This window comes from Bacillus sp. RO2 (assembly GCF_012911845.1).
In the GTDB taxonomy this organism is placed as follows: Bacteria; Bacillota; Bacilli; order Bacillales; family Bacillaceae_I; genus Sutcliffiella_A.
This window is the reverse complement of the sequence record NZ_JAAXCU010000020.1, coordinates 1-57,671: the sequence shown is the minus strand read 5'-3', so window position 1 is coordinate 57,671 and position 57,671 is coordinate 1. Positions and strand designations below refer to the sequence as shown.

Annotated in this window: 60 protein-coding genes and 1 pseudogene (1 of these 61 running past the window's edge); 47 read left to right on the top strand and 14 right to left on the bottom strand. The window is 41.6% G+C overall.

Annotated features, from left to right (window positions below; translation table 11 throughout):
• Nucleotides 1-1,586, top strand: partial view of an ABC transporter permease subunit gene (locus HF078_RS03440; protein WP_169289845.1) — the 3' portion only. Its footprint begins 55 nt before the window's first position; 1,586 of the gene's 1,641 nt are visible here — the last part of the coding sequence; the start codon falls outside the window, past its left edge; its stop codon occupies nucleotides 1,584-1,586.
• A complete protein-coding gene (locus HF078_RS03435) occupies nucleotides 1,586-2,263 on the top strand; it encodes an ABC transporter ATP-binding protein (RefSeq protein WP_169289844.1) in 678 nt (225 codons plus the stop codon). The genes HF078_RS03440 and HF078_RS03435 overlap by 1 nt, the downstream gene beginning before the upstream one ends.
• A 452-nt stretch (nucleotides 2,264-2,715) precedes the next feature.
• On the opposite strand, the gene HF078_RS03430 is transcribed toward HF078_RS03435, so the two are convergent.
• The 4 genes from HF078_RS03430 to HF078_RS03415 form a co-directional block, all read right to left on the bottom strand.
• Nucleotides 2,716-3,720 carry a FecCD family ABC transporter permease gene (locus tag HF078_RS03430; protein WP_169289843.1) on the bottom strand — a complete coding sequence of 335 codons (1,005 nt, stop codon included), beginning with the start codon at nucleotides 3,718-3,720 and terminating at the stop codon, nucleotides 2,716-2,718.
• Nucleotides 3,717-4,730: a FecCD family ABC transporter permease gene (locus HF078_RS03425; RefSeq protein ID WP_169289842.1), complete on the bottom strand. Its 1,014-nt coding sequence runs from the start codon at nucleotides 4,728-4,730 to the stop codon at nucleotides 3,717-3,719. Before HF078_RS03425 ends, HF078_RS03430 begins: the two co-directional genes overlap by 4 nt.
• Nucleotides 4,731-4,897: 167 nt before the next feature.
• Entirely contained in the window at nucleotides 4,898-5,842 is a 945-nt protein-coding gene (locus HF078_RS03420) for an iron-hydroxamate ABC transporter substrate-binding protein (protein WP_169289841.1), read from the bottom strand.
• Nucleotides 5,793-6,638, bottom strand: a complete 846-nt coding sequence (locus HF078_RS03415) for an ABC transporter ATP-binding protein (protein WP_169289840.1) — start codon at nucleotides 6,636-6,638, stop codon at nucleotides 5,793-5,795. Before HF078_RS03415 ends, HF078_RS03420 begins: the two co-directional genes overlap by 50 nt.
• Before the next feature lie 237 nt (nucleotides 6,639-6,875).
• Between HF078_RS03415 and HF078_RS03410 the strand changes: the two genes are divergently transcribed.
• Nucleotides 6,876-7,703, top strand: a complete 828-nt coding sequence (locus tag HF078_RS03410) for a glycosyltransferase family 2 protein (protein ID WP_240951663.1) — start codon at nucleotides 6,876-6,878, stop codon at nucleotides 7,701-7,703.
• Between the two features lie 34 nt (nucleotides 7,704-7,737).
• Here the strand turns inward: HF078_RS03410 and HF078_RS03405 are convergent, their stop codons facing one another.
• From HF078_RS03405 to rluF, 5 genes are all read right to left on the bottom strand, one after another.
• Nucleotides 7,738-8,811, bottom strand: a complete 1,074-nt coding sequence (locus HF078_RS03405; protein ID WP_169289838.1) for an ABC transporter substrate-binding protein — start codon at nucleotides 8,809-8,811, stop codon at nucleotides 7,738-7,740.
• Nucleotides 8,808-9,614 carry an ABC transporter permease gene (locus HF078_RS03400; RefSeq protein ID WP_169289837.1) on the bottom strand — a complete coding sequence of 269 codons (807 nt, stop codon included), beginning with the start codon at nucleotides 9,612-9,614 and terminating at the stop codon, nucleotides 8,808-8,810. Before HF078_RS03400 ends, HF078_RS03405 begins: the two co-directional genes overlap by 4 nt.
• 1 nt (nucleotide 9,615) lies before the next feature.
• A complete protein-coding gene (locus tag HF078_RS03395; protein ID WP_169289836.1) occupies nucleotides 9,616-10,419 on the bottom strand; it encodes an ABC transporter permease in 804 nt (267 codons plus the stop codon).
• Entirely contained in the window at nucleotides 10,409-11,521 is a 1,113-nt protein-coding gene (locus tag HF078_RS03390; protein WP_169289835.1) for an ABC transporter ATP-binding protein, read from the bottom strand. Before HF078_RS03390 ends, HF078_RS03395 begins: the two co-directional genes overlap by 11 nt.
• Nucleotides 11,522-11,847: 326 nt before the next feature.
• Nucleotides 11,848-12,555, bottom strand: a complete 708-nt coding sequence (gene rluF / locus HF078_RS03385; RefSeq protein WP_169289834.1) for a 23S rRNA pseudouridine(2604) synthase RluF — start codon at nucleotides 12,553-12,555, stop codon at nucleotides 11,848-11,850.
• 406 nt (nucleotides 12,556-12,961) lie between these two features.
• Here rluF and HF078_RS03380 point away from each other — a divergent pair, with 406 nt between their 5' ends.
• From HF078_RS03380 to HF078_RS03265, 24 genes and pseudogenes are all read left to right on the top strand, one after another.
• A complete protein-coding gene (locus tag HF078_RS03380; RefSeq protein ID WP_169289833.1) occupies nucleotides 12,962-14,068 on the top strand; it encodes a BMP family lipoprotein in 1,107 nt (368 codons plus the stop codon).
• Between the two features lie 570 nt (nucleotides 14,069-14,638).
• Nucleotides 14,639-16,162, top strand: coding sequence for an ABC transporter ATP-binding protein (locus HF078_RS03375; RefSeq protein ID WP_169289832.1), 1,524 nt, complete (start codon nucleotides 14,639-14,641; stop codon nucleotides 16,160-16,162).
• Nucleotides 16,159-17,244, top strand: coding sequence for an ABC transporter permease (locus tag HF078_RS03370; protein WP_169289831.1), 1,086 nt, complete (start codon nucleotides 16,159-16,161; stop codon nucleotides 17,242-17,244). The genes HF078_RS03375 and HF078_RS03370 overlap by 4 nt, the downstream gene beginning before the upstream one ends.
• Before the next feature lie 3 nt (nucleotides 17,245-17,247).
• Nucleotides 17,248-18,198, top strand: coding sequence for an ABC transporter permease (locus HF078_RS03365; protein WP_169289830.1), 951 nt, complete (start codon nucleotides 17,248-17,250; stop codon nucleotides 18,196-18,198).
• Nucleotides 18,199-18,481: 283 nt separating this feature from the next.
• On the top strand, nucleotides 18,482-19,429 hold the full coding sequence (locus HF078_RS03360) for a sugar-binding transcriptional regulator (RefSeq protein WP_169289829.1): 948 nt from the start codon (nucleotides 18,482-18,484) through the stop codon (nucleotides 19,427-19,429).
• 7 nt (nucleotides 19,430-19,436) lie between these two features.
• A complete protein-coding gene (locus HF078_RS03355; RefSeq protein WP_205831511.1) occupies nucleotides 19,437-20,126 on the top strand; it encodes a phosphate propanoyltransferase in 690 nt (229 codons plus the stop codon).
• A complete protein-coding gene (locus HF078_RS03350) occupies nucleotides 20,104-20,823 on the top strand; it encodes a hypothetical protein (RefSeq protein WP_169289828.1) in 720 nt (239 codons plus the stop codon). Before HF078_RS03355 ends, HF078_RS03350 begins: the two co-directional genes overlap by 23 nt.
• Nucleotides 20,824-21,062: 239 nt before the next feature.
• Entirely contained in the window at nucleotides 21,063-21,362 is a 300-nt protein-coding gene (locus tag HF078_RS03345; protein ID WP_169289827.1) for a EutN/CcmL family microcompartment protein, read from the top strand.
• A gap of 2 nt (nucleotides 21,363-21,364) precedes the next feature.
• On the top strand, nucleotides 21,365-22,798 hold the full coding sequence (locus HF078_RS03340) for an aldehyde dehydrogenase family protein (RefSeq protein ID WP_169289826.1): 1,434 nt from the start codon (nucleotides 21,365-21,367) through the stop codon (nucleotides 22,796-22,798).
• A 125-nt stretch (nucleotides 22,799-22,923) separates the two neighbouring features.
• The gene (locus HF078_RS03335) at nucleotides 22,924-23,202 is read left to right on the top strand and encodes a BMC domain-containing protein (RefSeq protein ID WP_064099827.1); all 279 of its coding nucleotides are present in this window, start codon (nucleotides 22,924-22,926) and stop codon (nucleotides 23,200-23,202) included.
• An 11-nt stretch (nucleotides 23,203-23,213) separates the two neighbouring features.
• Nucleotides 23,214-24,053, top strand: coding sequence for a triose-phosphate isomerase (gene tpiA / locus HF078_RS03330; protein WP_169289825.1), 840 nt, complete (start codon nucleotides 23,214-23,216; stop codon nucleotides 24,051-24,053).
• A 3-nt stretch (nucleotides 24,054-24,056) separates the two neighbouring features.
• Nucleotides 24,057-24,512, top strand: a complete 456-nt coding sequence (locus tag HF078_RS03325; RefSeq protein WP_010197694.1) for an RpiB/LacA/LacB family sugar-phosphate isomerase — start codon at nucleotides 24,057-24,059, stop codon at nucleotides 24,510-24,512.
• 15 nt (nucleotides 24,513-24,527) lie between these two features.
• Nucleotides 24,528-24,812 (top strand): EutN/CcmL family microcompartment protein, encoded by a 285-nt coding sequence (locus HF078_RS03320; protein ID WP_148987094.1) that lies wholly within the window; start codon nucleotides 24,528-24,530, stop codon nucleotides 24,810-24,812.
• Nucleotides 24,813-25,088, top strand: a complete 276-nt coding sequence (gene eutM, locus HF078_RS03315; protein ID WP_088019922.1) for an ethanolamine utilization microcompartment protein EutM — start codon at nucleotides 24,813-24,815, stop codon at nucleotides 25,086-25,088.
• Nucleotides 25,085-25,348 (top strand): EutN/CcmL family microcompartment protein, encoded by a 264-nt coding sequence (locus HF078_RS03310; RefSeq protein ID WP_169289824.1) that lies wholly within the window; start codon nucleotides 25,085-25,087, stop codon nucleotides 25,346-25,348. The genes eutM and HF078_RS03310 overlap by 4 nt, the downstream gene beginning before the upstream one ends.
• A gap of 129 nt (nucleotides 25,349-25,477) precedes the next feature.
• Nucleotides 25,478-26,182, top strand: coding sequence for a deoxyribose-phosphate aldolase (deoC, locus tag HF078_RS03305; RefSeq protein WP_169289864.1), 705 nt, complete (start codon nucleotides 25,478-25,480; stop codon nucleotides 26,180-26,182).
• A 304-nt stretch (nucleotides 26,183-26,486) separates the two neighbouring features.
• Nucleotides 26,487-26,687: a helix-turn-helix domain-containing protein gene (locus HF078_RS03300; protein ID WP_168863025.1), complete on the top strand. Its 201-nt coding sequence runs from the start codon at nucleotides 26,487-26,489 to the stop codon at nucleotides 26,685-26,687.
• 86 nt (nucleotides 26,688-26,773) lie between these two features.
• Nucleotides 26,774-27,709 carry an AraC family transcriptional regulator gene (locus tag HF078_RS03295; protein ID WP_169289823.1) on the top strand — a complete coding sequence of 312 codons (936 nt, stop codon included), beginning with the start codon at nucleotides 26,774-26,776 and terminating at the stop codon, nucleotides 27,707-27,709.
• A 31-nt stretch (nucleotides 27,710-27,740) separates the two neighbouring features.
• The gene (locus HF078_RS03290) at nucleotides 27,741-28,133 is read left to right on the top strand and encodes a DUF1761 family protein (RefSeq protein ID WP_169289822.1); all 393 of its coding nucleotides are present in this window, start codon (nucleotides 27,741-27,743) and stop codon (nucleotides 28,131-28,133) included.
• Between the two features lie 192 nt (nucleotides 28,134-28,325).
• The gene (locus HF078_RS03285; protein ID WP_169289821.1) at nucleotides 28,326-29,186 is read left to right on the top strand and encodes a MurR/RpiR family transcriptional regulator; all 861 of its coding nucleotides are present in this window, start codon (nucleotides 28,326-28,328) and stop codon (nucleotides 29,184-29,186) included.
• Nucleotides 29,179-30,204 carry a serine hydrolase domain-containing protein gene (locus tag HF078_RS03280; RefSeq protein ID WP_169289820.1) on the top strand — a complete coding sequence of 342 codons (1,026 nt, stop codon included), beginning with the start codon at nucleotides 29,179-29,181 and terminating at the stop codon, nucleotides 30,202-30,204. The genes HF078_RS03285 and HF078_RS03280 overlap by 8 nt, the downstream gene beginning before the upstream one ends.
• Nucleotides 30,205-30,234: 30 nt before the next feature.
• Complete coding sequence (locus HF078_RS03275) at nucleotides 30,235-30,648, top strand: ABC transporter substrate-binding protein (protein WP_346775307.1); 414 nt, start codon at nucleotides 30,235-30,237, stop codon at nucleotides 30,646-30,648.
• 52 nt (nucleotides 30,649-30,700) lie between these two features.
• Nucleotides 30,701-31,216, top strand: a pseudogene (locus HF078_RS03270) (carbohydrate ABC transporter permease); the annotation flags it as partial.
• Nucleotides 31,217-31,555: 339 nt separating this feature from the next.
• On the top strand, nucleotides 31,556-33,598 hold the full coding sequence (locus tag HF078_RS03265) for a catalase (RefSeq protein WP_169289819.1): 2,043 nt from the start codon (nucleotides 31,556-31,558) through the stop codon (nucleotides 33,596-33,598).
• Between the two features lie 52 nt (nucleotides 33,599-33,650).
• Here the strand turns inward: HF078_RS03265 and HF078_RS03260 are convergent, their stop codons facing one another.
• Nucleotides 33,651-33,965 (bottom strand): winged helix-turn-helix transcriptional regulator, encoded by a 315-nt coding sequence (locus HF078_RS03260; protein ID WP_169289818.1) that lies wholly within the window; start codon nucleotides 33,963-33,965, stop codon nucleotides 33,651-33,653.
• A 117-nt stretch (nucleotides 33,966-34,082) separates the two neighbouring features.
• Between HF078_RS03260 and HF078_RS03255 the strand changes: the two genes are divergently transcribed.
• The 16 genes from HF078_RS03255 (at nucleotide 34,083) to HF078_RS03185 (ending at nucleotide 49,057) form a co-directional block, all read left to right on the top strand.
• Nucleotides 34,083-34,574 (top strand): lactoylglutathione lyase family protein, encoded by a 492-nt coding sequence (locus HF078_RS03255; protein WP_169289817.1) that lies wholly within the window; start codon nucleotides 34,083-34,085, stop codon nucleotides 34,572-34,574.
• Nucleotides 34,575-34,593: 19 nt separating this feature from the next.
• On the top strand, nucleotides 34,594-35,571 hold the full coding sequence (locus tag HF078_RS03250) for a zinc-binding dehydrogenase (RefSeq protein ID WP_169289816.1): 978 nt from the start codon (nucleotides 34,594-34,596) through the stop codon (nucleotides 35,569-35,571).
• A gap of 360 nt (nucleotides 35,572-35,931) precedes the next feature.
• Nucleotides 35,932-36,462 (top strand): DUF6773 family protein, encoded by a 531-nt coding sequence (locus HF078_RS03245; RefSeq protein ID WP_169289815.1) that lies wholly within the window; start codon nucleotides 35,932-35,934, stop codon nucleotides 36,460-36,462.
• A 5-nt stretch (nucleotides 36,463-36,467) separates the two neighbouring features.
• The gene (locus HF078_RS03240) at nucleotides 36,468-36,662 is read left to right on the top strand and encodes a helix-turn-helix transcriptional regulator (protein ID WP_168864771.1); all 195 of its coding nucleotides are present in this window, start codon (nucleotides 36,468-36,470) and stop codon (nucleotides 36,660-36,662) included.
• An 80-nt stretch (nucleotides 36,663-36,742) separates the two neighbouring features.
• Nucleotides 36,743-37,546, top strand: a complete 804-nt coding sequence (locus HF078_RS03235) for an alpha/beta fold hydrolase (protein ID WP_169289814.1) — start codon at nucleotides 36,743-36,745, stop codon at nucleotides 37,544-37,546.
• A 110-nt stretch (nucleotides 37,547-37,656) separates the two neighbouring features.
• Nucleotides 37,657-38,607 carry a heme-dependent oxidative N-demethylase family protein gene (locus HF078_RS03230; protein WP_169289813.1) on the top strand — a complete coding sequence of 317 codons (951 nt, stop codon included), beginning with the start codon at nucleotides 37,657-37,659 and terminating at the stop codon, nucleotides 38,605-38,607.
• Nucleotides 38,604-39,077, top strand: a complete 474-nt coding sequence (locus HF078_RS03225) for a hypothetical protein (RefSeq protein WP_169289812.1) — start codon at nucleotides 38,604-38,606, stop codon at nucleotides 39,075-39,077. The genes HF078_RS03230 and HF078_RS03225 overlap by 4 nt, the downstream gene beginning before the upstream one ends.
• 20 nt (nucleotides 39,078-39,097) lie before the next feature.
• Nucleotides 39,098-40,057: a 2Fe-2S iron-sulfur cluster-binding protein gene (locus tag HF078_RS21155; protein ID WP_169289811.1), complete on the top strand. Its 960-nt coding sequence runs from the start codon at nucleotides 39,098-39,100 to the stop codon at nucleotides 40,055-40,057.
• A gap of 338 nt (nucleotides 40,058-40,395) precedes the next feature.
• Nucleotides 40,396-41,574 carry a ParM/StbA family protein gene (locus HF078_RS03215; protein WP_169289810.1) on the top strand — a complete coding sequence of 393 codons (1,179 nt, stop codon included), beginning with the start codon at nucleotides 40,396-40,398 and terminating at the stop codon, nucleotides 41,572-41,574.
• Nucleotides 41,575-41,587: 13 nt separating this feature from the next.
• The gene (locus HF078_RS03210; protein WP_169289809.1) at nucleotides 41,588-42,160 is read left to right on the top strand and encodes a hypothetical protein; all 573 of its coding nucleotides are present in this window, start codon (nucleotides 41,588-41,590) and stop codon (nucleotides 42,158-42,160) included.
• Between the two features lie 125 nt (nucleotides 42,161-42,285).
• Nucleotides 42,286-42,801 carry a CBO0543 family protein gene (locus HF078_RS03205; protein ID WP_169289808.1) on the top strand — a complete coding sequence of 172 codons (516 nt, stop codon included), beginning with the start codon at nucleotides 42,286-42,288 and terminating at the stop codon, nucleotides 42,799-42,801.
• Nucleotides 42,802-43,164: 363 nt separating this feature from the next.
• Nucleotides 43,165-45,903 (top strand): GTP-binding protein, encoded by a 2,739-nt coding sequence (locus tag HF078_RS03200; protein ID WP_169289807.1) that lies wholly within the window; start codon nucleotides 43,165-43,167, stop codon nucleotides 45,901-45,903.
• A gap of 379 nt (nucleotides 45,904-46,282) precedes the next feature.
• A complete protein-coding gene (locus tag HF078_RS03195; RefSeq protein WP_169289806.1) occupies nucleotides 46,283-46,609 on the top strand; it encodes a hypothetical protein in 327 nt (108 codons plus the stop codon).
• An 83-nt stretch (nucleotides 46,610-46,692) separates the two neighbouring features.
• Nucleotides 46,693-46,821 (top strand): hypothetical protein, encoded by a 129-nt coding sequence (locus tag HF078_RS21015; protein ID WP_277350504.1) that lies wholly within the window; start codon nucleotides 46,693-46,695, stop codon nucleotides 46,819-46,821.
• Nucleotides 46,822-47,408: 587 nt separating this feature from the next.
• Nucleotides 47,409-47,582: a hypothetical protein gene (locus tag HF078_RS03190; RefSeq protein ID WP_169289805.1), complete on the top strand. Its 174-nt coding sequence runs from the start codon at nucleotides 47,409-47,411 to the stop codon at nucleotides 47,580-47,582.
• 278 nt (nucleotides 47,583-47,860) lie between these two features.
• Complete coding sequence (locus tag HF078_RS03185; protein ID WP_169289804.1) at nucleotides 47,861-49,057, top strand: class I SAM-dependent rRNA methyltransferase; 1,197 nt, start codon at nucleotides 47,861-47,863, stop codon at nucleotides 49,055-49,057.
• A gap of 18 nt (nucleotides 49,058-49,075) precedes the next feature.
• Here the strand turns inward: HF078_RS03185 and HF078_RS03180 are convergent, their stop codons facing one another.
• Entirely contained in the window at nucleotides 49,076-49,999 is a 924-nt protein-coding gene (locus tag HF078_RS03180; RefSeq protein WP_169289803.1) for an ABC transporter ATP-binding protein, read from the bottom strand.
• A complete protein-coding gene (locus HF078_RS03175; RefSeq protein WP_169289802.1) occupies nucleotides 49,999-50,691 on the bottom strand; it encodes an ABC-2 transporter permease in 693 nt (230 codons plus the stop codon). Before HF078_RS03175 ends, HF078_RS03180 begins: the two co-directional genes overlap by 1 nt.
• A gap of 92 nt (nucleotides 50,692-50,783) precedes the next feature.
• Here HF078_RS03175 and HF078_RS03170 point away from each other — a divergent pair, with 92 nt between their 5' ends.
• Nucleotides 50,784-51,494: a response regulator transcription factor gene (locus HF078_RS03170; RefSeq protein WP_169289801.1), complete on the top strand. Its 711-nt coding sequence runs from the start codon at nucleotides 50,784-50,786 to the stop codon at nucleotides 51,492-51,494.
• Entirely contained in the window at nucleotides 51,491-53,209 is a 1,719-nt protein-coding gene (locus tag HF078_RS03165) for a sensor histidine kinase (RefSeq protein ID WP_169289800.1), read from the top strand. Before HF078_RS03170 ends, HF078_RS03165 begins: the two co-directional genes overlap by 4 nt.
• Nucleotides 53,210-53,251: 42 nt before the next feature.
• Here HF078_RS03165 and HF078_RS03160 read toward each other — a convergent pair whose 3' ends face one another.
• Together HF078_RS03160 and HF078_RS03155 are read right to left on the bottom strand one after the other, a co-directional pair.
• Nucleotides 53,252-54,649, bottom strand: a complete 1,398-nt coding sequence (locus tag HF078_RS03160; RefSeq protein ID WP_169289799.1) for a hypothetical protein — start codon at nucleotides 54,647-54,649, stop codon at nucleotides 53,252-53,254.
• Between the two features lie 155 nt (nucleotides 54,650-54,804).
• Nucleotides 54,805-55,149 carry a YflT domain-containing protein gene (locus HF078_RS03155; protein WP_169289798.1) on the bottom strand — a complete coding sequence of 115 codons (345 nt, stop codon included), beginning with the start codon at nucleotides 55,147-55,149 and terminating at the stop codon, nucleotides 54,805-54,807.
• Between the two features lie 158 nt (nucleotides 55,150-55,307).
• Between HF078_RS03155 and HF078_RS03150 the strand changes: the two genes are divergently transcribed.
• Entirely contained in the window at nucleotides 55,308-56,204 is an 897-nt protein-coding gene (locus HF078_RS03150; RefSeq protein ID WP_169289797.1) for an FAD-dependent oxidoreductase, read from the top strand.
• Nucleotides 56,205-56,345: 141 nt separating this feature from the next.
• Complete coding sequence (locus HF078_RS03145) at nucleotides 56,346-57,038, top strand: tryptophan 2,3-dioxygenase family protein (protein ID WP_169289796.1); 693 nt, start codon at nucleotides 56,346-56,348, stop codon at nucleotides 57,036-57,038.
• The last annotated feature ends 633 nt before the right edge of the window (nucleotides 57,039-57,671 follow it).

The window sequence follows — 57,671 nt, the reverse complement described above, 5'->3', positions numbered from 1 at the left end:
TTCTTTTTATAGCGATTATTTTAATACCCAATTTACTCATAGCCGTTGAATTTTTTACAGAAGGAAACGACAACTGGCATCATATACGAGAATACTTATTAAAAGATTATCTGCAAAATTCCGCAGTAATTATAATTTTTACAGCAATGGCAACAATGTTGATTGGCACAAGCCTTGCATGGTTGATTACCATTTATCAGTTTCCAATGCGAAACTTTTTAAAATGGGCGTTGATTCTTCCACTGGCCATACCGCCATACATTGCTGCGTATACATTTCACGGTATCTTAAACTATACAGGTGTCGTACAAACCACCTTGCGAAACTCGTTTGATATACAGGTGAATCAGGCTTACTTCGATATCATGAGTATGCAAGGGGCTATCTTCATTTTCACAGTCACCTTGTTTCCTTACGTTTATGCGATTACGAGAAGCTTTTTTCAGAACCTATCAGCGTCGGTACTCGAGAATGCGAGATTGCTAGGCGGAAATGATGTGGATACCTTCTTCCGAGTAGCCTTGCCGATTTCAAGAGCGGCAATCGTAGGAAGTGTGACCCTAGTTATTTTAGAAGTGCTAAATGATTATGGTGTTACAAGTTATTTTGGCATTCAGACAGTCAGTACGGCCATTTTCCGTACTTGGTATGGAATGATGGACCTTGATTCCGCTTTAAAGCTAGCAGGAACTCTAATGGTGTTGGTAATGGTTGTTCTAATGTTTGAAAGAGTGGTGAGGGGAAGAAAGAAATTCTTTGATCCTTCCTCTAAAGTTCGTCCCATTCAGCCGAAGAAGCTTACTGGAGCAAAAGCATGGGGGGTATTCGCTTACTGTTTCGGAGTGTTTACCATTGCATTTATCATACCTTTGCTACAGCTGTTGAGCTGGGCGTTCATGACGTATGAAAAAGTATTTAACGCTGAATTTATTACACTGGCTAAAAACTCCGTGTTTGTAGCGTCTATTGCTTCTCTTATTATTATTTTGGTGGCACTTATAATATCCAACTACACAAGGTTGCAATCAGGTCTGTTGACTAAGTTTATCTCTAGGGTGACAACACTAGGATATTCCATTCCCGGAGCTGCAATCGCAATAGCGGTCATTACAATATTTATTTCATTAGATCAGTATATTGTGACGTTCCTTGCGCAATTTAATTTAAAACCTGAGTTTGTGCTGCGAACAACTTTGATTATGTTGATTTTTGCTTATGTGATACGATTCCTTGCTATTGGTTTTAATAATATTGAAGCGGGGTTCGAAAAAGTGGGTAACAGGTATTCGGAAACTTCTAGGATGCTTGGTGCGTCAACTTTAAGGACATTCTTTTTGGTGGACCTTCCGTTGTTACGTGGTGCCATCGCCAGTGGCTTCATCTTAGTATTTGTGGATATATTAAAAGAATTACCGTTAACCTTGTTCTTGCAACCTTTTAACTTTTCAACCCTTGCGACACAAGCTTTCAAATATGCAAATGATGAACGCGTGCAGGAAGCTTCCATTGCTTCCCTGATGATCATCTTCATAAGTGCATTATGTATCTTTATTTTTCACCGTGTGCTTGATAAGGAGGCAAACTAATGTTTATCCAGATCAGAGATTTGCAATTCCAATATAAAAATACAAAAAAGAATACTCTCAATCATATTCAGGTGGATATTGACCGTGGAGAGATTATATCTATTCTTGGAAAAAGTGGAAGTGGGAAGAGTACGTTGCTACGCATCATCGCAGGGCTTGAAAATCCAACCACAGGAAGCATGAAAATAAACGGAGAAGTAATGTTTGATCCAAGGAACTTCATTGTCCCGGAAAAACGTGGTATCGGGGTCGTGTTCCAGGACTACGCGTTGTTTCCACATATGACAGTGGCCCAAAACATCAAGTACGGATTGCGAAAAATGAACCGGAAGCAAAAGCAGGAGAGACTAGAAGAAATGCTTAGCTTGATCAACTTGGCTGATTACGGGCAGCGTTATCCATATGAGCTTAGTGGAGGACAGCAACAGCGTGTAGCCTTGGCTCGAGCGTTGGCACCGGCACCGTCTCTATTGTTGCTGGATGAGCCGTTTAGTAACCTGGATGCGCACCTTCAAGAAAAGATTCGCGACGAATTAAAAGAGATCCTGAAGAAAACAGGCATCACCTCCATTTTCGTCACCCACGACTTTGCAGACGCCAAAGCCATTGCCGACCGAATATTATACATTGATGAGGGGCAACTGGTTAATAGAGCGTGTGACTTGGTGATGAGCTAAAGGGGTAAAGAGGTAAAGAGGGGTCTGACCCTCAGTGCTTTAAAGCACTGAAGGTCAGACCCCTTTTTTCGTCTCAACGCCCGAAACGCCTTCGCAGGAAGGAAAACGGTAGTAGAGAGGGTGTCTCAACGCCCAAAACGCCTTCACAGAAGGGAAAACGGTAGTAGAGAGGGCGTCTCAACGCCCGAAACACCTTCACAGAAGGGAAAACGGTAGTAGAGAGGGCGTCTCAACGCCCGAAACACCTTCGCAGAAGGGAAAACGGTAGTAGAGAGGGTGTCTCAACGCCCGAAACAACTTCACAGAAGGGAAAACGGTAGTAGAGAGGGCGTCTCAACGCCCGAAACGCCTTCGCAGAAGGGAAAACGGTAGTAGAGAGGGCGTCTCAACGCTCAAAACACCTCCACAGAATCCCAAACGGTAACAGAGCCCCCCCCTTATACTTTCCTACCTCATTTCTTCAACAACAAATACATAAAATAAGGTGCCCCAATCAACGCGACCATGATACCTGCTGGAATCCCGCTATCAATCAGGTTTCGTCCCACCGTATCCGCAAACAATAGGAGCCAGCCGCCAATCAAAATCGCCACAGGCAGGAACAATTGATTTCTAGGTCCGACCAACGATTTTGCAATATGAGGGGCCATTAAACCGACGAAAGCGATCCCACCAGTCACCGAAACCGCAGAAGAAGCCAATGCTACAGCCGTTAACAACAAAACGACTCGTTCTTTTTCAAGAGATACCCCAACCCCGATTGCCACAGGCTCACTCATGCCAAGCAAATTCAAACGGTTGGCTTTAAACAACGTAAAAGGAACCAACACAAGTAACCAAGGCAACAAAGCCAGTATAAATGGCCAATCTGTGCCCCAGATGTTACCTGCCAGCCACTTGGCGATGAAATCCACTTTTACACGCTCAGCAGAGGAAATCAAGATGATCATCATACCGGAGAGTGCCATGGAAAACCCAACTCCAACCAATACCAGACGAACAGGCTGCAGTCCGCCATTACGCTGATAAGAGAACAAATAAATTAACAAGGCCGTGATAAACGCACCAAAAAATGCAACCGCCGGTAACATATAGACGAAAGAACCAGCGTTAATCGGAACATACAAGAAGAAAACAGAAATAGCCACACCGGCCCCTGCATTAATTCCAATAATTCCTGGGTCCGCCAAGTCGTTACGGGTGATCCCTTGAAGAATCGCACCTGACAATGCAAGCGCCATACCCGTAAGGATCGTGATGACAATACGTGGAAGCCTGATGGAAAACAAAACAAACTCCTCTTTAAAGCTTCCTTGACCTAGTATGGTTGGTATTAACCGGTCGAACGACAGTGATGCTGGTCCAATTCCGATACCAACAACAATCGTAGTCACGATAAGCAAAGATAAAAGAGCTACAATAATACGTTGTTTACGAATAATAGACGGATGGATCATGAGAATGCTTTCCCTCCTTTACGGACAATAACAAGGAAGAAGGGGAGACCAACCATTGCTACGATTGCTGCGACAGGCGTTTCAAAAGGAGCGTTTATGGTGCGCCCCAGTGTATCGGCAAAAAGCATGAAGGTAGCTCCAACTAACGCGGACATCGGCAGGATAAAACGGTAATCCGTTCCCACGATGGCGCGGACAATATGAGGGACCATTAGTCCAATAAAGGCCATATTTCCAACAAGTGCCACAGAAGCACCAGTCAATAAAATAATCACAACAAACAATACTGCTTTTATCGCTGCAATTTTCTGCCCCAACCCGACCGCAACTTCCTCGCTGAGACTAAGAATGGTCAGTTGTCTGGATAGGTAAAGAGATACAAGCAAGCCAACAGTAATCAATGGAATAATTAACTGCAATTGGCCCCATGTCGTCCCGATTATTCCCCCCGCAGTCCACATAGAGACATCTCGTGACAGTTTAAAGGTCAGCGCGACCCCTTCCGCTATGGCGAAAAGAAAAGCGGAAACAGCAGCACCTGCAAGAACGATTCGCAGGGGAGAAAATCCGCCCTTTTTCATGGCACCTAAACCAAACACCATAATAGCCCCTACTGCAGCTCCAATAAAACAAGCAATGGTTATGCCATAATAATTAATAGAAGGAAAAAATGCCAGCGTGATTGCGAGTGCCGCGTTCGCTCCAGCCGTCAAACCTAGAAGGCCTGGGTCTGCAAGAGGGTTCCTTGTCATCCCTTGCATAATGGCACCAGCAACCGATAAACCAGCTCCTACAAAAATTGCAGCTACTTCCCTTGGCAGGCGTATCTCGCGAATAATTAAGATTTTATCCCCACTCGTTCCTGGTGAAGTTAAAGCCAGCCAAACATCGCGAAGTGTGGTATCAGCTGCCCCAAAAACCATAGCAGCAAAAAACACCGCCCCAAAGACGATGACCGCCCCAATAAATTTTATTGTAAAAGGAATGGTCCGTTCCAACGCAATTTTCATGTGCCTCATCTTTTCTATTTTAGAATGGGAGTTTAATATTATGTATAAAAATTGTTGATCGCAGTGCAAGGCGCGCAGACTCCTCGAAAATGCTAAAGGATTTTCTTAATGGTAGTAACAATATAAGAGGGACCTTCTATTAAAAGAAGCATCCCTCCAAAAATGTCTTAGTTTCCTAAAAAGCTATCCTTAAAGAATTCCAACTGAAAATCAAGGGAAATTGGATCGTTGAAATAGAATTCTTTTGCATCCGCTTCAAAAACCTGACCATTCTTCATAGCAGGAATATTCTTATACGTGTCTGTTTCCTGGAAAGAAGTATCTCCATCAGAATTCTTACTGAATACTACATAATCACCAGCAAACTCAGGCAGTACTTCAAAAGAAAGTGTATAATATCCAGTTTCTAGTGCTTCTTCCTTCACTCTTTCTGGCATTTTCAACTTCATTTCTTGATATAGAATCTCTGTTCCACGTCCCCAGTTATCGCCGAAAACGTAAAGCTCTTTATCAAAGTTCTCGATAACGGAAACAGTTGCGTCCTCACCGATTTTAGCGCGGATCTCTTCTCCTGCTTCTTGCGCGCGGGTCTTGAAGTCATCGACCCAATTTTGAGCTTCTTCTTCTTTGTTCAATAGCTTTCCAACTTCCACGTGCTGTGTTAGATAGTCCACTTTTCCATAAGTGTACGCGACAGTTGGTGCAATTTCACCTAACTGCTCCAGATTGTTTGTGTTGGAGGCTGCAATAATTAGGTCTGGATCTAACTCGATAATCTTTTCTAGATCTTGGTCGGTCACTTCGACTGCATTTTTCAAATATTCTTCATAACGCGGATTGGCCATTGCCCAAGAATCCGTCCCAACAATGTTTGTTCCAAGAGCCATGACATTTCCAGCTACAAAAGAGTTCAATACTACGACTCGTTGTGGATCTGCAGGTACTTCAATTGGTCCCGTTTCTGCTTCATAAGTAATCGTTTCAGATGAGGAAGCATTTCCTTCATTGGAACTATCATTACTATTATTACTACTAGCATTATTATTGGTGTTTCCGCAGGCACTAACGACCAGCAATAGCAGGAATACGAATGGAATCATTAATTTTTTCATCTTGGTTGTCTCCTTTAAGTAGGTTATAAGTTAAGCACATAGGCTTGTTTGTTCTTGGGTCTCGGCCAATCTCAGCATCGATATGAAAGACGCTTCTTAAAACTTCCGATGTAATTACTTCTTCGCAATTACCAGACTTGATGATGTTGCCGTCTTTTAAGGCAATCAGGTAATCAGCGAATCTTGCAGCTTGGTTCAAATCGTGCAGGACCATGATAATGGTTCTTTCTTGCTCACGATTGAGGCGTTGCAACAGCTCGAGCACTTCCAGTTGGTGAGCCATGTCTAGATAGGTGGTAGGCTCATCTAGGAAAATGATTTCCGTTTCCTGTGCAAGGGCCATAGCAATCCAGACGCGTTGTCGTTGACCACCAGATAGAGCATCAACCGGGCGGTATTTAAACTCGGTTGTTCCAGTCACCTCTAGTGCCCAGTCTATGACTTCATAATCTTTTTTGGTCAGTCTTCCAAATCCCTTTTGATAGGGAAAACGACCGTAAGAAACCAGTTCGCCAACGGTTAATCCGCTTACACTTTCAGGTGTCTGAGGCAGAATCGCCATTTTTTTTGCCAGTGATTTGGTGTTTTCTTTGGCAATCTCTTGTCCATCGAGCAGGATAGCTCCTGATTGGTGGGAGATGATTCTGGTGATGGCTTTTAAGAGGGTGGACTTTCCGCAGCCGTTAGAACCAATAATCGTCGTGATCTGTTTATCTGGTATTTCTATGGAAAGATCTTTTATGATTAAGCGTTCACCATAGCCAATGTTCAGGTCCTTTGTATGTAGGCGAACCATTATGTAACCTCCAGTTTATAGTAAGTTTACACTATTGATAATGATTATCAATTTCGTTACAAGTATTACTATAAGACTATTAGATTAGGATGTCAATGTCTAATTGAGAAAGAAAATCAATAAGAAGTAATTGCCATTTTCAACGTAAAGAGTTGTTTGTCCTCATAAGAATGAAAAAAGAATATAATGAACAGGTTAAAAGAACTAGTTTTTATATTATTTTCGGAGTTGAGATTTTTGTTGCCACTAGTATCAATCATCATCCCTACCTATAACCGATTAACAATGCTTTCCGAGTTGATGGAAGCTCTCGTTCTACAAACAAGAAAAGATTTTGAGGTTATCGTAGTCAATGACGGAGGGGAAAGAGTGGATAGTCTAAAAGAATACTATCCAGAATTAGATCTTACCATTATAGATTTGACGGAGAATGTAAAGCACGTGCAGGCTAGAAATATCGGGGTTTCGTTCGCAAAAGGGGAATTTATCATGCTCATTGATGATGACGATTTGATTGTCCCCACCCACCTGGAAACAATGTTAGAAAAAATTAAAGATGTTGATTTGGTCTATTCGGATGTGGAAATTGTGCAGTATGTCAAAAAGAATGGCATTCGGGAAGCCACAGGCAGGCACCTTTTCGCTTACGAGCTTGACTTACCTGCGATGCGGAAGTATTCTACATTTGTCCCGTCCGGCAGCCTTTATAGAAGCTATCTTCATGATCGAATCGGTAAGTTTGATCCACAAATGAAAAATTATTGGGACTGGGACTTTTTCTTGAGGGTAGCTGAAAAATTCAGCGTTGCAAGATCAGAGGTTGCAGGGGTACTTTATGATTTTTCTGCTGAAAACAGTAATCAGTCCAAAGATTTAACTAGTATGAGATTCTATTTAGACCGCCTGTCAGAAAAGCATAGTCTAGGGCATCTTCCGACGAAAAATTTCTGGCTCTTGCTAGAGGAACCCCAAGTGAAAAAGAGAGAATCTCCAAGCAAGATTATTTGGGACGGAATGCCGTTTATATCTAGGTTGCAACGATTAGGAAAGCTAGAAGAGGCATAAAAATAGGAAAGGAATGAATCCCTTTCCTACAAAATTATTTACCATGCATCTTAAACTCTAAAAACAGTTCATTATAATAGGCGAGATTTCTTTTCCCGAGGTTCTCATACACCTCAAGTTTCTCTGTAAGTTCTGGTGGCGGATAAAAACGTTCGTCACCTGTTAACTCTTCATCTAGAAGCGGCATGGCGGCCTTGTTTGGCGTAGAGTAGCTCACATACTCTGTGTTTTCTGCTGCTACTTCCGCATCTAACATAAAGTTGATAAACTGGTGTGCGCCTTCCACATTCTTTGCTGTTTTCGGAATGACCATGTTATCAAACCACAAGTTTGACCCTTCGACCGGAACCACATATTCAAGTTCTTCGTTTTCCCACATTATTTCAGCAGCAACTCCAGACCACACGAGTCCGATGGCGGCTTCTTCATTTTCAATCAACATTCGGTTCTCATCCCCGACGATAGCTTTGATGTTAGGAGTAAGCGTATCAAGCTTTCTTTTCGCCTCAAGCAGGTGCTCTTTATTTGTATCGTTTAAGGAATAGCCTAAACTGTTAAGGGCCATCCCCATCACTTCCCGGGCACCGTCTATCAGGAGGATTTCATTTTTCAAATCTTCATCCCAAAGATCATTCCAGCTTGTAATTTCTTTCCCATCTAGCATGGAGGGATTGTAAACAATACCGACCGTTCCCCAGAAATAAGGGACAGAGTATTTATTTTTTGGATCAAAAGGTAGATCCATGAATCGCTCATCAATGTTCCCTAAATTCGGAAGCTTAGTATGATCTAGCGGGATAAGCAAATTTTCTTGAATCATTTTATCAATCATATATTCCGATGGAACCGCGATATCATAAGTGGTTCCACCTTGTTCTATCTTTGTTTTCATCGCTTCGTTCGAGTCAAACGTTTCGTAAATAACTTTCACACCAGTTTCTTTTTCAAATTGCTCGACCACATCCATATTGATATAGTCGCCCCAGTTGTAAATCGTTAACGTGTTTCCACCTGAGTATCCTTGAGCAGAGTTCAATTCTGTGATGGCGTACCAAAGGACAGCTGATCCCAACACAATCGCAACCATGAACTGAATAAGTTTTTTCATCGTCTAACCCCCATTCCAGTAGGCTTATTGCGCACCGTGATGAAGTAGTAAACAATCACAAGAACAATGGTAAACAAGAATAACAAGGTGGAAAGTGCATTTATGTTCAGCGCTATTCCACGGCGAGCAAGGGAGTAAATTTCAACAGAAAGGGTGGTGAATCCATTCCCTGTTACAAAGAATGTCACAACGAAATCATCCAAAGAATAGGTCAGTGCCATAAAGAAACCAGCAAATATCCCTGGTGTGATATACGGCAGAACAACCTTTCTCATCACATCCCAGCGGCTTGCTCCCAAATCATGTGCTGCATCAATTAAGGTGGGGCTCATTTCCAAGAGCTTCGGCAAAACCATCAATACGACAATAGGTACGCAAAAGGCAATATGGGATAACAGTACAGAGTACATGCCAAGCTTGATGCCAGCCATGGTAAAAAGAATGAGGAAAGAAGCACCGATAATCACGTCAGGGCTGACAATTAATACATTATTTAAAGATAATAAAGTGCTTTTTATTTTCCTGTTTTTAAAAGAATAAATGGCGATAGCTCCCATCACACCGATAATGGTTGAAATTAGCGCGGAAAGTAAAGCAATCAATAGTGTATTTAATACGATAATCAGGAGTCGCGTATCAGCAAACAGCTCCTTATACCAATCCAATGTAAAGCTTTCAAAATCATACATCGTTCCTCCGCTGTTAAACGAGTAAAACACAAGGAAGAAAATAGGTAGATAAAGAATCGTGAAAATTAAGACGAGAAACAACGTCGATAACGGAGATGTTTTTCTATTACCCATGTTAGATTCCTCGCTTTCTGCTGCTCGTCAATTTCATGAAAAGGAACATGATGATAATTAAAAATACGGCAATGGTCGAACCCATTCCCCAGTCTTGCGTAACAAGGAAATGTTGTTCTATTGCTGTTCCTAGAGTGATAACCCTGTTACCGGCTATTAATCTTGTCAACATGAATAGAGATAACGCCGGTATGAAAACAATCTGACATCCGACTTTTACTCCGTCCAACGTAAGAGGTAGCGTGACCCTCCAAAACGTTGTAAATCGGGAGGCACCAAGGTCATTTGCAGCATCTATCAGTGTCGGATTCAGTTCATTTAATGCGTTAAAAATAGGTAAAATCATGAACGGGATAAATATATAAACGGAAACAAAAACAAAACTAAAGTCTGTGAATAATAGTTGCTGCGAACCAATTCCGATGACTTCCAAGAAACTGTTGGCCATTCCGTAAGTACCGAAGATGCCTAAGAACGCATAAGCTTTTAGAAGCAAATTGATCCAAGAAGGAACAATAAGCAACAATAGCCACAAATATTTGTGACGGGTTTTGGTTAACAATAACGCCGTCGGATAGGCAATCAAAAGTGTAATGGCGGTTATGAGAAATGCATACCAGAACGAACTTAGCGTCATTTTTAAATAGACGGGAGTAAAGAACTTTTGATAATTTTCCAGTGACAGATTTCCCTCAATATTGAAGAAAGAATAATAGAGAACAAGTAGTATCGGCGCTATGACAAATAACGCAATCCAAAGAACATAAGGGATAAAGTAAAGATTTTTTGTAAGTCTATTTTCCATGACTCTCTCCGCTCGAATGGGAATAGCCCTCTAGACGTCTGTCAAAATCCTCTTCGGATTCCCCAAGGCGCATAACATGAATAGCCTCAGGGTCAAAATACAGTCCAATTTGATCCCCGACAGAAGCTTTTTTAGTAGAATGAACAAGCCACTCGTTTCCTTCTTGGTCATAGCTGCTTATTTCATAATGAACGCCACGGAACAGTTGAGAGTCAACTCGTACCTGAAGTTTCCCTTCTGAGGGTGTGGTGATGGCTAAATCCTCAGGTCGGATAACAATGTCCACTAACTCGTCTTCTTTTAACCCTTTGTCCACACATTCAAATTGCTTACCGGCAAATTCTACAAGGAAGTCCTTGATCATTCGTCCTTCCACAATATTGGATTCGCCGATAAAGTCTGCCACAAATCGGTTGATCGGCTCATCATAAATATCAGTCGGCGTCCCACTTTGAATAATTTGCCCTTCATTAAGGACGAATATCTCATCTGACATCGCAAGGGCTTCTTCTTGATCATGCGTAACAAAAATGAATGTGATGCCAAGACGCTGTTGAAGTTCTCTTAATTCATACTGCATTTCTGTACGCAGTTTAAGGTCAAGTGCAGATAGTGGTTCATCTAGTAGAATTACTTCCGGCTCATTTACAATGGCACGCGCAATCGCTACACGCTGGCGCTGACCGCCGGACATTTCCCTGATTTCACGTGACTCAAAGCCTTCAAGGTTCACAAAGCTAAGCGCCTCGGTTACTTTCTTTTCAATATCGGCCTTTTTCATCTTCTTGATTTTCAAACCAAAAGCGACATTTTCAAAAACATTTAAGTGAGGGAAAAGAGCATAGTCTTGAAATACCGTGTTTACCTGGCGTTTGTTGGCAGGTACATTGTTAATTTTTTTCCCATTAAAATAAATGTCCCCCGCCGTTGCCTCCGTAAAGCCGGCAATCAGACGAAGGATAGTCGTCTTCCCGCAGCCAGAAGGGCCGAGCAGGGTATAAAACTTCCCGCGTTCTATTTCAAAACTAACATCGTTAAGCACAGCAGGATCATTGTCAAACTGCTTGCGTACATCTTTAAACTGAATAATTGCGTTAGTCATAGCAACCTCCCTAAATATAAGATTCTAATATATGATTTCTGTAAAGTTACATTTAGCTGGTGATTGGAGCGAAAGGCGAAGACTCCGGCGGGAGGTAGAGATAGGTGGGGACCCCCAAGCGTTGTGAGCAGGATCCAGCAGCCCCCCGGCGGAAAGGGAACCTGGCGCGGAAATCAACAGCGGTAATTAACAGAACCTAAAATATTGTATATCTCAAAGCATAATAATTCATGATTCGGGACAATTATACAGGAATTGCCTGAAAAAACAATATAAAAAATGCCCGTCCCGCAACCAATTTATGGTCGGCGAGACAAGCATCTTCTTTACCATTCCTTAGGCTCATAATTCAATTCGGCAAACAACTGGCGTTTTTCCTTTTTGCTAAGGTCGCGCCACTGTCCCATCGGCAGATTTCCAAGCTCAATATTCATGATTCGTGTGCGCTGCAGCCTTAAAACTTCATACCCAAGCTCAGCACACATGCGGCGGATCTGACGATTTAATCCTTGAGTCAAAATAATCTTAAAATCAAACTTTGATAACTGTTCGACTTCACATGGGAGTGTCTTTGTACCTAGTATCTTAACGCCTTCAGACATCTGCTTCACGAAATCCGGCGAAATGGGTTTATCGACAGAAACAATATACTCTTTTTCATGCTTGTTTTCTGGGCGCAATATTTCATTGATGATATCACCGTCGTTTGTTAGTAGAATCAAACCTTCCGATTCCTTATCAAGACGACCGATATGAGAAAGACGTAACGGATGGTTCACTAGGTCAATGATATTTCCCTTTACTTTCTTTTCGGTGGTGCTAGTAATGCCAATTGGCTTGTTCAATGCGATATAAACATTATCTCTAGCAATCCGGATAAGTTGTCCGTTGACCAATACCTCGTCTCCGGGGTTTACCTGACCACCAATCTTGGCTACCTTTCCGTTAATCTTCACTCTACCTTCTTCGATCAATTTATCTGCTCCGCGTCTCGAAGCAACACCAGAGTCACTAATAAATTTATTTATTCTCATTCTCGTACACGTCCTTATATGAAAAAATGAACTCACTCTTATATAGGAAGAAGTGAGGAATAATTCTATATATGTACCCTATCATACAATAAACAAAGGACTGCATACAAATAGAGGGAGGAACTAGTAGAAGCGTGGAAGTATTGAGTAATGCTTTAACGCTTTAACGGGGAGCGGGTCAGACCCCTTTTAAAACTCCTTTTATGTAATTTCTACCATTCAAAATACTAGAAACCTAGTATTTATCTGCAAATTTTCGACATTTTTCTCTTCTAGGTATTTTTATTCATGAAAATATGTTCATCTTTGAAAAACATATATTGAAATATTGGAAGTTTACGAATATAGTTATTATAGTAAGGGTTTTCACTTTACTATAAATTTATAATTTTGGGGGAATTACAAAATGAAAAAGGGTTTAATTGCAACGATCATCACTGTTCTAACAACGATGATCTTTCTAGTAGGTTGCGGTTCAGACAACAACGGTAGTTCTGACTCTGCTTCTGGCGATGGCAGCGGTTCTGACTTAATGGTTGGAATGGTAACGGATGCTGGAACGATTGATGACAAATCTTTTAATGAAGGAACTTGGACTGGGATCCTTCAAGCTAAAGAAGACTTCGGCATTACAGAGAAATACTTAAAGCCAGCTGGTACTACTGAAGCTGACTACATGCAAGAAATTACAAACTTATATGATGCAGACTTTAAATTTATTGTTACTCCTGGATTTAAATTTGAAACAGCGGTATTCCAAGCACAAAGCCAATATGAAGATGCAAAGTTCGTTTTAATCGATGGATCTCCACATAATGGTGACTTCAACCCTGTTGTAGGTGAAAACACAGTATCTATCTTCTTCGCTGAGCACGAAGCTGGATTCTTAGCTGGTGTTGCTACGGCTCTTGAATTAAAAGAAGGCGAAGCTGGTTTCATCGGTGGTATGGAAATTCCTCCAGTTCAAAAGTTTAACTGGGGCTTCCAACAAGGTATTGCGTATGCTAATGAAAACCTAGATACAAATGTAAGCATTAAAGAAGAAAACGTTGTGTACCAAGGTACATTTGATGATGTAGCTGCAGGTCAGCAAATTGCTGGAGCAATGTTTGACCGTGGCGTAAATGTAATCTTCGCAGCAGCGGGTGGAGTTGGCGTTGGGGCAATTAACGAAGCGAAAACTCGTGTAGCAGGCGGAGACGAAGTATGGATGGTAGGAGTAGACGTTGACCAATACGAAGAAGGTAAAATGGACAACGGTGAATCTGTAATCCTAACTTCTGCAATGAAGAAAATTGACACAGCTGCTGCTGATATGATTAAAGCTGAAATCGATGGAGAGTTCCCAGGTGGAGAAACACTTACATTCGATGCTAAAAACGATGGTGTAGGTCTTCCTGAAGAAAATCCAAACTTAAGTGATGAAACATCTATTAAAGTTGATGAGATCTTTGAACTAATCAAATCCGGTGAAGTAGAAGTATCTGCTGAGCAAGGCGGTTTGATCAAGTAATACGTGCAGTACCTGGCGTAATCATCTAAAGCAAATTCGTTTGCTAGATTCAGATTGATAAAGTAAAGGCGGGGTGACCCGCCTTTTTTAATGCAAATGTAAGAGGTTAGTTGTCTGTCCTCTTGGGATAAATAAACTGTTTTGGCAAAGTTTGTTGGAGTTTATAGAGTGTTGGATATTAGTGGATTGGAGTGGAAGCCACTTGACTCCTGCGGTAGATAGAGGGAAACGAGAGACCCCGGGCAAAGAAAGGCCACTGAAAAACTGATATAATATAGTATTTTGTATTTTCGAGCTGTGGATTGGAGCAATAGGCGTAGACTCCTGAGGGAGATAGCGCTAGGTGGAGACCCCGCAGGCTTGCCGAGGAGGCTCCAGCAGCGCCCCTAGGAAAGCGAAGCCAATTGCGGAAATCCACAGCGGCGTTTAAACAATACCTAGATTCAAAGACTTTTTCAGTGGCCTTGGCAAAGCCGAGGAAAGCAAGTGGCTGCAACGAAAAGAAACGGGACAGCTTATAAACGACAACCTTTGCGAAAAAACCAAAAACAAAAAAGGGAGAATCACTCTATGGACTATGTAGTGGAGATGCTCAATATCCGGAAAGAGTTTACTGGAATAGTTGCCAATGATGATATTACACTTCGTCTGAAGCAAGGGGAAATTCACGCCCTTCTTGGAGAAAACGGTGCCGGGAAATCAACACTGATGGCTATTTTGTTCGGTATGTACCAACCGGATAGAGGATCTATAAAAATAAATGGCAAGGAAACGAAAATTGCCAACCCAAATGTTGCGACAAAACTCGGTATCGGGATGGTCCACCAACACTTCAAGCTGGTCAGTAACTTTACGGTAACAGAAAACATCATGCTTGGTTCTGAATTGCATAAAATGTATGTGCTTGATAAGAAAACGGCCAGCAAAAGAATTGAAGAACTGTCTAAAAAATATGGCTTGAATGTGGATCCACATGCCAAAATCGAAGATATTTCTGTCGGCATGCAACAGCGTGTTGAAATTCTGAAGATGCTTTATCGTCAAGCGGACGTACTTATTTTGGACGAGCCTACCGCGGTCCTTACCCCTCAGGAAATTGAGGAACTGGGTAAAATTATGAAGAACCTTATCGCAGAAGGTAAATCCATCATTATTATCACGCACAAACTGAAAGAAATTAAAGCGATGGCAGACAGGTGTACGGTTATCAGAAGAGGAAAGACAATTGGCACGGTTAATGTGGCGGAAACGTCCAAAGAACAAATGGCAGAAATGATGGTCGGGCGAGAAGTCAACTTTAAGGTCGACAAGACAGAAGCGACTCCAAGCGACGTCGTATTGAAAATGGATAATGTTTCGGTTAAGAAGGGCAAGGATGTAGTTGCCCTTAAGAACATGTCTTTAGAGCTGAAAAAAGGCGAGATCCTTGGAATTGCAGGAGTAGACGGCAATGGTCAGGCAGAAATTGTGGAAAGTATTACTGGCTTAAAGCAAGCGGACTCCGGGACCATCCTTTTTGAAGGAAAAGACATTACTAAAATGCCGGTTCGTTCAAGAATCGCAAGCGGAATCGCTCATATTCCAGAAGACCGTCATAAGCATGGACTGGTTCTGGATTATACGATTGAGGAGAATATGGTGCTCGAGCTGTATCATAAAGAGCCATATTCTAAACGAGGCGTGCTTAATTTTGCTGCGATTAGAAAACATGCAGATAACATTATTAACAGCTTCGATGTTCGTTCAGGTGAGGGCGGGAAGTCCATTGCCAGATCCCTTTCAGGTGGTAACCAGCAAAAAGCGGTAATTGGACGTGAAATTGAACTAGACCCTACATTGTTAATTGCCGTTCAGCCGACGCGCGGACTGGATGTTGGTTCTATTGAATATATCCACAAAAGACTAGTGGAACAGCGTGATAAAGGGAAGGCTGTTTTACTTGTGTCCTTGGAATTAGATGAAGTATTAAATGTTTCAGATCGCATCGCCGTTGTCAACAATGGCCAACTAGTTGGAATCGTGAATGCAAAGGAAACAAACGAGAACGAACTTGGTCTGATGATGGCAGGCGTGATGAAGGGGGAAGAAGAATGAGAAATGGCATAATCTCGTTACTTGCTGTCCTTTTCGGTTTGATTGCAGGTGCGATATTGATGGCAGTCACAGGAAACAATCCTGTGGAAGGATACAAATATTTGTTTGAAGGCGGATTGAAAAACCTGTCCAGAATGGGAAATACGCTAGCAACAGCGACGCCACTTATTTTCACTGGTTTATCGGTTGCTTTTGCATTCCGTACAGGCTTGTTTAATATCGGAGCGGCAGGGCAAATGCTTTTTGGAGGTTTTTGTGCTGTTGCTGTCGGACTGACTTTTGATATGTCCAGACCGCTTTTATTAGTAACGATGGTCGTGGCCGGTTTTATCGGAGGGGCACTTTGGGCTTTTATTCCTGGACTATTAAAGGCAAAATTCAACGTACATGAAGTAGTTTCAACGATTATGATGAACTGGATTGCCTACTGGACAGTATATTATGCGGTTCCTACCTACTTTAAAGGCGAGTTTTTGGAAACAGAATCTAAAAAGCTACCAGAATCGGCATCTTTACGCACACCAATTTTAACAGAAATGTTTGATGGGTCTTATATTAACCTTGGTTTATTTATTGCAACAATCGCTGTAATCATTTTCTCCTTTATCATCAATAAAACCACACTTGGATATGAGCTGAAGGCAGTAGGATTTAACCGTGATTCAGCGGAATATGCAGGTATTGCTGTTAACAGAAGTATCGTTACTTCTATGGTTATTGCGGGTGGTTTGGCTGGTCTTGGTGGAGTGGCATTCTATGCTGGAAATGCGACAAGTATTCAAATTGGTATTTTACCTACCCAAGGGTTTGATGGAATTGCCGTCGCACTTCTTGGAGCAAACACGGGTATTGGAGTTTTACTAGCGGCTGTATTCTTCGGTCTTCTATATTCCGGTCGCGGATTTATGAATGCCATGACGGATATTCCACCAGAGATTGCAGATTCCATTATTGCTATCATCATCTATTTTGCCGCAACAAGCATTCTAATAGATCGCATGATTCGCTACTTTAGTAATAAAAAGAAAAATAGACAACCAGTAGCAACTCAAAACAACGTTCAGAAGAAGGAGGAGGTATAAGGTATGTGGACAGTGATTCAACAGATAGCACCGTACGCAATCATCTTCACTATCCCTCTTTTGATCACAGCGTTGGGAGCTTTATTTAGTGAGCGAAGTGGAGTTGTTAACATTGGTTTAGAAGGGTTAATGGTCATCGGGGCATTCACAGGAGCCCTTGTCATTTTGAACATGCAAGAAATGATGCCTGGCCAACAAAAGGCAATTTGGATCGGGCTAGCTCTTGCTACCTTGATGGGATTATTGTTTTCCCTTCTTCATGCTTTCGCAAGTATTAATCTTCATGCCAACCAGATCATCAGTGGTACAGCCATTAATATGATTGCTGCAGCCATCACCGTTTTCTTGGCTCGAAATATTACAGGTAGCGGAAACATTCAAATTAGCACATTAAAACCTTTTAATGTTCCATTTTTATCAGATATTCCTGTCATTGGTAGTTTGCTTTTCACAAGAACCTATGCAACGACTTGGCTCGTTCTTGCCATTTTGCTAATTAGTGCATTCATGCTGTACAAAACACCATTCGGACTTCGTCTTCGTTCTTGCGGTGAGCATCCACATGCAGCTGAAGCAGCAGGAATCAGCGTAAGTAAAATGCGTTATATAGGGGTAATGATTTCAGGAGCTTTCTCTGGTTTAGGAGGAGCGGTTTTCATCGTAACAACTGGTGGAGAATTCAACGGTACAGTTGCCGGTCTTGGATTCTTGGCACTGGCTTCCTTGATCTTCGGACAGTGGAAGCCACTTGGAATCCTGGCGGCAACTCTGTTCTTCGGTTTTGCCACTACGGTTGCAAACGTTTCACAGGTAATTCCTTCTTTGGCTGTTATTCCGCCAGTATTTTTGAAGGTATTCCCTTACGTTGTGACGTTAATTGCGTTAATCGTATTCTCTAAATCCTCTCAAGCTCCAAAAGCTGTAGGAGAACCATTTGATTCTGGAAAACGATAAGGTAAATAGTAATCTTAAGACGCGCTCTCTTTATGGGGGCGTGTTTTTTTTGTCATGAGCTAAATTAAACGCTTACATATCTGATTATTTCAAATAAAATATGTTGACAGAATTTTCTCTGGGTTTATAATTAAATTAACATATGTTCAAATATAAATTTACAAAAGTTCACCAATTTCCTAATTTGCTTAGATTAAGACTATCATTCTACAAACATCACCATGATTCTAAGCAATTTTGTACACCTATAATGAACATAATTTGAAAATCGGGTGAAGTGAGTATGCAAAATGAAAAGATAGCCCGTTTGGTAGAAGTGGCTAAAATGTATTATCTCTTTAATTATAGCCAGCAGGAGATTGCCAAGAAGCTGGGTGTTTCTCGCCCTACCGTATCTCGTCTTCTTGATCAGGCAAAACAAGATGGGGTTGTACATATCAAGATTTGTGATCCTACAGAAGATGTGAATGGGCTGGCTTCTCAACTCATGGAAAAATATAAGCTAAAAGATTGCGTGGTTGCATCCGTACCTGCTTATGAAGATAGTCATATCAAAGAGAAAATCGGGGAAGCTGCAGCTGAGTATTTATACAGCATCGTCAAAACTGGTGATACGATTGGTATCACTTGGGGCACAACGCTCTATCAGTTATCTCAGCAGCTTAAGCCTAAAAGTGTGCACGATGTAGAAATTGTGCAATTGAATGGCGGCGTCAGTTATTCGGAATTAAATACTCACGCCTCTGACATTATTAATGGACTTGCAACGGCGTTCCATACGACACCGCACTTTCTGCCTGTGCCGGCAGTAGTGGACCATCCTGTCGTGAAGCAGGCAATAGTCGCTGACCGCCACATTAATAAGGTTCTAGAGCTTGGGAAAAGGGCGAATATCGCTATATACACAGTAGGGGAAGCTGGGGAGCAATCCACTCTAATGAGAGCAGGTTACTTTTTAGACAGTGATGTGGAAACGTTAAAGAAAAACGAAACAGTGGCAGACATTTGCTCAAGGTTCATTGATATAAACGGACACATCAGCAATCAATCATTGAACGAACGAACTATTGGCATTGAGCTTTCTCAACTTGCTGAAAAAGAATATAGCATTCTTGTTGCAGGGGGAAACAAAAAGATGGAAGGCATATTGGGGGCACTCAACAGTAAATATGCCAATGTCCTCATAACTGATCAGTATACAGCCAAAGCTTTGTTGGAAATGGGGGAGTGAAAAAACCATGGATCGAGCAACGATAAAGGCGCTGGTGCAAGAGGTGGTTCAAAACACCATGCAAACAGTTAAGAAACAGGTCCCGATTGCTGTATCCAATCGGCATGTCCACTTGTCTCCTGAGCATGTGGAACGGCTATTCGGGCGAGGCTATGAACTACAAAAGTTAAAGGAGCTCTCGCAACCCAACCAGTTTGCTGCGAAAGAAACAGTAACACTCATTGGTCCAAAAGGGAGAATCCCAAACGTACGGGTATTAGGCCCGGCGCGGGGCAAAACCCAAGTGGAAATTTCACTCTTTGACGGGTTTACATTAGGGGTAACACCTCCCATTCGCCAGTCTGGAGAATTAGAAGGATCCGGGCCCATCACTCTCATGGGGCCAAGAGGACAATTGAAGATAGACGAAGGATTAATCTGTGCCTCACGTCATATTCATATGCATCCAGATGATGGGGAGAGGTTTGGTGTGAAAGACGGGGATATGGTGGACATTAAAGTGGAGGGTCCACGGGGCGTCACCTACACCAATGTTCTTATTAGAATCTCTCCAAAATACAGGCTGGAAATGCACATCGATCTCGATGAGGCAAATGCTGCCAATATAAAAAATGGTCAACTTGGCGAAATCACTGCCATAAAATGTTCTCCAGATAGAGAGGGAGGTTGTGGCTGTGGATGTACAGGAAAAAGTTAAGGAGCTTGTCAGGCAGGCGGTCAAAGCGTACATGTCTGACCAGGGTAAGGGGGATAAAAAGCCGACCATAACCGTCCTTTTAAATTATCACTCTAGTAATCCAGAACTGATTTTGAAAGCGGTTACGGAAATCAACCAATCTTTTGCAGTGAAATTAGTAGCATCAAAGGATTGGGAGGAACAACTTGATGGAGAGCAGGATGTTTTATCTTTGGATCAAGCAAATCACCGAGAATTAGAGCAGCTCTGGAATACAACAGACCTGCTTATCCTTCCGGTTGCCTCTTTCCAACTAGTATCAAAGCTTGCATTAATGATGGATGACGATTCAACGTCCCACACAGCAATCCAGTTTCAATTGTTAGGCAAACCGATTGTCATCGCCAACAACGAAGTCGAGCTTGGGGTATACCAACAGATTCTTGCACCACATTCCGTTCAGGAAAAATTGCAAGGATACCTACGCACCACCCAAAAAGACCAAGTGAAATGGGTACCTTTGAATCAGCTCTTACGTACAGCCAATGAACAGCTTCATCATTACAAGGAAAAGCAACCGCTTATCTTGGCGAAGCACATTGAACATGCAGCAAGAGAAAACGTTAAAACCATAACCGTTCCAAAAGAAAGCAAAATCACCCCAGTCGCCAAAGACATGGCAAGGGAGTTTAAGATTCAAATACAAAAAGAAACATAGTTAAGAAGAGATTAGTGGATTGGAGCGAAAGGTACTCGACTCCTCGAAAATGATACGCATTTTCTTCGTGCGATGTTTCGCTGCCGAAGCCTTCCTTGTCCTGCGGGGGAGTAGCGACAATGTTGAGACCCCTGAAGCGTTGTGAAGAGGCTCAAGGTCGCCCAGCGGAAAGCGAGTGCCTGCAGCGAAAAGGAACGGTCTACCTTAAAAACATCTCCTAGAAAGGAGGCAACGCACTCATGATCATAGCAAAAGTGACAGGCTCCATCGTCGCTACCACCAAAGCGGAAAAACTAAAAGGCAAAAAACTACTAATCGTCACACCACTAGACATGAAAAGCATCGAAGAAGACGGTAAACCCATTGTTGCCATTGATACCGTGGGATCTGGCGTGGGTGAAGTGGTACTGATCGTAAGCGGAAGCTCTGCGAGACAGACGGAAATTACAAACGGGGTACCGGTCGACGCCGCCATCGTTGGAATCGTGGATCAGATTGAGCTTAACGGATCCTTGACCTTTTCAAAAGGAGGTAATTAACAATGCAGATAAAGGAAAGCGACATAAAGGAAATGGTTGCTCAAGTGCTTGCTCAGCTTGGTAATGAAAGCAAGCAGCCTTCATTTTCTAAGGAACAGGGAAACAGCGAAGTTCCCCTTGGGAATGGCGTGTTTCAAACCGTCGATCAAGCGGCAGAAGCTGCAACAGAAGCATGGGACAAACTGAGAGCAACGTCACTTGAAACAAGAAAGAACATGATCGAAAAGATGCGGGAAGTAAGCCGAGAGCACGCAAAAGCGCTGGCAGAACTTGCAGTGAACGAAACAGGGCTGGGGCGTGTGGAAGATAAGGTGGCGAAGAATCTTTTGGCTGCCAATAAGACGCCAGGGGTGGAAGACATTGTAGCAACTACCTACTCAGGAGACGGGGGTCTGACCCTTGTCGAATATTCACCGGTTGGCGTATATGGCGCCATCACGCCATCCACCAACCCTGCAGCAACCATCATCAATAACTCTATTTCTCTAGTAGCGGCAGGAAACGCAGTGGTTTTCAACCCGCACCCAAGTGCCAAGCAAGTATCGATTAAAACGATGCAGCTTTTGAACGAGGCGATTGTGGCAGCCGGAGGGCCAGCCAACACACTCACTTCTGTTGCTAGTCCAAACATTGACACGTCCAACGAAGTGATGAAGCATCCGAAAGTAAAGGCTCTTGTCGTAACTGGCGGTGGCATCGTAGTACAGGCTGCAATGAGTGCCGGGAAAAAAGTAATCGCAGCAGGCCCTGGGAACCCACCGGTCGTCGTGGATGAAACAGCAATTATCTCCAAGGCTGCAAAAGACATCGTAACGGGCGCAAGTTTTGATAACAATGTCCTTTGTACTGCTGAAAAAGAAGTGTTTGTTGTCGAAAAAGTAGCCAACACCTTAAAAAGTGAGATGACCAAAAATGGTGCCATCGAACTGAAAGGCTACCAGCTCGACAAGCTTCTGGGTAAAATTTTAGTAAAAAAAGGCGAGAAATACTATCCGAACCGCGATTTTATCGGAAAGAACGCATCCGTTTTACTCGAAGCGGCAGGTATCAGGGCTGACGCAAATGTAAAGCTCATCATTGCCGAAACAAAGGAAGATCACCCGTTGGTACACACGGAAATGTTAATGCCGATTCTACCGATTGTCAGAGTGACAGATGTAGATAAAGCTATTAGCCTGGCGGTCAAAGCTGAAAAAGGCAATCGCCATACTGCTATCATGCATTCTCAGAATGTTACCAATTTGACCAAGATGGCAAAAGAAATTCAAGCGACTATCTTTGTGAAAAACGGTCCATCTGTTGCAGGACTTGGCTACCAAAGTGAAGGGTTTACCACCCTTACCATTGCTGGTCCGACGGGAGAGGGGCTGACTTCAGCCAAAACCTTCACCCGCCAAAGACGATGTGTGCTGGTAGATGGCTTCAGAATTATTTAGGAGGGGGATGAACAATGGCAGAACTGAATGAACTACCTCAAGAGGGACAGCCTGTGGAACCACCTAAAAATAAGAAAAAGCAATCAAAATCCAAAACTATTAAACAACCATTAGGAGGAATTCAAATGAGTCAAGAAGCATTAGGAATGATCGAAACAAAAGGTCTTATCGGGGCAATCGAAGCAGCAGACGCGATGGTAAAGGCTGCAAATGTAACACTTGTAGGAAAAGAATTCGTAGGCGGCGGCCTTGTAACTGTAATGGTTCGCGGGGATGTAGGTGCGGTTAAAGCAGCAACAGAAGCGGGAGCAGATGCTGCAGGAAGAGTTGGAAACCTGGTATCAGTACACGTAATCCCACGTCCAAACTCCGAAGTAAACGGAATTTTACCGGCAGCGAAATAAGGTAGAGTAGGATGGATCATTCCATAAAAACCTATATTAGACAACTTGTCCAAGAGGCAGTAAAACAATCCGCGAGTTCACTTAGCAACTTGCCATCTAGTACCGGCAGGAAGCAATATGTCATCGCCAATTGGAAAATGAACAAGAACATTCAAGAAACACTGGAGTTTTTACAACAGCTTAAAGCAGGAAAAGGAGTGGAAGTGGTGGTTTGTCCACCTGCCCCACTCCTGTATCCGGCCAAGCTTTACGTACAAGGACAAAATAAAGAGATACAAATTGGTGCCCAAAATGTTCACCAAGAAGATAAAGGTGCATACACAGGCGAATCGGCAGCAAGCCTGTTAAAAGATGTAGGCTGCTCCTATTGCATCATCGGACACTCCGAAAGAAGGCAATATGCACAAGAAGATGATGCAACTGTGAACCAAAAAGCAAAACAAGCCTTAAAAAGGGGTCTGACCCCTATCATCTGTATTGGGGAAACTTTAGAACATAAACAACAGAACCAGACAGAAAAGGTGCTGACCAGACAAATACTCGGCGCCATGGATGGAATCAATGTGTCGCAGGTGATATTTGCCTATGAGCCAGTTTGGGCGATTGGGACTGGGGAATCCGCTTCAGCGGAGGAAGCACAGCGAATCCACGGATTTATCCGCTCTGTGCTTGAATACTTAGATACACAGAACGCAGAGAAAGTCAGCATTTTATATGGTGGATCTGTAAATGAAAATAATGCACAAGAGTTTACGGCAATGAACGATATTGATGGAGTTCTTGTAGGTGGGGCCAGCTTGCAGGTAGAATCTTTTCAGAAAATAATTGCTGTATTTGCCAAAGGAGCGTAAAAAATGAAAAAAGTTGCAATAGGAAGCGACCATGGTGGATACGAGTTGAAAGAAGCGTTAAAAGGCTATTTGACGGAACTGGGGTATGAGTACCTTGATTTTGGCTGCAAAGCGAAAGAATCGGTGGATTATCCGGACATCGCATTCTTAGTTGGCGAGTGTGTCGCGACCAATCCGGATTATGTCGGCATCATGATTGACGGAGTTGGCGTTGGGAGCGGCATGGTTTTAAACAAGATACCAGGTGTCCGAGGAGCGGTCTGCTGGGACTTGTCCTCTGTCATAAACAGCCGTGAACACAATAATGCCAACGTCTTATCCATCGGTGGCCAGTTCATCGGGGAAGGCCTTGCCAAGCAATTGGTGAAAAAGTGGCTGGAAACTGATTTCGCAGGCGGTCGCCACGATCGTCGCGTCACAAAAGTAATGGAAATAGAAAGTCGTTTTATCAAACGCTGAAAGCAGGGTTAAAACATGTTCGTAGCAAAAGTGATTGGCAATATGATCTGTACCCATAAAGACGAGAACTTAAGAGGGTTGAAGCTGTTAATCGTCCAACCAGTGGATGATCAGCTGCAGGATAAAGGTAAACCACTTGTTGCTATTGACACAATCGGTCAATCAGGAGAAGGAGACCTTGTTTATCTTGCTAAAAGCAGGGAATCCTCTCTGCCATTAAACAAAGATCTCGTCGCATCAGACGCAGGAATACTTGGAATCATTGACTATTACAACGTAAAACGAATGGAGGAAATATAAATGAGCAACGCATTAGGAATGATTGAAACAAAAGGTCTAGTAGGTGCAATTGAAGCAGCAGACGCGATGATGAAGGCTGCAAACGTATCTTTAGTAGGAAAAGTTCAAGTTGGTGGCGGATTGATCACTGTTATGGTACGAGGTGATGTAGGAGCTGTTAAAGCGGCAACAGAAGCAGGAGCAGATGCAGCTCAACGTGTAGGTGAATTTCTATCTGTGCATGTGATTCCGAGACCACATTCCGATATCGAAAAAATCCTTCCTACTACTCTATGAAACTAGCAAAAGTCGTTGGAAATGTCGTTTCGACGATTAAAACACCAAGTCATCAAAATAAAAAGCTCATGGTCGTTATCCCTGTTGATGCTGCGGGTAAGGAGTGCGGCGACGCAATGATTGCCTTTGACCGCTTTCATGCAGGAGTCGGCGACTATGTGCTGATACTAGAAGAAGGTGGAGCGGCAAGGGATATATTAGAAGATCCCAAAGGTTCTTTTGATGCCGTCATTGCCGGGATTGTCGACCGATTAATATAATGCGAGGTGAACACAATGCAAATGGAAGCATTGGTGGAACAAATTACGAATCAAATCATGGAACAACTGACAAATAAACAACAGCTGGCAGAAGGAAAACCTGCTACTTCCAATACAACTTCAACGAATATGAATACATTTACAAATGCATCGTCCAATCTAATTACAGGACCTTCTATCGCAAGAATGATCGACCATACGCTGCTAAAGCCGGAAAGTACGAAAGAGCAGGTCGTTAAACTTTGTGAAGAAGCGAAAGAATACAATTTTGCAACAGTATGTGTAAATCCTTACTGGGTTTCCACAGCTGCTCAAGAATTGAAGGGTTCTAATGTAGGTATTACAACGGTAGTCGGCTTCCCGTTAGGTGCTACCAACAGTTTTGTGAAAGTTTCCGAGACACGCGATGCCATCGCAAGTGGCGCAACGGAAATTGACATGGTTATGAACATAGGTGCCCTTAAATCAGGTGACTTTGAAACAGTAAAAAAAGACATAGAAGCAGTAGTGCTTGCTGCTAAGGGTCATGCACCAGTTAAGGTCATCATCGAAACGGGTCTTTTGGAAACAGAAGAGAAGAAGAAAGCTTGTATTCTAGCAAAAATGGCTGGAGCAGATTTCGTCAAAACTTCCACAGGATTCGGACCAGGCTGTGCAACAGCTGAGGACATCAAGCTTATGCGCGAAGCAGTCGGACCTGACATGGGCGTTAAAGCCTCTGCATGCGTACGTGACTTGGATACGGCACGGAAGCTGGTTCAAGCAGGTGCAACTAGAATCGGTGCTAGCTCCGGAATCGCCATCGTAACAGGCGGAAAAGGGACTGGATACTAAACTTAAATAAGGTAACAGGATGCTTGGGTGTCATATCATAAGCATCCTGTTGTTTTATAGTTAATGAGGTAACCTAGCTAGTGATTGGAGCAAAAGGCGAAGACTCCTGAGGGAGATAGCGGTAGCTTGAGACCCCGCAGCGCAGCGAGGAGGCTCAAGCACCGCCCCTAGGAAAGCGAAGCAATTTGCGGAAATCAACAGCGGTGTAAATGAAGATAACTTTAATATTGAAAAATTCAAACTATTATAATATAATTATATGCAAGCGCTTTCAATCAATAAGTAGTTCCAGAGGGGGATTAGGGTGAAACATATTGGAAATCAACTAAAGAATGCAAGAACAAGACAAGACATAGAAATTGATCAACTTGCCATGCTAACAGGACTGCCGGCAGACACCATCGCTGCAATAGAAGCTGGAACCCTGGATGTGCAGGTATCGACCTTACATAAACTCTCTGAAGTGTTACGATGCTCTTTCGCTGTAGGAGATATGTCCATATAATTTATTCATGAAAGGAACCGGATGTTTATTCGGTTCCTTTCATTTGGTTATAATATATGTAAGCAGATCTTACTAAGGAGAATAAAATGCATACTTCAGAACAAGAGAAACTGATAAATCAAATGGTAGAATACATAGAAAATAATCTAGAAAGCTCCCTGAGCCTTGAAGAGCTTGCATCCATCTCTACTTACTCTCCCTTTCACTTTCAACGACTTTTTAAAGGTCATGTTGGGGAAACTCCTGCTAACTATGTAAAGCGACTTAGAATGGAAAAAGCTGCGCATCTTTTAATATATGAACATAGCATACCTATTACACAAATTGCGTTCATGTGTGGCTTTACTTCTCTTTCTTACTTCACAACTTCCTTTCATACATTTTTTCAATGCAGTCCCACTAAATGGAGAGAAGGTGCTTATTTAGAGAGATTCCCAAGAGAATATGCTGATAATAGCAAGAAATCTAAACAGCTTCGCAACATGGAGCAAGAACAGCATATCAACAAGGGATATAATAAGTTCCAGTGGCTCGATCTTGAAAAAGTAAAGATTATGGAGTTTCCATCCTGTATAACTGTAAAAAGACAAAATGTCGGCCCTTACACACAAGGGATACCCGATGTTTGGGAGAGGGTGTACCATTGGGCAAAGGCTCGAGATATCATGACGGACAACACGTTCATGTTTGGAGTGCCTAAAAATAATCCATATATAACTCCAGCGAAAATGAGCAGATATGATTGTCATCTAGCTGTAGAAGGTTTGATGGATGATACCCTAGTGACCTATCAGTTTAAAGGGGGAAAGCATGTAGTCTATGAGTTCGATGAACCTGTAGATTATATGGAAAGGAATAGGCTGATAGAGTGCTACTCAGAGCTATACAGCTTTTGGCTTCCTAAAAGCGGATATAAATACTTAGATAACCCTATGGAACTTATATCCATGAAACCTAAAAAAGGCAGCTTGGAAGTGGATGTTAGAGTGAAGGCCATCTCATTAGCCATTGAGCCGAAATAAAAGTAAAAGCGAAAAAAGGAGAATAGATAAAATGATGGATTGGTCCGAATTAAATGTTGTTGCAATACTTATAGGTGCTCTTTTGTATGCATTTTATGGAGGAATCTATTACACAATCATGCTTGGAAAAAAGAAAGACCCGCAATTCAAACAGACGGAAGGCCCGCTAAAATATGTTGTGTCTATAATAATTGCATTTGCCAGCTCTATTATAGTAGCATCACTCGTGCAGGCAGCTGGAGCAGAAGGTATCCTGAGCGGTCTGATCGTAGGATTATTAATAGGAATAATAATTACTCTAGTCTATTTAAAAAATACATTGTTTGGGCTGATAACTAAAAAAGCATTCTATATTGCTGTTGGAGATCATCTCATCATATTCACATTGCTAGGTATGGTTCATGGAGTCCTAAATGGCATGTAAGGTTAAATAAGCACTATGCGGATACATTTCCGGTGTAGTGCTTTTTTATTTTGTGTTGCCGATCTTTCTCCTGCAAAAAGCAATCATAGACCAAAAGTCCTGTGAAATAAAACTACAAAATAGTAATTGATTTACGAAACTTTATTTAATAAAATGAAAAGTAAGAAATATCTGAAAATAGAGGAATCCTATATGAAAAGAGAACTGATTTTTATCCAAGAAAGTTTGCATACATTCAAACCATCAGAACGAAAAGTAGCAGAGTTCATTTTGGAAAAGCCTGCAGATGTTGTAAACATATCCATCCAGAAGCTTGCTGAGAGTACCCAGGTCAGTGAAGCGACCATTATCCGACTATCCCGTTCGCTCCAATGTAAGGGGTTTAAAGAACTAAAATTAAAAATTGCCTATGATTTGGCAAAGGCAAAAGCAGAGAAAAAGTTGGAGGGTTATGAGGATATTCCAAGAGATGACTCAGTATCTTCAATGATTCACTCTGTTTCTCAAAACAATATTCAGGCAATCCATAACACGGTCGGTGTGTTGGATGAAGCAGAGTTAGAGAGGGCCATTGAGTTAATTTCAAGAGCAAGAATCGTTGCCGTTTATGGAATCGGAGCATCTGGTCTCATTGCCATGGATTTTAAACAGAAGCTAACCCGCATTAACAGATGGTGTGAAGCGGCCTATGACAAAGATACCCAAGTGACTATTGCTGCCAACCTATCTGAAGCGGATGTAGCATTTGGAATATCTTATAGCGGTCATACGGAGGATATCATCGAATCGCTGAAGGTAGCAAAAGAAAACGGGGCATCTGTGATTACTTTGACAAGGTCAGGAGAGAATCCAACTTCGGCCATTGCAGATGTGAAGTTGAACACGACAAGCCTGGAGAGAAATGTACGAAGTGGTGCAACGAGCTCCAGAATTGCCCAGCTGAATGTCATCGATATACTGTTTTTCGGCGTAATGAAGCTGGATCAAGACCGGAATATCAAAGCGTTGGATAAAACGCGCAAAGCAGTGGAGGCGTCCAAGCGGCATGTATAAAAATTATATTGATAGTTTGATAGAAAACAAGGAGCTTCCAGGAGCGGTCCTTTATGCGACCATAAAGATGCAACCTCTCTGTACCAAAGCAGTCGGTAGTTTTATTGGGAGAGATGCTCACAATTATCCTGTAACAGAGGATACTATATTTGATGTTGCCTCCCTGACAAAAGTGGTGGCAACTCTACCTGCATGTCTATTGTTGTGGAGTAAAGGAGAGTTACACCTTGAAAAACAAGTGCAACATTATCTGCCTGAATTCAAACATGAAAATGTGAAGGTGGAGGACCTGCTGACCCACCGATCCGGGTTGCCGCCAGACCTTCCGTACGTGGCTAGGGATGGACAAAGGGATGTGATGGATTTAATTTATCAGACCAAGATTCAGCAAGAGCCGGGAATATCTGTTGTTTATAGTGATCTGGGGATGATTTTATTAGGAAAAATCATGGAGAAAATTGCTGCTCAGCCACTTGATCTCTTTACGAAGGAACACATTTTTACACCATGGGGATTACATAACACAGGCTACAAACTTCCACCAAGTATGAAAGCGTTTACTGCCTCAACAGAGAAATTTGGAACTCGCTATATACAAGGAGAAGTTCATGATGAAAAAGCTTTGCACCTGGGAGGAGTGAGCGGAAGTGCCGGGTTATTTTCCACTGGGAAGGATATCTCTAGGTTCGCTAAGCACTTTTTATATCCAGAGGAACAGAATGTTATACCACCAGATTTAATGCGTATGGCAACTCGCCATAAGCAAAATAACCGGGGACTTGGGTTTGAAGTTTGGAACGGAGAAGGGGATCCGTTATCATGCGGGCCAAACTGGCCAATAGGTTCATTTGGCCATACAGGGTTCACGGGAACCAGTGTCTGGATTGATCCACAAGAAGAACTAATCGTTGTATTCCTGACCAATGCCGTTCATTACGGCAGGTCGACGAATATAAGAACCATCCGAAAAACATTACACTCGATGATTTACTCCTCCGTACAAGGGGAGACTTCATAACTATTCTTTTAAAAACAAGGGGGATTCACGGTGAAGGGTATAAGGAAAATTTGGTTACTAAGTATTATGGCACTAATGCTAGTTGTGTCATCAGCATGTTCCAACGAATCTGGAGGAACAAACAGCGACGGAGACAGCGTCACATTAACCATCGGAAGCTGGAGAACAGAGGACTCAGCCAACTACCAAAAAGTAATTGAAGCATTCAACAAAAAACACCCAGAAATTAAAGTGGAATTCAAACCTTCCAAAAATACGGAGTATAACACCATCTTAAACACTTCCCTGCAAGCTGGAGAGGGTCCGGACATCATTCACCTGCGTCCTTATGCACCAGGTCGTGAATTGGCGAAAGCGGGCTATGTGGAGCCTATTGATGGGTTAAACGGTTTAGATACGTTCCCGGATGAAACCCTGCAGGCATCCAGAGTTTGCGTGAGATGAATCCAGACTTAGAACTTGGTTTCTTCCCAATGCCATCAGCAGTTGGAGGAGTTTCTTATTCTTCTTTTTCCTGATGGGGATGATGATTCCAATTAAACTTGGCATTGTGCCATTATTTATTTTAATGAAAGACCTTGGCCTGCTGAATTCGCTTTGGTCCCTTATTTTTATGTATACAGCAGGGGGAATCCCGTTATCCATTCTCATCCTGACAGGTTTCTTCCGGACGATGCCGGTGGAGTTGGAGGAAGCGGCCAGAATGGATGGTGCAAGCGATCTTAGAATCTTATGGAGTGTGCTAATCCCTTTGATACGACCTGCACTAGGAACTGTCATGATCATCAATTTTATCTCTTCTTGGAATGATTTTTTCTTCCCCTTAATTTTTATCACCGATGAAATGAAAAAAACGCTTCCTGTTGGTATGTTGTCACTGTTTGGGGAGTATTCCGCAGATTGGGGGACGCTGTTTGCCGGTTTGACCTTATCCTCCCTTCCAATGATTATCTTATTCTTTGTCGCATCTAAACAATTTATGGATGGCCTGACAGCCGGTGCTGTGAAATAACGGGGTGAAATGTATTAAAAGTATGGAAATAGTTGATTGGCATGCATTCCTGGGCGGGGGTGTATGCTTTTTTTGATTAGTTTTGCACAGCTGGTTTTTATAAGCAAAATTTTAAAGTTTATTGTCCAACTATTGAATTTATTATCCACTTTTCCTCATATAAATGCCATTCGACAAGAACTAACAAAAAACGACGACCCATACAGCATCCATTACCCGACCTTTGCTTATCCATTTTCCTAACTTTTACTTTCATACCGTTTGCACCACTATTTAACTGGGTACGTTAAAAAGGTATGTCCTTTATACATAATCTAATTTAAGGAGTGGAGCGGCGAAGTGAGTAAAAAAGTAAACGAGCAAAGCAAACATGACCAATTAGATCAGTATCGTGTAGTCGATGAAGGGAAGACAATGACGACCAATCAAGGAGTCAAGGTCTCAGAGGATGAGTTCTCTTTAAAAGCAGGCGAACGCGGCCCTACCTTAATGGAGGACTTCCATTTCAGAGAAAAGATGACCCACTTTGACCATGAGCGCATACCAGAGAGGATTGTCCATGCAAGGGGATTTGCAGCCCACGGCGAGTTTGAATTATATGAATCAATGGAAAAATATACAAAAGCGAAATTCTTGCAAGATACTTCAGTCAAAACGCCTGTATTTGTGCGCTTTTCAACGGTTGCCGGGTCACGGGGTTCGGCCGAAACGGTCCGTGATGCACGTGGCTTTGCAACAAAATTCTATACAGAAGAGGGGAACTACGATCTTGTTGGAAACAATATTCCGGTATTTTTCATACAGGATGCGATAAAGTTCCCTGATTTAGTACATGCCCTAAAACCTGAACCGCATAATGAGATGCCGCAAGCCGCTTCTGCTCATGATACGTTCTGGGATTTTATCGCAAATAACCAAGAGTCTGCACATATGGTCATGTGGGCAATGTCAGACCGAGCTATTCCGAGAAGTCTCCGGATGATGGAGGGTTTTGGCGTTCACACATTCCGTTTTGTTAATGCAGAAGGAAAAGCTCACTTTGTTAAATTCCACTGGAAACCAGTGCTCGGAACCCATTCTCTTGTTTGGGACGAAGCGCAGAAAATAAACGGGAAAGATCCTGACTTTCATCGCCGAGATCTTTGGGAGTCTATAGAAAATGGAGATTATCCGGAGTATGAGTTTGGTGTACAGTTACTTGCTGAAGAAGACGAGTTCAAGTTTGACTTTGATATTCTTGATCCGACAAAACTTTGGCCGGAAGAAGATGTGCCTGTAAAGATTATTGGAAAATTAACATTGAATCGTAATGTTGACAATGTGTTTGCCGAAACGGAACAGGCGGCATTCCACCCGGGCCATGTCGTACCCGGCATTGATTTTTCCAATGATCCCTTATTGCAAGGGCGTTTGTTCTCCTACACGGATACCCAGCTTATTCGATTAGGCGGTCCTAATTTTCACGAACTCCCTATCAATAGGCCGGTATGCCCGTTCCATAACAATCAACGTGATGGGTACGGCCGCCAAACGATCAATAAGGGACCGGTAAGCTATCATAAAAACTCTTTAGCTTCCAATACCCCAAGACCTGCAAGTGAAGTGGAAGGCGGGTATGTCCATTATCAAGAAAAGGTTGAAGGTAGAAAAGTGAGAACGAGAAGTGACAGCTTCAAGGACCATTTTTCTCAAGCGACTTTATTTTGGAATAGCATGACAAAACCTGAAAAAGACCATATTAAACAAGCATTCAGCTTTGAGCTTGGAAAAGTAAAGAGTGAAGACGTGAGGCAACAGGTAGTGGACATGTTTGCCAATGTGAACTTGGAACTTGCTGTGGCAGTGGCGGAAGCTGTTGGTGCTACTAAGCCGAGTGGGTCAGGGTCTTCTGTTACAAAATCTTCGCCTGCACTTAGTCAGGAAAAAACGGTGAAAAAGCCTGCCACACGTAAAGTGGGGGTTATCATTTCTAATGACTTCCAAGGTAAGGAAGTAGCGTCCGTTCTTGAATCTTTGAAGGCGGAGGGCATGCAGCCGGAACTCATCAGTGCCAAGCTAGGCCCTGTGACTGGTAGTGGCGGCGTTGAGTTAGAGGTGGACCATACATTCCTGACATGTGATTCGGTCTTGTTTGATGCCCTTTACGTGGTTGGTGGCAAAGAGGTCGATAAAAAGTTTGACCGAGAGACCACCTATTTTGTGGAGGAAGCTTATGATCATTTTAAACCGATCGGCGCTACCCAAGATGGTAAGCAGTGGCTGGAGAAACTAGAGATTTCTGGGGCTCCTGGTGTGGTGTTCGCTGATGAAGCGGACCAGTTCGTGTCTGGCTTTGTCGATGCAGTTTCGGCACATCGTCATTGGGATAGGGAAGAAATTTAGGATAGCATTAAACAGGAAAAAAGCAGCCCGAATACGACAATTTGGGCTGCTTTTACCGTTCTTCTCCACATTCCCCAGTCCCCCATTTACACAACGACTTCATGGTCGGCTGAAGAGTGAGTGCTTCTTCTGTCAGTTCATATTCCACATGCAACACTTTCCCAGGGAATTCGGTTCTTTTGACCATACCTAATTGCTCAAGTTCACGAAGTTGATCGGTTAATACTTTCCGGTTAATTTCTGGAATTTCTCTTTCCAGCTCAGAAAAGCGTTTAGGACCATTTTCAAGGGCACAATATACTTGCGGTCGCCATTTGCCACCGATTACAGTTAGCGCACGGTTGACGGGGAATTTTGTTGGTTCCACATAATTCAGTCCTTTCTATTTCAAGGTCAGTTACCTAAAAGTGCGTACTTTTTTATTTCTGCATTATATTTTACCCTATCATTATAAGCAAATTATATTATTTGAGGAGGAAGAACAATGAGATATCCAAGAACTTTTTCACATATAGGATTATCCGTTCCAAACTTGGAACAGGCAGTTAAGTTTTATACAGAAGTGATGGGTTGGTACGTCATTATGGAACCAGCTGAAGTAGTGGAGGACGACTCTGCCATTGGTGTGATGTGTACTGATGTCTTTGGAAAAGGATGGGGCAAGTTCCGCATTGCGCATCTAGCGACTGGAGACAAAATTGGAATAGAACTATTTGAATTTCCGCAAAATGAAAAGCCGGAAAACAACTTCGAATACTGGAAGACAGGTATATTCCATTACTGCGTTCAAGACCCTGATGTAGAAGGACTTGTAGAGAAAATTGTTGAGCATGGTGGCAAACAGCGTATGCCGATCCGTGAGTACTACCCTGGAGAAAAACCATATCGCATGGTTTACTGTGAAGATCCATTCGGAAATTTGGTAGAAATCTACTCACATTCATACGAGCTTACTTACTCAGAAGGTGCTTATTAATCTAGGAGGGGAAAACGAAATGAAAGCATGGTTATTAAAAGAACCAGGCAGTCTTGATCATATGGAATGGGGAGAGATTGCAGACCCAAAAGAAGGAAACGGAGAACTGTTAGTTAGAGTTAAAGCAGTGGCATTGAATCCTGTTGATTATAAAGTAGCTACAAACGGCAACCCGGCTTGGAGCTATCCTCATATTGTCGGTGTGGACCTTGCAGGTGAAGTGGTTTCAGTAGGCGATGGAGTGACAGGCTTTGTAGCGGGCGACCGCGTTGCCATTCACACAAACCTTGGAAAAAAGGGTGCGTTTGCTGAATTGGCAGTGGTGGATCCACGAGCAGCTGGACGTATTCCTGATGAAGTTGTTTTTGAAGATGCTGCAGCCATTTTATGTGCTGGAATGACAGCATATGAAGCAGTCATTCAAAAATTGAATGCTACCCACAAGAAGAACATTCTTATTCATGCAGGTGCCGGTGGAGTTGGAGGTTTCGCCATTCAACTAGCGAAAATGCAGGGGCTGAAAGTGTTCACAACTGCTTCTAAATCCAATCACGACTGGGTGAAGAATCTTGGTGCGGATGTTGCTATCGATTACAAAGAGGAAAATGTGACTGAGCGCATTATGGAAGAAACAAACGGACGAGGAGCAGATTTGATCCTAAATACAGTTGGCCGCGATGTGGCAACAGAAGATTTAGAACGTCTCGCATTCTCAGGCCATCTGGCGTACATTGCAGGCGGTCCAGACCTTTCTGGTGTAAAACCATTCTCCTTGTCTCCATCGATCCATGAGGTGGCTCTGGGAGCTGCACACGCAAGCGGAGAAGATCGAGCAGTCAGCAACCTAGGCTTCATGGCAGAAGAGCTCATGAGCATGGTTAAAGATGGACGGTTGGAGTCTCTTGTAACGAAGGTTCTTCCGAGAGAAAAGTTAGTCGAAGGGCTGAAAGAGCTGCAAGGACGGCATGTAAGAGGGAAGATAATTGTGAAGATGTAGGTTGCTTTAATTTGAACGAAAAGTCGGGATGTTGATCTCGGCTTTTTTTGCGAGATTTGTCGGATATTTGGAATCGCCCGATTACTCCTGAAAATCGCCCGTATTTTGAAATTATCGCCCCATTGCTGTCCAGAATCGCCCGTAAATTTCTATTATCGCCCGTAATTCCGAATTATCGCCCGATAACCGCTCAAAATCGCCCGATAAGTTTTTACCATTGTATCGATCATTTGATTGCAATTGGGCCGACGACTTCTTTAATAAAATATATTTGTCTAAATGACATATATATGTTGCATAAAGTAATATAAAATGTATAATAATAAGTATAATCCAAATTTTGCAAAGAGGTGAAGGGGAATGAGTTTATTTGGCGGATCAACAAAGGTGGAAGATGAGCGGATTGTAACTGCTCAGAACAAGATTTATCGTGAAATCTATTTTCTTGTGATGGCAGTTTGTCTAATTTCCATTGGATTTAAGTTTTTCCAGTACGGTTTCGGTTCCGGTGTAAATTCAATTTTTACAGAGTTAGCAATACTTGTCCTGCAAGGTGTCTATTACACGGCAAGGGGGGCAAGCATGGGTGTGTTGTCAGATGAGGTAGAAATGCATGATCGGAAAAGTAAGGTGCCCATGAAGTGGAAGACTCTTTTTTGGGGTGGAGCATCTGGTGTCATCATTGCAATTTTCTTCGGCTTAAACAGCGCTTTTAATTATGCGGACACGACTGCACAGGCATACTCCTACTTTTTCATGGTGTTCTTTGTTTCTTTAATGATATATATACCTTTTTTAGTATTGTTATCAGGAAGTACGTTCCTTGCTGCGATGAATCGTAGCAAAAAGGCGGCCGAAAAAGAATTAAATGAAGATGAAATAAAGCGGTGATAAACATGAAAAACTTAAAAATGAAAATGGCGAGAGTGGAAAAAGACTTGTCTCAAGACGAACTTGCCAAGATTGTAGGGGTGTCCAGGCAAACAATCGGCCTAATTGAACTCGGCAAATACAATCCAAGCCTCAGCCTCTGTCTTTCCATATGCAAAGCATTATCTAAAACGTTAGATCAATTATTTTGGGAAGAGTGAAAAAAACGATATATCAAATGGCGATAATTCCCCCACTATGAAAATATACTTTTGTATAACATCTTATTGGGGGGATTTTTTTGCCTAAAATTGAAGTAGAACCTGGTGTAGAGCTCTATTATGACGACCAAGGAGAGGGGACACCGGTAATTTTTATTCATGGGGTGTGGATGAGCAGGAAGTTCTTTCATAATCAGCTACCTTATTTCAGTCAAAAACACCGTGCCATCACCATCGATCTGAGGGGGCATGGTGACTCTGCACAAGTCACGGAAGGTCACACCATTTCCACGTATGCAAAAGATTTGCAGGCATTCATCACTAAGCTCGATCTGAAGGATGTTGTGCTGGTTGGCTGGTCGATGGGGGCGTTTGTTATCTGGGAATACCTACATCAATTCGGGGAGGCGAACGTAAGTGGAACGGTCATTGTAGATGAACTTGCTTCTGACTTCAAGTGGCCTGATTTTCCCATCGGTGCCTTTGACCTGCCAACCTTGACCCACTTCATGAGAGAGGTACAAGATAACAGAGAAGGCTTTCTTAAGGGCTTTATTCCGCTCATGTTCAAAGAGGATGTTGAGCCTGAAGAGATGGCCTGGATGCTTGAGGAGACAATGAAACCTACGTCAGGGGTGGCAAGCGCCATTTTATTTGACCAATCGGTGGTGGATTATCGCTCTACTTTCCCCGCCTTAACCAAACCAACATTGCTGTGCTTTGGAAAAGCGGAGAAGCTGATACCAGTTGCAGCCGGGGAACACTTGAAGAAATCAATAGCTAATAGTGAACTGATTCTGTTTGATGAAAGCTGCCACTGCCCCTTCCTTGAAGAAAAGGAATTGTTTAATAAAGAAGTATCCAATTTTATTAATTCCCTCTAAAAAGTGCCTGGCCATAGTTGAAAATAACTGGCCAGGCACTTCATCTTGAAGAACCAGGTCTTTTTCCTTAGAATAAAAGTATAAAATATTCTGAAAAAGAGGCGAGAGATATGAAACTGACCGAAGAATTAAAGAGGTTTCCCTATCCGTTCAAAGGTGACTCTTATCGTTACTCCAATAATTCGACCCTCCTCACTCCTCCCAGTAGTATAGAGATTACAGGGGGCTATCTAAAGGACATACACCTAAAAAGGTCCCTATTATCAGAACACCATTCTCGTTGTTTTCAAACATTTCCTCATACAAATAAGGCGCAGTGGGAAGTGTTGGAGCTTGTCATGAAAGACCTGGTTAGCTATTATCCAGAAAATTTTTCCCTTAAAAAAGAGCGACAAAAGCACATCTTTATCAACCACCTTACTCAAGAAAAGTATGAATTCAATCTGGGAGATAACTCCACTTTATCTGACGAGCCTTTAGATTTTATTGGGAGACATGTGCAAGAAGACCTTATCCTTATGATGCAGCGAGATGGAGATCTTTACCTGGATGCCGGACAACTATGTTTTCCTGCTAATTGGTCATTAGCTTTTAACCATGGCATGAGCTTTAAAAATATTCACTTTCCAATTCCGGGATTTAAGGAAGAAGGGTTGGATGAGAGAATTTTGCAATTTCTGCTAAGGCTAGAAGCCGGAAATCCATGGGGAAGGAAAAATTGGTCCCTTATGGCCGGGAACAGAATGGACACTTCCTTAGAAACCTTTGATGTATGGGGAAAGGATAGAAAAAATGTAACGGTTGAAAATGCAGGCGAGTTCGTGCATTTACGGGTAGAGGTGCAAAAGCTTTTTCGTTTACCGCGTTCTAATGGCATCCTGTTTACCATACATACACATCTGTTACCTCTAGAGAAACTGATAGAAATTCCTGAGTGGCGAAGACAATTCTATCAAATTTTAGTAGAGCTACCGTCTCATATTGCAGAATATAAAGGGATTTCATTATATAAGGATAAGGTTTTGGCATATATCGAAAAGAAAGGGGAGGGTGTTCTGTGAACGATATAAAGAACGAACCAATCTTCCAACCAGGAAAAAGGCACTATGTTTTATGTGGAGATGAAGAAGGCTTAAATAGCTTGAATCCCATTAAGCAAATCCTTAAAAGCGACCAGATGTCTTTTGAAGAAATACAACTGAAATTAGAGTGTTTTTCTGAGGTGGACAAAAAGCTTGATATGCAGAAGATAGGGACTTTTCTTTATGTTGCATCAGTAGGTAAAAAGCTAAGAAAAGTCATATGTATAGCTGAAAAACTCGGATATTCCTTTGAAGAGGCTCAATACATTATCGTAGGAGAGGAAAGAAAGAGGATTTTTTGTTGTAGGTGCCACTTCATTTCAACAGCTACCCATACATTGAATTTAGATGAACATGTGAACTGTACTGCTTGCAACTTACAGTTGGAATTATCTGATCATTATTCGCCAGTTAAAGAAGCTTATTTAGGCTATGTGGCACAAAATTAAAAGTGAGGGGGCGATTTGTGGTGATCCCAGATCATAGGTTAGAGGTAAAGATAACAGAAATTACAAATGAAACTGCTACCATTAAGCGGTTTACTTTTGAGGATCTAGACAACAAGGTATTAGCGGCATTTAGCCCAGGTTCCCACATCATTTTGTATATGAAAGGAAGGGGAGGGGAGATGGAACGAAGATATTCGTTAATTGGTAATCCAGATAGCACGGATAACTATCAAATTGCGGTCAAACTCCATGAAAAATCATCTGGAGGGTCAACTTACTTACATAATAAAGCTCAAATAGGAGATATCTTACAAATTAGTTTCCCAAAAAACTATTTTCCTCTTAGTTTTAGAGCCCGCCACCATGTTTTAATTGCTGCTGGCATTGGTATTACGCCTTTTTTATCTATGATGATTGAATTAAAAGAACTGGGTGCTTCCTTTGAACTTCATTATTCTACAAGAACAAAAGAAGACTGTGCATTCTATTTCTATTTACTAAAAGAATACCCACAGCAAACACATTTTTACTTCACTAAACACGAAAATCGAATAGATACTAACATTCTAGTAGATCAGTATATTGGCACCCATCTGTATTTATGTGGTCCAGAAGGGTTTACTTCCTCTTTTTTAAGTGTTGCTACATCCATTGGCTATCCTTCTGCAAGCATTCATTACGAATATTTTTCACCACCTAACGTACATAAGCCTCGTCCTTTCATACTAGAGCTCACAAATGGCCGCTTTTTGTCTGTTCCTGACGAAAAGTCCACGTTGGAAGTTTTATTGGAAGCAGGTTACCCTGTTCCTTATTCTTGCAAAGTCGGTCGTTGTGGCACTTGTGAACTTTCCATCTTGAAAGGGGAGGCCGAACATCACGATACCTTTTTATCTACAAATCAAAAAGAATCCCAAATTAGTTTTTTACCATGTGTATCCAGAAGTATAACGGAAATTCTAAAGATCAATTATAGTTAAAATAGAAGTCTGGGAATGGAATATAGTAGAAGTATACAAGTTATGTATACAAGTTTACAAAGTGTAAACGAAAGTAGACAAATAAGTAAACATGTATACAAACACGTACACATGTTGATATAAGAGGATGTGTACAATAAAAGAATACAAGTATACGATAATGTATACTTGTAAACGTTTGTGCACATTATCGTATACATTTTTTACACTTTCATTACTTTTCTCCAGAATGATTGAATAGTAGAGAAACTTTCTGTACGCTTAACTTATAACTACTAGATTTATTTTCTTCTATAGGAAACAAATATTGTAATGAGGAAAAGAAAGGAAGATGAACAATGACTTATTCGAGAATTGCAGCAGTTGACGTAGGTAATGATTCTATTAAAGCTATATTTGGAAAATTGGATTCAGAATTAAACATTCCAAATGTTATTGCTAGAGATATTGAAGATCGCCCAGTAATTGGGATTGAAGAGTTAGACAGCAAGGATCCACTAGATGGTATCCATGTACGCGTTCACTCCCCTGCCCTGATGGACAATAACGCTATTTATCGAATTGGAAATCTCGCAACAAAAAGCAACAATGCGACAGAACTAGATCCAGGGAGCAGCAAGTCCGAAGAAGACCAAACATTAGTTATGCTATTTGCTACTTTAGCTTTGGATGCTGTAAGTGCGCAAAATGAAAAAACATTCCCTCGTAATAAGAATGTAGTAGATGCAAACTACACATTAGGAACAGGACTTCCACTAAGAGAAGTGAAAGAAGGCAAGGATGCGGGTTACCGTTCCAAATTGCTAGGTTCTGTTCATCAGGTGGAATTCTTAATTACACCTAAATACCAAGGTATCAAAGTTAATATTAAATTTGATGAAATCAAGGTTTATCCAGAGGGCTTTGCAGCATACATTAACCTTGTATTAGATAACAACGGCAACATAATTAATAAAGACTTGATCGACAAGCGCATCCTTATCCAAGATATCGGCGGTCTTTCCACGGATATAGCTGTTATCAAGAACCGAAATGTCGATGATGATAAAGCACAAGGCTTCAACCTTGGAGTATCTGAAGCACTTGAGCAAATCCGTGAAGAAATCCGTTCCAAGCATGGCATTGAGCTTGATAGCAGAAGAGATGTGGTGGAAATCATTACGAAAAAGAATGACCGCAACCACATCATGGTACGCGGAAGCAGAACGAGTGTGCATGATATCACGGACCGCATTTTATTAGACTTAGCTAAAAAACAATACCGTCTGTTGAGAAATATTTGGCAGAAAAACTCCCAGACAGAGATCTGCTATTTTGTCGGCGGTGGTTCCACAGTGTTGAAAGAATACTTGAAAACACTAAACAACAATTTAGATGGCTACAACATCGATTTCTTTGAAGATGAAAAGGAAAGCATCTGGATGATGGCAAATGCCTACTACAAACTGATTGCTGACTATGTAAAGAAAACAGGTAAAGAGAAAGAGTCAAAAGAACAAAAACCTGTGAAAGCGTAAATAAGGTGATTGGATGAAGAATACCAGTTCGAGTCAGGGAATTCAGAGGGGACAAGCAATTTCTTTCCGTATCCCCTCTGATACGCCAGACCATCTAATAAAGCATTTGCAGCGTCTTAAAGAGACGGAAAGAAGGAATTTTTCTAGTAAAATAGCGGAATTTGTTCTCCAAGGTGTGACAAGTTCACATGCTCGGGAAAAAGAGACAATCTCTATCCCACTTCCAAAATCTTTATCTAAAACACAAAGGGATTGGTTGAAGCATCAACATTCGGAAGCATTGCTCGGCAATATCGTCTATCAATTGCTTTCAGATCCTGTTCGGGCAACAAGTATTCTGGCTGCGATGAACAGCAATTCCACTGATATTGACCAAGCCTTGTACCTTCAGGAGGAAAAGCCGTACAAATCTGCTGAAGAAACCGATGAAAAGGTCAATCCTCACGTGTTAAAGGATGACGACTTAGACACTTTCGATTGGGATGCAGCTCTCCAAGAGCAGGCGTCAACGGAAGAAGAAGAAGAGTTGGATGTGGAAGATGTGGATAAGCTATTGGGAGATTTTCTTTCACATATGAATAAGTGATTGACCAGTAAGGCCGCTATGAAATTAGCGGCCTTTTTATCTATGCATTTTACAGATAAAAGAATAGATTCCAACTGAAATGACCATAACTAATAAAAGAGAACTAAAGACGGGAGTAGGAGTCTATGTATTTATTATTGGTCATTGTCGTTTGGATTTTGTTTGCGTACCGGTTCATTGATTGGGCAAATTGGAGGAAGCATTATCCTACTGTATTGTTTTTTATTGTCATTAATATGACGCATAATATGATCTATTTTAATCATACGTTATGGGCATTTCGGGGTGTAACGCTAGACTGGTTGAACCACACGTTCATCAATTTGGCCTTTACATTTTTCATCGTGCCGGTAGGCCTTATTATCTTCTTGCAGCGTTTTCCTAGGCAAAAACGCAATCAGTTCACTTATTTAGCAGCATGGGTAGCCTTTTATACTGCTTTAGAGTGGTTGTTTTCCTTAAGAGGTATGTATGTATATGATAATGGTTGGAATAACGGGTACAACATTATACTAAACTTGGTTTTATTTCTTATCTTAAGAATGCATGACAAAAATCCTGTCAAAGCATTATTAGTTTCGATTGTATTGGGGATACTATTTGTGTTCATGTTCCCAGTTCCTTTGGAAAGTCTTAAGTAATAAGAGGTGTTTAATTCGTGATTATACGCGATGTATTGTCTGTACCAATGTTTTTACTCTTACTGTTTTCTACCTATATCATCATGTGGGTTTATATTAGAAACGAGATAAAAAAAGAGCGTCAAAAGTAGGAAGGGCCTATACGTTTAGGCTCTTTTTTTATTCCCGGGAAATATGATAGTATGGGAACAATAATTATCTAAAATAGTTATAGCTGCAGTAAAAAGGGTATAGAATAGAATGGTCCTAAAATTTAAATGGTAATCGAACTATATAGCAGGAAAACAATAATAGATACAAGAGACGAAGTTACTAGATCATTTTAATTAAGAAAATAATGTGAAATGATTGGTGGAGGGTAAAATGACACAGGAAAACAAATTGATAAGTAAGACGTATTTTGAAACCTTTATGCTGGATGTGGAAACAAAGCATCCGGTGCAAGTGCTTGGAGAAGCATTCCTGGCAGAGCAGAACAATGAAGTGTCTGATCTCTCGTTTATCCGCTATGCGCAAGGAGAAGTATATTTTCACAGCAAGGATTATGAGAGTGCCATCTATAAGTGGGAGAATGTTCACAACGAAATGGAGCCTTGGGCAAAGAAAAATATTGCAGACGCTTACTATGACCTTGGAATGCTAGTAGAAGCAGAAGATATTTACGCTAATATTAATACAGATAATAAAACACTCAAAATAGAAGTAGCACTTCAGCTATTTACGTTATATATACAGCGTGAAAAACTGGAGAATGCCTATAAAAATATTAAAAAAGCCATTGCGATTGATCCAGATTATCCGCATGTCACACAAACGGCTCGTACTTTTTATGAAGAGCAAGAAGACAGTCAACATGCAGTAGTATTGGCTGTTCATGAAGCTTTAAGAACAGGTTCGGAAGCATGGTACGATTGCTTGAAGCATTATATAGAAATTGGATATACGAGAGAATTTACACCTGATTATTTTCAAGAGGTTCTGTTGAGGTTGCTAGAGATTAATCAACGGAAATTTGAAGATATTACGGCTGCTTTATGGAACAGCTATGAAAATCACCCAATGTATTTGGAATGGGTGAAGACTGCAAACAGCCTGTTCATGGCCTTAGATAGAGACTCGGAAGTTTCTTGGACGAAAGTGGAGGAGCTGCACCAACGAACTTATTTATCTCTTATTGAAGGCGAATATCTGATTAAAGAACTGCAAGGCATTGTCCCGGATCTACTTGGAAACTGGCTGAAGGTATCCAATAGGTCAAAATCCTTGTTTGCTTCAGCTGCGGTCATGTCTTGGAATGAAGTATTTCCAACAGCATTACCTGCGCATGTTTTAGCGGATGCAGAAAATAGAATCTTCCATTATGAACATGACAGCATTCAATTGAATTATACGGTCGAGCTGTTTAAGACACTAATTAATTGGGCAAAGGACAACCACCTCGAAGTCGCACATCAAAAGAAATGGCTATTCTCTCAACTTAGCAATCTAAACAGAAAACATTTAGTTGTTACAGGTACCGTTCAGAATGGGAAAACTTCCTTCATCAATTCCATTATTGGAGAGAAGCTTCTTGGAGATGAAACGGTTCCGGTATTTGTTTCTTCCAACGGAGATATTGCAGAGATGAATGAGGTTTCCATAAAAGGTACATCCGCCCTGGGAGATATTAGCGAGCATCAACAAGGGTCCTTGATCGACCTTAAATGGCCATCACAGTTTCTAGAAGACGAAGAGTACTCGCTGATCAGCACACCGGAATTCAGTGTGGATGAGATTGAGAACAATGAAACAATGAAATACATCCCGTTATCAGACGGACTATTATACATTTTAGACGCGCAAACACCTTTTACAGAAGATGAATTGAAAGTATTGGTGAAAATTAAAGAACGCGCGCCGGAAGTACCTGTACATTTTGTCATCAACAAAATGGATACGGCTTTCCACGAAGCAGAAGCAACACAGATTGTAGAAGAAGCAAAACACCGCATCAATGAATTTTTCCCAGATGCGAGAGTATTCCCATACTCTTCCCTCCGTTCTGCAAGCAAGCAGCACCAAGGGTTGGCAACTTTCATGGAGGCCAACTTCAAGCTGCGTGCAAAAGCAGTGGAAGAACGCCGTGCGACCAAGCTGTTGCAACTGATTCGTTCAACTTTAACAGAATTGCTGGATAGCCGCATTGCGATGGAAGATAACCTGACAAACACAGTGGAGTTCAATGAAGATATTCTAAGCAGGCTAAGTGGTTTCATTAATCACCTACATGATGCGGAATCAGAGAAAATCCGTAGTATTTCTGAAAATTACCGTGCTGTGACGATTGAGATGAAACGAGAAGCAACAAAAACCATACCTCGTCTGCTAAGAGAGTGCTCTAGCTATGTAAAGGAAGACAGTAACTTTAAAACTTTGCATCTCGAGCTGAATGAGCGTATGAATGAAACGATTCGCACTTATATGCATTCCGACCTGTTACCTCGTTTGCGTCAGGAACTTCAATTATGGCTCGATACATCCAACCGTGAACTGATTGACAGCCAAGAGTACTTGCATGAAATGAGTGGAACATTCAATGCTCTTTACAAGGAAGATAGAATGCAACTAAACTGCGACTTTAAAGTCATGGAAGACTGGCGTCGTGATATCAACAGAATCTTAAGCAGAGTGGAAGTGGAAAAGGAAAACATCTTAAACCGCCCAAACACCACTCAGTATCTGTTAAAAGGAGCAGGCCGCCTGTTCGGTTCCTTGCAGCAAAGCAATCAACTGCTTTTCACTCAATATAAGAAATACATTGAAAACGAACGCTTCACAGACGTGGCACAATCTGTAGTAGATAAATTCTTCCTTGAATTTGATCTATTCGAGAAAGCGCTGAAAGCCGACGTCAACATGTTCTACGAAGCACCATTCACAGAACTGAACAAAACAGTGGAAGGCACAGAACGCGCCATCCACAACGCCAACAAAAAACTAGAACAAATGAAAGCAAGCCCAGAACGCTACTACGACCCACTGAAACTATTCGAAGCACGCCTACTCCAATACGAATTCATGGTCAAAGCATGCGAAGAAAACGAAATGCTGCCTTCATACTAGAACAAAACTTGGTGACAGTGTTTAAAATATGTGAAAAAGCAAAAGGTAACGCAAGGGTCTGGCACCTAAAACAAACAACCAAAGAACCACAGCAAACTAATGCAGGTGCCTGACCCTACCCGCTCTTACCATAATTCACGCCAAGCCCTACCGTTATTTAGAAAAATTTTAAAGAAAAAATAATAAATACCACATTAAATAGCAGGTCTAATTCAAATGTGAATTAACCTGCTATTTTTGTATTAACACAAAAATATAATTTTAAAAAACTAGGAAAAACTGACAAGTTAATCTCTTGCAAAGCTTTTTCATGATATTATTGTAAATAATGGATATTGAAGAATCGGGCAGACTTCAAGAATAAGGGAGAGTGAATGCGATGACAAACAGAGTGAAAAAAGAATTAATTTCGCTTTCCATATTCTTAGTTGTTGTTGGGACTTTCCTATCAGGTTGGTATGTAAATAAACCAGATCATCGTGGTAGAGTAGGAAACTTAGAAGAAAATAAATTTATCCTATACCCTACGAAAGTATATCCAGAAGAGGAGCCGTTTACTCCTGAAATTTATTTTACGAAGAATACTAAAGTATCAGGGAAAATAAGTAGCATTAAAGATTTGGATGAAAATCAAGTGGTTAAAATATGGATAGAAGTATTTGAAGGGCAGTACATTGCGAAAAAAATTAAAATTACTAAAGAATAGCTTTCTTCAAGAACCTGGGAGCTTTTCTGTAATAAAAAATGCTTGAATTATGGTGCAAACCAGTTATAAAAGGGGATGAATTTATGTTGTGGATTCTTTTAGTTTTAGTTGTTATAGGAATAGGTACAATCATAGGACTACTAAAAGAACAATTAAATCAAAACAAAAGAATCATAGAGCTTCTTGAAGAGAGAAAGAAAAATGCAGATTAATGCTGTTCATTTAAATAGGAGCGACTGTGACAATGTGTATCCCTCCTGGAAAGTAACGAAGGGGAGTAGACATTGAAACATCCACAATTCTCAAATAATCTATCGAAATAGATATACACTACAAATTTGACCTAAATTGCAACACAATCTATGTTTCTATTAAAATAAGAAAGAATGTATCATTCTTCCTTTCAATCACTTTTATTTGATTCTAACTTTAATGAAATGTCTCTAAGTATACTGTTTCTTTCTTTTTGTATTTTTATAAAGGTTATTAAAAACCAAGAAACTAGGACTATTGGAATTAAATAAGACAGTAAACCTAGAAGTGGCAAAATATCAAAAAAGTCCATAGAGGTCTACCTCCCTTCTTTTGTTTGGATAATTATAACATATGAGAAGTTTTATGAACATTTTATGTTGGGCCAAGAGATATATTTGGAATAATGCAAACGACCAATATTTAGAAGAGTTAAAACAGTAATTATTGCATCAGAATTACAACTATGATCATCTTTTTCGGAAGTCTATTAAGTCAACAACGACAAAAATCAAACGCTATGTATTTTTCAAAGGGGGCTTCTTTCATGAGGTGGTTGTTTGCGATCCTATTTATTTTACTCGGATCCATTTTACTTTCCCTAACCATAAATGATATGGGAAATGCAGGACATATAATCATGAAAACGATAGGTTTTGTATGTTTTATCATTGCTGTACTTATTGTTAAAAGCAGAAAAGATAAACAAAAGAAAACTTAATTTTTCGCATGACATCCCCCTAGACATGAATTAACTAAGTACTTTTTACACTGCTGGTTTTATCGGTGAATTTTAACAAATCAATCAGTACAGTGGAGTATGTATGTTTAGACTCTCTTTCTATCCATGGAGGGAGAATTGCAAAGAGATTTTACTGAAAACCTGCGGAGATATAAGTGTTTTTATTTTCAACGTTTTAAAAAACATCAATTCGTCTTCCTCGCACAATTGCGTTATAATACAACCACACTAAAAACCCAAAAAGATTGGATGAAAGCATGCGACAGCAACTAACACTGAAAGTGAAAAATAAATACGCTAAACCCTATAAAAGCGGCTACCCGCTTATCTCGAAGCAGTCCCTCATCAATGGCAATGAGCTAAAAGAAGAGGGCACACTCGTAAAACTGGTAGACGAACAAAACAACTTCCTCGGCAAAGGCTACTACGGTAACCAAAACAAAGGATACGGCTGGATTGTCAGCAAAGATCCCAACGAAGAAATGGACATCCCTTTCTTCAAATGTGCCCTTCAAAAAGCTGTAAACAAACGCTCTGCCCTTATGAAAGCAGAAGACACAACAGCATTTCGCCTTTTTAACGGAGAAGGCGACGGAATTGGCGGCTTTACCATTGAATACTTTGACGGCTACCTAGTGATCAACTGGTACAGCAAAGGAATCTACTCCTTCAGCAAGGAAATTCTTGAAGCCATCGAGGAAGTAATCGAGTACAAAGGGATTTATGAAAAGAAAAGATTCAACACGGACGGCCAGTATGTAGAAGACGATGATTTTGTAAAAGGAGAAAGGGCGCCATCCCCTCTTATCATCAAAGAAAACGGCGTAAACTTCGCGGTGCATTTAAACGATGGCGCGATGGTAGGAGTGTTTCTTGATCAACGGGAAGTAAGAAAAACCATCCGGGATAAATATGCCAAAGGGAAAACGGTCTTAAACACCTTCTCTTACACTGGAGCTTTCTCTGTATATGCAGCATTAGGCGGTGCCGTCAAAACGACAAGCGTAGACTTGGCCAAACGCAGCCTGCCAAAAACAACCGAGCAATTCAACGTAAATAATATAGACGAGAAAACGCAATCGATTCTCGTAGAAGAGGTATTCCATTACTTCAAATATGCGAAAAAGAAGAACCTGAAATTTGATATCGTCATTATGGACCCACCAAGTTTTGCTCGCTCAAAAAAGGTCACATTCAGAGCCGAGAAAGACTACACAAGCTTAGTATCCGATGCCATTGCCATTACCGAAAAGAACGGCATGATTGTCGCTTCCACCAACGCCGCTACATTCGGCATGGACAAGTTCAGAGGATTTATCGACCAAGCATTTAAAGAAAATAACGTAAAATACAAAATCGTAGAGGAGTTCTCCCTGCCAAGTGACTTCGCGACCATCAAGGAGTTTAAGGAAGGGAACTATCTGAAGGTATTGTTTATAAAAAGAATTGGATAAAGAAAAGGAGTCAGCACGTTAGCTGGCTCCTTTCATCTTCGTACTGGATTCCTCCAAGAAAATTTCTTCAAGGGAAGGCTCTTCCACATGTATTCTATAAACATCGATATTCTCTTTCGTAAAGGTCCTTACAATGCTTGCAATCTTATCTTCTGAGTCTACTGTAAACGACGTATATTGCTCTTCTACAGAAATCTGTGTGGCAAAGCGCTTTAACATCTCGCCTACACCTTTTCGATTCTTTAAAGCAGAATGCTTTATTTTCACCTCGATGGCAGAAGAATAATGTGCACGCAATTCTTCCAATGTACCTTCATTAATGATGGCACCATCTTTCATAATTGCAATTCGTGTACAAATTTTCTCCAATTCATTCAAGTTATGAGAGGTCATGAAAATGGTCTTCCCTTCTGCTTGCAAGTCTTGAATCAGCTGCTGGATGCTTATACCAGATTCTGCATCAATCCCGGATGTCGGTTCATCAAGGAAAATCAGCTCTGGATTATGAGCAATCGCCTGTGCTATTCCCAGTTTCTTTTTCATCCCAAACGAAAATTTTCCCACCTTCTTTTTTGCATGCTCCAACAGACCAACCCGGTCCAAGACAGCATTTGCCTCAGAAGTAGATAATTTGCACCCATTAATTTTTCCGAAGAATTTTATATGGTCCACCGCCGACATGCTATCGTAAAACTGCGAATAATCGGGAAGGACTCCAATTCGGTTCTGCACCTTCTGAAGGTCAGATTCCCCCAACAGTTTAAACGTACCGGAAGTGGGAAGGATGATCCCGGTAATCATATTGATAAAAGTCGATTTTCCGGCCCCGTTCCGACCGAGAAACCCATATATCTCTCCTTTTGGAACGGTAAGGTCCACCTTATTGACTACCGTTTTATCTCCAAAAGCTTTCGTTAAATGTCTAACCTCGATCACACTCATTAAAAATCCCTCCTCTTAAACAACCAATAGGCAAGTAATAGCAATAAGAACGCATAAAGTCCATTAATCAAGATGTAATAGTCTGCTAGAGAAGAATAGTAATACGGAGTGAGGTACTTAAACCATGTAATATATAGCTTCCCTGAAAATATTGCCCAAAAGCTTAAAGCTGGAAACACTAAAGCAAAAGTAATCCCTACAAACATGGTAACGCCAGGCTTTGGTATGACAATGGAAAACACAAGATTTAACGCCAAAGCTACAGAAAGAAACAGCATGGTATCTACTAAACCGAGCCATAAAAAGTCCTTTGATTTAATGGTGATTAACAGAAAACAGACAACCATACAGAAAAACCAAAAAAACCAAACTCCTAAATATTTTCCCATCAGTACATTTAATCTAGAAGTCTTTGTCACTAGAAATCGCATCGTCCTCTCGCTGACTTCCCGGTTTATTATGTCGTGAGAAAGACCGGTGATAAAGAAGAAACCAAGCACAAAAATCAAAATAATAATTCCTGTGGCATATCCATCCGTCCCTAACTCTGCTGCTTCCTCTGGAAAGGTTGCCATCAGATTACTCATCAAATCAGCAGTTAAATACGTAACACCAAAAATAATCGCAATCACAACAATCGACTTGAAACTCTTAAAATGTCCCTTAAATTCATTTAAACAAATTGCCCACATATCATCTCGCTCCCTTCATAGTTTAGTATAATAATGGTAGTTTATTAGAAAATTAAGGGAACCTTAACATTACCTTAAAAAGGAGTCCACAAATGGAACACGCAAGGATATTAATGGTCGATGATGAACAATCCATTATCGATATGATGAAATTAGTATTAACGAAAGAGGGATTTCAACAAGTAGATACATGCAGTACAGGGGAAATGGCCCTACATAAGTTGAAGCATAACGCCTATGATTTAATTTTGCTCGACATTATGCTTCCAGATATGACTGGTTATGAGATTTGCCAGGCCATCAGAAAAACAACCGAAGCACCAATCTTTTTCCTATCAGCCAAAACCTCTGATCTGGATAAATTGACTGGATTTGCACACGGCGGAGACGACTATATCACCAAGCCGTTCAACCCGTTAGAAGTAGTAGCAAGAATTAAAGTGCAACTAAATCGATACCTAAAGACCACACCAAGTAAAGAGGAGGACGTTCTTAAATTTGGTAGATTTAAGTTGAACCTCCAATCTGCAGAACTAACAGTGTTAGGAGAAAACGTCTTGTTAAGCGGGCAGCTTTATCACTTATTAGTGTTCTTCTGTAAAAATCCAAATAGAATTTTCACAAAAGAACAGCTCTATTATCACGTATGGGGAGATCATATTCTGGTGGATGAGAACACCGTCATGGTCCATATTCGCAAGCTCAGAGAAAAGATTGAGGAAAACCCAAGCAAGCCAGAATATATTAAAACGGTTAGAGGAATCGGGTATAAACTCGTACCTGCTGCAGGTAATCAAAAATGAGTGTAAGTAAGAAGCTTGCTTTTCATTTTGTTAAACAGCTGTTTGTCCTCTTGATAATCATAATTATCGCTTTGACCTCTGCCTTATTTTTCTTCGCCTCACACTTAACAGAGTCGGAAATGAAAGCAAGTTTTACAAGGACGGACCCGTATTTCCTCGAGCTTGAATTGGATGTGAAGTCAGAAAATGATATTCAAATCAGTGAGGCTGTTAAAACAGCTGTCCACCAAAATGACGGCTGGCTGCAATTAATAAATAAAAAAGGAGTCGTAGTTAAAGAGATAAATGCTCCTGCAGACTTAAAGGAAGCCTACACCTTTCAAGAGCTTGCAAACTTTGAAGTACCTGGTTACCGGACCTCACACTGGAGGGTATTCAAGGATGACAGTGATCTTGTCGTTTTGTACGGGGAGAAGAACTTGAGCGAAGGAATACTTGCTGAGCTTCAAAAACTAGGTGATCTATCAACCATTACAGAGGAAGGTAAATCATTCCTTGAGAGTGAAAACGCATGGATACAAGTATATGATTCCAATGGAGAAAAAATCGAGCAATGGAATGCCCCTGAGGATCTTACACTTTCAGCAAGGGACTTCCTATCCATTAAGGAAAGGCCGTGGAACTACACATACGACGTATCCACTTTAGTAGAAGGGGACAAGGTCTATGTTGTTGGAATGGAAAATGCCTATTATGCCCCGGACGACGTATTGGATGGTCTAATGGGTGCGTCCTTGGTCAAAAATTTTTTACTTGTTATTATGGTGCTGCTTATCATCATCATCGCGCTCTCCATCTGGTACGGCAGGACAATTGGGGTACCTTTGCTTTACATGATGAATTGGATAAAGAGAATGTCAAAGGGGGACTTATCTGTACCAAGGAATAAGAAGGGGAACATTCCATTCCGGAAAAAGAACGGCAAACTTCATAAACGCTTTCGGATTTTCCGTGACATCCTTTTTTCCATCCGTAAGCTTGCCAACACGCTAGAAAAAAACGAGCAATACCAAAAGCGGGTAGATCAGACAAGGGAAGAGTGGATCACAGGCTTAAGCCATGACCTCAAAACTCCCTTAAGCTCTATATATGGCTACGCAAAAATACTCGAAACAGGTTCATACAAATGGACAGAGGAAGAGATACAGGCAATGGGAAGTACCATGACAGAAAAAGCTTCTTATATGAGCGACCTAATTGAGGATTTGAACCTTACTTACCGTTTGAAAAATAACGCATTGCCTATAGAAAAGAGTGTACAGGACATTGTTCCACTCTTGAAGGACGTCATTCATTCACTTACCAACACAGATTCAACAATCAGAATGGAAAAGGTGGAACCGGAAATTCGTTTGGCGGTTGACCCCAAATGGTTCACCCGCATTCTCACCAATCTGCTGGCAAATGCACAAAAGCACAACCCAAAAGGAACGGAGATCACGCTAAGTGTCTCTAGAAATCCTGAACATACCTTCCTTACCATAAAGGATAACGGAGTGGGGATGGATGAAGAAACCCAAAGTAAACTTTTTGACCGTTACTACAGAGGCGGCAACACAACCGATAAATCAAACGGAACCGGGCTTGGGATGGCCATTGCTCACCAGCTGGTCTTGGCACACGGGGGAAATGTCTTTGTAGAAAGCGAAAAAGGGAAAGGGACGACCATCATTATTACATTACCTAACGGACTGGAAAACCTAACTTCCTCATAGTAAAAGGGTCTGCCTGTATCAACTGGCAGACCCTTTTTCTATTCAACTGCCGTCCTTCAACATATACTGATATGACTTCGATTCCTCCACCATTCCCATCTCAAGATAAAGCTTCGACAACCATTTTATCGAACGAATATTGGTCGGATCTAGCTCCAACTCCCAGTTAAAGCACTCCACCGCTTCTGAGAGCTGTTTAAATTCATAATATAGTTCACCGAGTGCATACATTTGGTCCGGATCGTCCTTCAAGGCAGCCATTTTTTTAATCTTCATCAGGATTGGGATGCCTGGATACCTTGAGGAATAAGGGGCGACCCACTGCTCGGTATAATCCAGCCCTTTTGACTCGATTAAGTTGGGCACAAAAGTTTGAAACAAGGCCTGCACTTGTTTTGGTGATACATCATCATCAAAATGGAAGGTTAGGTTGCTGAGCCAATCAGATTTTTCTTTCCATTTTGCATGCAGTAAAGCTTCCTGCACGTAAGGCAGGTCTTTTTCTGTAATGAGAGCTTGGTTTTTTGTAAGTAAGATTAAAAGGTCTTCATACCGATTGGATTTTTTCAATAGACCGAGCAAATCATGATACAACCCTTCATGATGAATGGCGCGCTTCCTTAGGATATAGCTGAGGAGGCCCACTTTATCATCGTTTGTAAAATCAACCGGAAAGCTGGCTATCATTTGTTCATAGAGAGTGTGGTCTGCGGATGTACTTCTGACTAGTAAGTGGGAGTATAGGCTGAGTTGCTCCATTTTCCGATCTTCTTTTTGCAGTAATTGCAACAGCAGGTTTTCCAAATCGTCTTGGTTTATGTGATTATAGCAGTATTTTTCAACATAAAGTGGATCCTTAGAAAGCAGAGATGGGGGGTCAGGAGTATAGAGTGCTTGATAGGACTGATATTGCAGGCTTTTAGACATTTCTTGTGCCCATTTGTTGGCTGGGTAAATGTCCGTTATTAGTCGCAGAAGTTGGTAGGTGTGCAGGAGTTGACCTTCTCTACGGTATTGCAGCGCAAATTCTTTCATCACTTTGGTTATTTTCTCTTTTTTCATATAGTTGTCGAAAATGGTAAGGATGTTGGATGCTTCAAGCGGTGAGTATCTTTTCTGGATTTTTTCCCACAGCGGAGTCAGTGCAGGGAATATGTGAATTCGGTTATGTGCGAGTAGATAGGCTAATAGTGGATGATCTGGTGAGAAACGAATGCCTTTTTGTAGAATGGTGCTTAGTTGAGATTTTCGTTTAATTTTAGATGTGGATTTTCCGGTGAGGTACGATGTCTTATAGAAAAATAAGTAATAACATTCTGTGTGCTCTTCATTGTAAGCTTCTATGACTTGAAATCCTTGATACATATAGAGGTTTGTAGGGTTGAGGTGTAGATGTTTCTTTTCATGTTGGATGTTAATACTGGTCGTTTTGTTTGTCATATAATTCCCTCCTAATTGGTCTTACGCCTTTTTGAGAGATTGCTTAATTAGAGTGTAACATGAAAAAGCAAAAAAGAAAAAACGAAGAAGCGGACGACCAGGGGTCATCCGCTTCTCTATATTTTAAAGGGGGGGGAGTCAACTTCGTTCAAGCCTTATAACGTCGTGCTTGCTGTTTTATCTTTTACCACTAAGATTACTTTACCTTGATCAAGCTTTTCCTCTAATTGTTCCGCTTCTGGAGCTGTGAATCCTAACTCCTGGAATTGAGCACGAAGCTCGTCTCCTTTTTTGCGGAAAATATTTTTCACATAAGTATCCATACCAACTTCACCGGCGCCAACAGTATTAGCATCAGCGTTATCAGCTACACGTTTTGTACGGTCATCATCATGAGTGATGACAAAAATATCATCCTCGTGAACACCTCTAGTTTTTAGCTCCTGTACTGCTCCTACTACTTGTTCATCATTTTGAAACTCTTTATAAGTGGGTTTCATATTGTATCGCCTCCTTGGTTATGTAATAAAAATACCCGGCTGACTGAAAATGAAACATGCTCTTAAATAATTTTTTTGTGCAGGAAAAAGCTTTACTGATAATACGCAAAAAACTTCGAATACTAATAAGACTATGATGAGAGAATGGAGAGCTTACTGTGCTATATGACTGTATGATTATCGGGGGAGGTATTGCCGGACTTCAGGCAGCTATCCAACTGGGAAGATACCAACATAACGTGCTTGTTTTGGATGATGGAAAAGGTCGTTCGAGTATTTGTCATTGCTACCATAATCTTCTAGGTTGGCCAGAGGGGGTGAGCGGAGAGAAGCTTAGGAGTACTGGGCAAACGCAAGCGTTGAGGTTAGGAGTTCAGTTTGAAAGGCAGCGTGTAGAGGCAGTGGAGGAAACGGGAGGGGTGTTTTGTGCAACCAGCTCAACGTCTCAACAGTTTTTTGGGAAAAGGCTGCTGCTAGCAACCGGAATTAAAGATAATATTCCTCCACTAAAAGGCCTGTTGCCTTGCCTTGGAAAAAGTGTATTCGTCTGTCCGGATTGTGATGGGTACGAAATTTTGAATAAGAAAGCTCTTGTGATTGGCTCCGGAAATGCAGGAGCTTCCATGGCGTTAACGCTGACATATTGGACAAATGCGCTTACTTTTATCAACCACGGAAAAGGGGAAATTGATGCTGACTTAATGGACAAATTAGTTGGCAAAGGAATCCGTCTCGTTTCGGGTGAGATTTCGGAAATACATGCGGATTGTTCTGATTTTAAGGGAGTAACGCTTGCTAACGGAGACCGGCTTGAATTTGCTTATGCTTTTTTAGCATTTGGTGGCAACATGCCCAACACAGGCCTTGCCTTGCAACTTGGGGTGAAGTTGGATAAAAATAAACACATTTTGGTGGATCCTCGGACAAAGATGACCTCTGTGCAGAATATTTGGGCCGCCGGTGATATAACCGTTCATTCCGAACAAGCCGCCATTGCAATGGGGGACGGCATACAATCGGCAATCTGGATTCATAAAAGCTTGTTGGAAAGTTGATGTGGGTTTATTTGTAGCTTGACAGTTATTTGTCCGAGTGCGTAACATAAAATGTAAGGGTTTACATACACGTTTGAGTGGAAGATAGAAGACATTAGCTGCTAGCGCCTTTCCATTTATTCGATAGTAGGAGGAGAAAAAATGGAAGAGAAGAAAGTGACAGATTATGAAAAGTATATTCGTACCGAAGAGCTATTAAGCTTACAAAAGGGAGCAGGGGAACTCTCTTGTGATGACGAACTCACGTTTCAAATGATTCATCAAATTGCTGAACTTCATTTCAAGCTGATCATTCAGTACATTCACTTAGCAGATGCAAATATGAAGCATGGGAAAGTCTTGGAGGCAACCGAACAACTTCAAAGGGTGAACATGCACTTGAAACATCTGCCGCCAGTGTTCGATATGGTAAAAGTGATCACTCCTAGAGACTACCATACTATCAGACTCGCACTCGGACGTGGAAGCGGACAGGATTCACCTGGATTCAATGAAATACTAAGACTTGGACCGACATTATGGGGGCCATTTGAACAGCTGTTGAACGACAAGCAACTGACTCCTTTCATGCTTCATAAAGCTGCGGGTGACAATTATGAGCTATACTTGCTGATGCAAGAATTGATTGCGTTTGACGAAAACTTCCAGACGTTCCGTAAGCACCACATCCAGCTTGTACGCAGGATGATTGGCTTGAATACGAAAAGCTTGAAGGGGATACCTGCTCAGGCGTTGGAAAGAGGAGCAAAGTTTGAGTTTTATCCTAAGCTTTGGGAAGCGGTATGTGAATTGACGGACTGGACGGGTTCAAGTTACGATCCGAAGCCGTTGTAGTGGGGTAGTTTTAGGGCTGTTCTGGAGGGCATGTGTTGTTGATGCCTTTTGGGGCGGTCTTTTTTTGTTTGGTGGGGAGAGTGGAGTTATGAGGTGGGGGGTCTATATACCTGAAGTGCTTGCTGAAAGGGGGGAAAGGTCAAATAGAATCTTTCTCAAGACCAGAAATACCAATGCAAACACCAATACGATAGGAGGGAGGGGTTCTCTCCACCCAAACCACTGCCGCAATTAACAAAACGGTAGTAGAGAGGGGTTCTCTCCGCCCGAACCGCCGCCGCAATCAGCAAAACGGTAGGAGAGAGGGGTTCTCTCCACCCCAATTACAGCTGCAACCAGCAAAACGGTAGGAGAGAGGGGTTCTCTCCGCCCGAACCGCCGCCGCAACCAGCAGAACGGTAGGAGAGAGGGGTTCTCTCCACCCCAATTACAGCTGCAACCAACAAAATGGTAGTAGAGAGGGGTTCTCTCCGCCCGAACCGCCGCCGCAACCAACAAAACGGTAGTAGAGAGGGGTTCTCTCCGCCCGAACCGCCGCCGCAACCAACAAAACGGTAGTAGAGAGGGGTTCTCTCCACCCCAATTACAGCTGCAACCAACAAAACGGTAGTAGAGAAGCATCCTCTCCACCCA

What these genes read in the sequence shown, in the direction of transcription:
- HF078_RS03380 (WP_169289833.1), top strand. Translation starts at nt 12,962, where the DNA reads ATGAAAAAGGGTTTAATTGCAACGATCATCACTGTTCTAACAACGATG.
- HF078_RS21015 (WP_277350504.1), top strand. Translation starts at nt 46,693, where the DNA reads ATGTTGTGGATTCTTTTAGTTTTAGTTGTTATAGGAATAGGTACAATC.
- HF078_RS03435 (WP_169289844.1), top strand. Translation starts at nt 1,586, where the DNA reads ATGTTTATCCAGATCAGAGATTTGCAATTCCAATATAAAAATACAAAA.
- HF078_RS03415 (WP_169289840.1), bottom strand. Translation starts at nt 6,638, where the DNA reads ATGGTTCGCCTACATACAAAGGACCTGAACATTGGCTATGGTGAACGC.
- HF078_RS03240 (WP_168864771.1), top strand. Translation starts at nt 36,468, where the DNA reads ATGAAAAACTTAAAAATGAAAATGGCGAGAGTGGAAAAAGACTTGTCT.
- deoC (WP_169289864.1), top strand. Translation starts at nt 25,478, where the DNA reads ATGAATACATTTACAAATGCATCGTCCAATCTAATTACAGGACCTTCT.
- HF078_RS03160 (WP_169289799.1), bottom strand. Translation starts at nt 54,649, where the DNA reads ATGACAAACAAAACGACCAGTATTAACATCCAACATGAAAAGAAACAT.
- HF078_RS03420 (WP_169289841.1), bottom strand. Translation starts at nt 5,842, where the DNA reads ATGAAAAAATTAATGATTCCATTCGTATTCCTGCTATTGCTGGTCGTT.
- HF078_RS03230 (WP_169289813.1), top strand. Translation starts at nt 37,657, where the DNA reads ATGAAACTGACCGAAGAATTAAAGAGGTTTCCCTATCCGTTCAAAGGT.
- HF078_RS03170 (WP_169289801.1), top strand. Translation starts at nt 50,784, where the DNA reads ATGGAACACGCAAGGATATTAATGGTCGATGATGAACAATCCATTATC.
- HF078_RS03395 (WP_169289836.1), bottom strand. Translation starts at nt 10,419, where the DNA reads ATGGAAAATAGACTTACAAAAAATCTTTACTTTATCCCTTATGTTCTT.
- HF078_RS03280 (WP_169289820.1), top strand. Translation starts at nt 29,179, where the DNA reads ATGTATAAAAATTATATTGATAGTTTGATAGAAAACAAGGAGCTTCCA.
- HF078_RS03180 (WP_169289803.1), bottom strand. Translation starts at nt 49,999, where the DNA reads ATGAGTGTGATCGAGGTTAGACATTTAACGAAAGCTTTTGGAGATAAA.
- HF078_RS03245 (WP_169289815.1), top strand. Translation starts at nt 35,932, where the DNA reads ATGAGTTTATTTGGCGGATCAACAAAGGTGGAAGATGAGCGGATTGTA.
- rluF (WP_169289834.1), bottom strand. Translation starts at nt 12,555, where the DNA reads ATGAGAATAAATAAATTTATTAGTGACTCTGGTGTTGCTTCGAGACGC.
- HF078_RS03425 (WP_169289842.1), bottom strand. Translation starts at nt 4,730, where the DNA reads ATGAAAATTGCGTTGGAACGGACCATTCCTTTTACAATAAAATTTATT.
- HF078_RS03190 (WP_169289805.1), top strand. Translation starts at nt 47,409, where the DNA reads ATGAGGTGGTTGTTTGCGATCCTATTTATTTTACTCGGATCCATTTTA.
- HF078_RS03355 (WP_205831511.1), top strand. Translation starts at nt 19,437, where the DNA reads ATGGATCGAGCAACGATAAAGGCGCTGGTGCAAGAGGTGGTTCAAAAC.
- HF078_RS03195 (WP_169289806.1), top strand. Translation starts at nt 46,283, where the DNA reads ATGACAAACAGAGTGAAAAAAGAATTAATTTCGCTTTCCATATTCTTA.
- HF078_RS03145 (WP_169289796.1), top strand. Translation starts at nt 56,346, where the DNA reads ATGGAAGAGAAGAAAGTGACAGATTATGAAAAGTATATTCGTACCGAA.
- HF078_RS03430 (WP_169289843.1), bottom strand. Translation starts at nt 3,720, where the DNA reads ATGATCCATCCGTCTATTATTCGTAAACAACGTATTATTGTAGCTCTT.
- HF078_RS03320 (WP_148987094.1), top strand. Translation starts at nt 24,528, where the DNA reads ATGTTCGTAGCAAAAGTGATTGGCAATATGATCTGTACCCATAAAGAC.
- HF078_RS03155 (WP_169289798.1), bottom strand. Translation starts at nt 55,149, where the DNA reads ATGAAACCCACTTATAAAGAGTTTCAAAATGATGAACAAGTAGTAGGA.
- HF078_RS03255 (WP_169289817.1), top strand. Translation starts at nt 34,083, where the DNA reads ATGAGATATCCAAGAACTTTTTCACATATAGGATTATCCGTTCCAAAC.
- HF078_RS03290 (WP_169289822.1), top strand. Translation starts at nt 27,741, where the DNA reads ATGATGGATTGGTCCGAATTAAATGTTGTTGCAATACTTATAGGTGCT.
- HF078_RS03185 (WP_169289804.1), top strand. Translation starts at nt 47,861, where the DNA reads ATGCGACAGCAACTAACACTGAAAGTGAAAAATAAATACGCTAAACCC.
- HF078_RS03405 (WP_169289838.1), bottom strand. Translation starts at nt 8,811, where the DNA reads ATGAAAAAACTTATTCAGTTCATGGTTGCGATTGTGTTGGGATCAGCT.
- HF078_RS03165 (WP_169289800.1), top strand. Translation starts at nt 51,491, where the DNA reads ATGAGTGTAAGTAAGAAGCTTGCTTTTCATTTTGTTAAACAGCTGTTT.
- HF078_RS03340 (WP_169289826.1), top strand. Translation starts at nt 21,365, where the DNA reads ATGCAGATAAAGGAAAGCGACATAAAGGAAATGGTTGCTCAAGTGCTT.
- HF078_RS03215 (WP_169289810.1), top strand. Translation starts at nt 40,396, where the DNA reads ATGACTTATTCGAGAATTGCAGCAGTTGACGTAGGTAATGATTCTATT.
- HF078_RS03365 (WP_169289830.1), top strand. Translation starts at nt 17,248, where the DNA reads ATGTGGACAGTGATTCAACAGATAGCACCGTACGCAATCATCTTCACT.
- HF078_RS03200 (WP_169289807.1), top strand. Translation starts at nt 43,165, where the DNA reads ATGACACAGGAAAACAAATTGATAAGTAAGACGTATTTTGAAACCTTT.
- HF078_RS03250 (WP_169289816.1), top strand. Translation starts at nt 34,594, where the DNA reads ATGAAAGCATGGTTATTAAAAGAACCAGGCAGTCTTGATCATATGGAA.
- eutM (WP_088019922.1), top strand. Translation starts at nt 24,813, where the DNA reads ATGAGCAACGCATTAGGAATGATTGAAACAAAAGGTCTAGTAGGTGCA.
- HF078_RS03400 (WP_169289837.1), bottom strand. Translation starts at nt 9,614, where the DNA reads ATGGGTAATAGAAAAACATCTCCGTTATCGACGTTGTTTCTCGTCTTA.
- HF078_RS03285 (WP_169289821.1), top strand. Translation starts at nt 28,326, where the DNA reads ATGAAAAGAGAACTGATTTTTATCCAAGAAAGTTTGCATACATTCAAA.
- HF078_RS03370 (WP_169289831.1), top strand. Translation starts at nt 16,159, where the DNA reads ATGAGAAATGGCATAATCTCGTTACTTGCTGTCCTTTTCGGTTTGATT.
- HF078_RS03295 (WP_169289823.1), top strand. Translation starts at nt 26,774, where the DNA reads ATGCATACTTCAGAACAAGAGAAACTGATAAATCAAATGGTAGAATAC.
- tpiA (WP_169289825.1), top strand. Translation starts at nt 23,214, where the DNA reads ATGGATCATTCCATAAAAACCTATATTAGACAACTTGTCCAAGAGGCA.
- HF078_RS03375 (WP_169289832.1), top strand. Translation starts at nt 14,639, where the DNA reads ATGGACTATGTAGTGGAGATGCTCAATATCCGGAAAGAGTTTACTGGA.
- HF078_RS03360 (WP_169289829.1), top strand. Translation starts at nt 18,482, where the DNA reads ATGCAAAATGAAAAGATAGCCCGTTTGGTAGAAGTGGCTAAAATGTAT.
- HF078_RS03310 (WP_169289824.1), top strand. Translation starts at nt 25,085, where the DNA reads ATGAAACTAGCAAAAGTCGTTGGAAATGTCGTTTCGACGATTAAAACA.
- HF078_RS03210 (WP_169289809.1), top strand. Translation starts at nt 41,588, where the DNA reads ATGAAGAATACCAGTTCGAGTCAGGGAATTCAGAGGGGACAAGCAATT.
- HF078_RS03205 (WP_169289808.1), top strand. Translation starts at nt 42,286, where the DNA reads ATGTATTTATTATTGGTCATTGTCGTTTGGATTTTGTTTGCGTACCGG.
- HF078_RS03335 (WP_064099827.1), top strand. Translation starts at nt 22,924, where the DNA reads ATGAGTCAAGAAGCATTAGGAATGATCGAAACAAAAGGTCTTATCGGG.
- HF078_RS03325 (WP_010197694.1), top strand. Translation starts at nt 24,057, where the DNA reads ATGAAAAAAGTTGCAATAGGAAGCGACCATGGTGGATACGAGTTGAAA.
- HF078_RS03390 (WP_169289835.1), bottom strand. Translation starts at nt 11,521, where the DNA reads ATGACTAACGCAATTATTCAGTTTAAAGATGTACGCAAGCAGTTTGAC.
- HF078_RS03175 (WP_169289802.1), bottom strand. Translation starts at nt 50,691, where the DNA reads ATGTGGGCAATTTGTTTAAATGAATTTAAGGGACATTTTAAGAGTTTC.
- HF078_RS03345 (WP_169289827.1), top strand. Translation starts at nt 21,063, where the DNA reads ATGATCATAGCAAAAGTGACAGGCTCCATCGTCGCTACCACCAAAGCG.